The sequence below is a fragment of the Nesterenkonia pannonica genome (genome assembly GCF_019575955.1).
Taxonomy (GTDB): Bacteria; Actinomycetota; Actinomycetes; order Actinomycetales; family Micrococcaceae; genus Nesterenkonia; species Nesterenkonia pannonica.
This window is the reverse complement of record NZ_CP080575.1, coordinates 57,672-109,000: the sequence shown is the minus strand read 5'-3', so window position 1 is coordinate 109,000 and position 51,329 is coordinate 57,672. Positions and strand designations below refer to the sequence as shown.

The 51,329-nt window shown below is 68.3% G+C and carries 74 protein-coding genes, 2 tRNA genes and 10 pseudogenes (2 of these 86 cut by a window edge); 47 read left to right on the top strand and 39 right to left on the bottom strand.

Annotated elements, in window-relative coordinates; translation table 11 throughout:
- The 3 genes from K0H76_RS00835 to K0H76_RS00825 all read right to left on the bottom strand — a co-directional run.
- Positions 1-1,290, bottom strand: partial view of a glycosyltransferase gene (locus K0H76_RS00835; RefSeq protein ID WP_258934114.1) — the beginning only. It extends 1,461 nt beyond the left edge of the window; only the first 1,290 of its 2,751 coding nucleotides appear in the window; the start codon lies at positions 1,288-1,290; its stop codon lies off the left edge, out of view.
- The gene (locus K0H76_RS00830) at positions 1,287-1,409 is read right to left on the bottom strand and encodes a hypothetical protein (RefSeq protein ID WP_258934113.1); all 123 of its coding nucleotides are present in this window, start codon (positions 1,407-1,409) and stop codon (positions 1,287-1,289) included. The genes K0H76_RS00835 and K0H76_RS00830 overlap by 4 nt, the downstream gene beginning before the upstream one ends.
- A 190-nt stretch (positions 1,410-1,599) precedes the next feature.
- Positions 1,600-1,947 (bottom strand): polysaccharide deacetylase family protein, encoded by a 348-nt coding sequence (locus tag K0H76_RS00825; protein WP_258934112.1) that lies wholly within the window; start codon positions 1,945-1,947, stop codon positions 1,600-1,602.
- A gap of 275 nt (positions 1,948-2,222) precedes the next feature.
- On the opposite strand from K0H76_RS00825, the gene K0H76_RS00820 reads away from it, so the two are divergent.
- On the top strand, positions 2,223-2,801 hold the full coding sequence (locus K0H76_RS00820; RefSeq protein WP_258934111.1) for a glycoside hydrolase family 16 protein: 579 nt from the start codon (positions 2,223-2,225) through the stop codon (positions 2,799-2,801).
- A 40-nt stretch (positions 2,802-2,841) separates the two neighbouring features.
- Positions 2,842-3,111, top strand: a complete 270-nt coding sequence (locus K0H76_RS00815; RefSeq protein WP_258934110.1) for a hypothetical protein — start codon at positions 2,842-2,844, stop codon at positions 3,109-3,111.
- Between the two features lie 18 nt (positions 3,112-3,129).
- Here the strand turns inward: K0H76_RS00815 and K0H76_RS00810 are convergent, their stop codons facing one another.
- The 9 genes from K0H76_RS00810 to K0H76_RS00770 are packed head-to-tail and all read right to left on the bottom strand — an operon-like array spanning position 3,130 to position 6,797.
- Positions 3,130-4,026 carry a hypothetical protein gene (locus K0H76_RS00810; RefSeq protein WP_258934109.1) on the bottom strand — a complete coding sequence of 299 codons (897 nt, stop codon included), beginning with the start codon at positions 4,024-4,026 and terminating at the stop codon, positions 3,130-3,132.
- Positions 4,023-4,217, bottom strand: a complete 195-nt coding sequence (locus K0H76_RS00805; RefSeq protein WP_258934108.1) for a hypothetical protein — start codon at positions 4,215-4,217, stop codon at positions 4,023-4,025. Before K0H76_RS00805 ends, K0H76_RS00810 begins: the two co-directional genes overlap by 4 nt.
- On the bottom strand, positions 4,210-4,566 hold the full coding sequence (locus K0H76_RS00800) for a hypothetical protein (RefSeq protein ID WP_258934107.1): 357 nt from the start codon (positions 4,564-4,566) through the stop codon (positions 4,210-4,212). Before K0H76_RS00800 ends, K0H76_RS00805 begins: the two co-directional genes overlap by 8 nt.
- Before the next feature lie 59 nt (positions 4,567-4,625).
- Complete coding sequence (locus K0H76_RS00795) at positions 4,626-4,859, bottom strand: hypothetical protein (protein ID WP_258934106.1); 234 nt, start codon at positions 4,857-4,859, stop codon at positions 4,626-4,628.
- Between the two features lie 49 nt (positions 4,860-4,908).
- Positions 4,909-5,685 (bottom strand): ABC transporter permease, encoded by a 777-nt coding sequence (locus tag K0H76_RS00790; protein ID WP_258934105.1) that lies wholly within the window; start codon positions 5,683-5,685, stop codon positions 4,909-4,911.
- A gap of 1 nt (position 5,686) precedes the next feature.
- On the bottom strand, positions 5,687-5,842 hold the full coding sequence (locus K0H76_RS00785; RefSeq protein ID WP_258934104.1) for a hypothetical protein: 156 nt from the start codon (positions 5,840-5,842) through the stop codon (positions 5,687-5,689).
- 49 nt (positions 5,843-5,891) lie between these two features.
- Positions 5,892-6,071 carry a hypothetical protein gene (locus K0H76_RS00780; protein WP_258934103.1) on the bottom strand — a complete coding sequence of 60 codons (180 nt, stop codon included), beginning with the start codon at positions 6,069-6,071 and terminating at the stop codon, positions 5,892-5,894.
- Between the two features lie 43 nt (positions 6,072-6,114).
- A complete protein-coding gene (locus K0H76_RS00775; RefSeq protein ID WP_258934102.1) occupies positions 6,115-6,708 on the bottom strand; it encodes an ABC transporter ATP-binding protein in 594 nt (197 codons plus the stop codon).
- Complete coding sequence (locus K0H76_RS00770; RefSeq protein ID WP_258934101.1) at positions 6,654-6,797, bottom strand: hypothetical protein; 144 nt, start codon at positions 6,795-6,797, stop codon at positions 6,654-6,656. The genes K0H76_RS00775 and K0H76_RS00770 overlap by 55 nt, the downstream gene beginning before the upstream one ends.
- A gap of 187 nt (positions 6,798-6,984) precedes the next feature.
- On the opposite strand from K0H76_RS00770, the gene K0H76_RS00765 reads away from it, so the two are divergent.
- Positions 6,985-7,896 carry a glycosyltransferase gene (locus K0H76_RS00765; RefSeq protein WP_258934100.1) on the top strand — a complete coding sequence of 304 codons (912 nt, stop codon included), beginning with the start codon at positions 6,985-6,987 and terminating at the stop codon, positions 7,894-7,896.
- Between the two features lie 235 nt (positions 7,897-8,131).
- Here the strand turns inward: K0H76_RS00765 and K0H76_RS00760 are convergent, their stop codons facing one another.
- The 4 genes from K0H76_RS00760 to K0H76_RS00745 form a co-directional block, all read right to left on the bottom strand.
- Positions 8,132-8,683 carry a hypothetical protein gene (locus tag K0H76_RS00760; RefSeq protein WP_258934099.1) on the bottom strand — a complete coding sequence of 184 codons (552 nt, stop codon included), beginning with the start codon at positions 8,681-8,683 and terminating at the stop codon, positions 8,132-8,134.
- A 295-nt stretch (positions 8,684-8,978) separates the two neighbouring features.
- Positions 8,979-9,920, bottom strand: a complete 942-nt coding sequence (locus K0H76_RS00755) for a glycosyltransferase family 2 protein (RefSeq protein WP_258934098.1) — start codon at positions 9,918-9,920, stop codon at positions 8,979-8,981.
- Positions 9,881-10,678, bottom strand: coding sequence for a glycosyltransferase (locus K0H76_RS00750; protein ID WP_258934097.1), 798 nt, complete (start codon positions 10,676-10,678; stop codon positions 9,881-9,883). Before K0H76_RS00750 ends, K0H76_RS00755 begins: the two co-directional genes overlap by 40 nt.
- A 6-nt stretch (positions 10,679-10,684) precedes the next feature.
- Positions 10,685-10,981: a hypothetical protein gene (locus K0H76_RS00745; RefSeq protein ID WP_258934096.1), complete on the bottom strand. Its 297-nt coding sequence runs from the start codon at positions 10,979-10,981 to the stop codon at positions 10,685-10,687.
- Positions 10,982-11,066: 85 nt separating this feature from the next.
- On the opposite strand from K0H76_RS00745, the gene K0H76_RS00740 reads away from it, so the two are divergent.
- The 7 genes from K0H76_RS00740 (at position 11,067) to K0H76_RS00710 (ending at position 14,503) form a co-directional block, all read left to right on the top strand.
- On the top strand, positions 11,067-11,255 hold the full coding sequence (locus tag K0H76_RS00740; protein ID WP_258934095.1) for a hypothetical protein: 189 nt from the start codon (positions 11,067-11,069) through the stop codon (positions 11,253-11,255).
- A 392-nt stretch (positions 11,256-11,647) separates the two neighbouring features.
- The gene (locus K0H76_RS00735) at positions 11,648-12,526 is read left to right on the top strand and encodes a hypothetical protein (RefSeq protein WP_258934094.1); all 879 of its coding nucleotides are present in this window, start codon (positions 11,648-11,650) and stop codon (positions 12,524-12,526) included.
- 339 nt (positions 12,527-12,865) lie between these two features.
- Complete coding sequence (locus K0H76_RS00730) at positions 12,866-13,510, top strand: hypothetical protein (protein ID WP_258934093.1); 645 nt, start codon at positions 12,866-12,868, stop codon at positions 13,508-13,510.
- The gene (locus K0H76_RS00725) at positions 13,491-13,670 is read left to right on the top strand and encodes a hypothetical protein (RefSeq protein ID WP_258934092.1); all 180 of its coding nucleotides are present in this window, start codon (positions 13,491-13,493) and stop codon (positions 13,668-13,670) included. The genes K0H76_RS00730 and K0H76_RS00725 overlap by 20 nt, the downstream gene beginning before the upstream one ends.
- Position 13,671: 1 nt before the next feature.
- Positions 13,672-14,001: a glycosyltransferase gene (locus K0H76_RS00720; RefSeq protein ID WP_258934091.1), complete on the top strand. Its 330-nt coding sequence runs from the start codon at positions 13,672-13,674 to the stop codon at positions 13,999-14,001.
- Positions 13,998-14,159 (top strand): hypothetical protein, encoded by a 162-nt coding sequence (locus K0H76_RS00715; RefSeq protein ID WP_258934090.1) that lies wholly within the window; start codon positions 13,998-14,000, stop codon positions 14,157-14,159. Before K0H76_RS00720 ends, K0H76_RS00715 begins: the two co-directional genes overlap by 4 nt.
- Entirely contained in the window at positions 14,156-14,503 is a 348-nt protein-coding gene (locus K0H76_RS00710; RefSeq protein ID WP_258934089.1) for a hypothetical protein, read from the top strand. Before K0H76_RS00715 ends, K0H76_RS00710 begins: the two co-directional genes overlap by 4 nt.
- On the opposite strand, the gene K0H76_RS00705 is transcribed toward K0H76_RS00710, so the two are convergent.
- Entirely contained in the window at positions 14,473-14,679 is a 207-nt protein-coding gene (locus K0H76_RS00705; RefSeq protein WP_258934088.1) for a hypothetical protein, read from the bottom strand. The two genes, K0H76_RS00710 and K0H76_RS00705, sit on opposite strands and share 31 nt — an antisense overlap.
- 112 nt (positions 14,680-14,791) lie before the next feature.
- Here K0H76_RS00705 and K0H76_RS00700 point away from each other — a divergent pair.
- From K0H76_RS00700 to K0H76_RS00680, 5 genes and pseudogenes are all read left to right on the top strand, one after another.
- Positions 14,792-15,271, top strand: a pseudogene (locus tag K0H76_RS00700) (glycosyltransferase family 4 protein); the annotation flags it as partial.
- Between the two features lie 5 nt (positions 15,272-15,276).
- Entirely contained in the window at positions 15,277-15,618 is a 342-nt protein-coding gene (locus tag K0H76_RS00695) for a glycosyltransferase (RefSeq protein ID WP_258934087.1), read from the top strand.
- Positions 15,612-16,130 (top strand): glycosyltransferase, encoded by a 519-nt coding sequence (locus K0H76_RS00690; RefSeq protein ID WP_258934086.1) that lies wholly within the window; start codon positions 15,612-15,614, stop codon positions 16,128-16,130. The genes K0H76_RS00695 and K0H76_RS00690 overlap by 7 nt, the downstream gene beginning before the upstream one ends.
- Positions 16,131-16,151: 21 nt before the next feature.
- Positions 16,152-16,370, top strand: coding sequence for a hypothetical protein (locus K0H76_RS00685; protein WP_258935511.1), 219 nt, complete (start codon positions 16,152-16,154; stop codon positions 16,368-16,370).
- Positions 16,283-17,374 (top strand): glycosyltransferase family 4 protein, encoded by a 1,092-nt coding sequence (locus K0H76_RS00680; protein WP_258935487.1) that lies wholly within the window; start codon positions 16,283-16,285, stop codon positions 17,372-17,374. The genes K0H76_RS00685 and K0H76_RS00680 overlap by 88 nt, the downstream gene beginning before the upstream one ends.
- Here K0H76_RS00680 and K0H76_RS00675 read toward each other — a convergent pair.
- From K0H76_RS00675 to K0H76_RS00655, 5 genes are all read right to left on the bottom strand, one after another.
- A complete protein-coding gene (locus K0H76_RS00675; protein ID WP_258934085.1) occupies positions 17,323-18,153 on the bottom strand; it encodes a hypothetical protein in 831 nt (276 codons plus the stop codon). The genes K0H76_RS00680 and K0H76_RS00675 overlap by 52 nt on opposite strands.
- Positions 18,140-18,919: a glycosyltransferase gene (locus tag K0H76_RS00670; protein ID WP_258934084.1), complete on the bottom strand. Its 780-nt coding sequence runs from the start codon at positions 18,917-18,919 to the stop codon at positions 18,140-18,142. Before K0H76_RS00670 ends, K0H76_RS00675 begins: the two co-directional genes overlap by 14 nt.
- A 352-nt stretch (positions 18,920-19,271) precedes the next feature.
- On the bottom strand, positions 19,272-19,508 hold the full coding sequence (locus tag K0H76_RS00665; RefSeq protein WP_258934083.1) for a hypothetical protein: 237 nt from the start codon (positions 19,506-19,508) through the stop codon (positions 19,272-19,274).
- Between the two features lie 124 nt (positions 19,509-19,632).
- The gene (locus K0H76_RS00660; protein ID WP_258934082.1) at positions 19,633-19,878 is read right to left on the bottom strand and encodes a hypothetical protein; all 246 of its coding nucleotides are present in this window, start codon (positions 19,876-19,878) and stop codon (positions 19,633-19,635) included.
- Positions 19,875-20,285: a hypothetical protein gene (locus K0H76_RS00655; RefSeq protein WP_258934081.1), complete on the bottom strand. Its 411-nt coding sequence runs from the start codon at positions 20,283-20,285 to the stop codon at positions 19,875-19,877. The genes K0H76_RS00660 and K0H76_RS00655 overlap by 4 nt, the downstream gene beginning before the upstream one ends.
- Positions 20,286-20,375: 90 nt before the next feature.
- Here K0H76_RS00655 and K0H76_RS00650 point away from each other — a divergent pair, with 90 nt between their 5' ends.
- Positions 20,376-21,233 (top strand): glycosyltransferase, encoded by an 858-nt coding sequence (locus K0H76_RS00650; RefSeq protein ID WP_258935486.1) that lies wholly within the window; start codon positions 20,376-20,378, stop codon positions 21,231-21,233.
- 26 nt (positions 21,234-21,259) lie between these two features.
- A complete protein-coding gene (locus K0H76_RS00645) occupies positions 21,260-21,568 on the top strand; it encodes a glycosyltransferase family 4 protein (RefSeq protein WP_258934080.1) in 309 nt (102 codons plus the stop codon).
- On the opposite strand, the gene K0H76_RS00640 is transcribed toward K0H76_RS00645, so the two are convergent.
- The 3 genes from K0H76_RS00640 to K0H76_RS00630 all read right to left on the bottom strand — a co-directional run bounded on the left by K0H76_RS00640 (position 21,569) and on the right by K0H76_RS00630 (position 23,306).
- Complete coding sequence (locus K0H76_RS00640) at positions 21,569-22,603, bottom strand: LuxR C-terminal-related transcriptional regulator (RefSeq protein WP_258934079.1); 1,035 nt, start codon at positions 22,601-22,603, stop codon at positions 21,569-21,571.
- A 65-nt stretch (positions 22,604-22,668) separates the two neighbouring features.
- Positions 22,669-23,088, bottom strand: coding sequence for a hypothetical protein (locus K0H76_RS00635; protein WP_258934078.1), 420 nt, complete (start codon positions 23,086-23,088; stop codon positions 22,669-22,671).
- The gene (locus tag K0H76_RS00630) at positions 23,085-23,306 is read right to left on the bottom strand and encodes a hypothetical protein (protein WP_258934077.1); all 222 of its coding nucleotides are present in this window, start codon (positions 23,304-23,306) and stop codon (positions 23,085-23,087) included. The genes K0H76_RS00635 and K0H76_RS00630 overlap by 4 nt, the downstream gene beginning before the upstream one ends.
- A gap of 25 nt (positions 23,307-23,331) precedes the next feature.
- On the opposite strand from K0H76_RS00630, the gene K0H76_RS00625 reads away from it, so the two are divergent.
- On the top strand, positions 23,332-23,535 hold the full coding sequence (locus tag K0H76_RS00625) for a hypothetical protein (RefSeq protein ID WP_258934076.1): 204 nt from the start codon (positions 23,332-23,334) through the stop codon (positions 23,533-23,535).
- Positions 23,536-23,561: 26 nt separating this feature from the next.
- On the opposite strand, the gene K0H76_RS00620 is transcribed toward K0H76_RS00625, so the two are convergent.
- From K0H76_RS00620 to K0H76_RS00595, 6 genes are all read right to left on the bottom strand, one after another.
- Entirely contained in the window at positions 23,562-24,197 is a 636-nt protein-coding gene (locus tag K0H76_RS00620) for a hypothetical protein (RefSeq protein WP_258934075.1), read from the bottom strand.
- Positions 24,184-24,357 carry a LuxR C-terminal-related transcriptional regulator gene (locus K0H76_RS00615; protein WP_258934074.1) on the bottom strand — a complete coding sequence of 58 codons (174 nt, stop codon included), beginning with the start codon at positions 24,355-24,357 and terminating at the stop codon, positions 24,184-24,186. Before K0H76_RS00615 ends, K0H76_RS00620 begins: the two co-directional genes overlap by 14 nt.
- Entirely contained in the window at positions 24,344-25,555 is a 1,212-nt protein-coding gene (locus K0H76_RS00610; RefSeq protein WP_258934073.1) for a hypothetical protein, read from the bottom strand. Before K0H76_RS00610 ends, K0H76_RS00615 begins: the two co-directional genes overlap by 14 nt.
- Entirely contained in the window at positions 25,537-25,947 is a 411-nt protein-coding gene (locus K0H76_RS00605) for a hypothetical protein (RefSeq protein ID WP_258934072.1), read from the bottom strand. Before K0H76_RS00605 ends, K0H76_RS00610 begins: the two co-directional genes overlap by 19 nt.
- Before the next feature lie 159 nt (positions 25,948-26,106).
- The gene (locus K0H76_RS00600; protein WP_258934071.1) at positions 26,107-26,238 is read right to left on the bottom strand and encodes a hypothetical protein; all 132 of its coding nucleotides are present in this window, start codon (positions 26,236-26,238) and stop codon (positions 26,107-26,109) included.
- Between the two features lie 49 nt (positions 26,239-26,287).
- Complete coding sequence (locus K0H76_RS00595; RefSeq protein ID WP_258934070.1) at positions 26,288-26,980, bottom strand: AAA family ATPase; 693 nt, start codon at positions 26,978-26,980, stop codon at positions 26,288-26,290.
- A gap of 410 nt (positions 26,981-27,390) precedes the next feature.
- Here K0H76_RS00595 and K0H76_RS00590 point away from each other — a divergent pair, with 410 nt between their 5' ends.
- The 14 genes and pseudogenes from K0H76_RS00590 (at position 27,391) to K0H76_RS00525 (ending at position 37,547) form a co-directional block, all read left to right on the top strand.
- Complete coding sequence (locus K0H76_RS00590) at positions 27,391-27,876, top strand: hypothetical protein (protein ID WP_258934069.1); 486 nt, start codon at positions 27,391-27,393, stop codon at positions 27,874-27,876.
- A complete protein-coding gene (locus K0H76_RS00585) occupies positions 27,873-28,658 on the top strand; it encodes a hypothetical protein (RefSeq protein WP_258934068.1) in 786 nt (261 codons plus the stop codon). The genes K0H76_RS00590 and K0H76_RS00585 overlap by 4 nt, the downstream gene beginning before the upstream one ends.
- A gap of 221 nt (positions 28,659-28,879) precedes the next feature.
- Positions 28,880-30,366 (top strand): annotated as a pseudogene (locus tag K0H76_RS00580) (helix-turn-helix domain-containing protein).
- A 59-nt stretch (positions 30,367-30,425) separates the two neighbouring features.
- Positions 30,426-31,185, top strand: a pseudogene (locus tag K0H76_RS00575) (LamB/YcsF family protein).
- Positions 31,186-31,193: 8 nt separating this feature from the next.
- Positions 31,194-32,060, top strand: a complete 867-nt coding sequence (locus K0H76_RS00570) for a carboxyltransferase domain-containing protein (RefSeq protein ID WP_258934067.1) — start codon at positions 31,194-31,196, stop codon at positions 32,058-32,060.
- A 20-nt stretch (positions 32,061-32,080) separates the two neighbouring features.
- A complete protein-coding gene (locus K0H76_RS00565) occupies positions 32,081-32,254 on the top strand; it encodes a hypothetical protein (protein WP_258934066.1) in 174 nt (57 codons plus the stop codon).
- 104 nt (positions 32,255-32,358) lie between these two features.
- A complete protein-coding gene (locus K0H76_RS00560; RefSeq protein ID WP_258934065.1) occupies positions 32,359-32,811 on the top strand; it encodes a hypothetical protein in 453 nt (150 codons plus the stop codon).
- A pseudogene (locus tag K0H76_RS00555) lies at positions 32,808-34,544 on the top strand (ATP-grasp domain-containing protein). Before K0H76_RS00560 ends, K0H76_RS00555 begins: the two are co-directional and overlap by 4 nt.
- A 28-nt stretch (positions 34,545-34,572) precedes the next feature.
- Complete coding sequence (locus tag K0H76_RS00550) at positions 34,573-34,998, top strand: hypothetical protein (protein WP_258934064.1); 426 nt, start codon at positions 34,573-34,575, stop codon at positions 34,996-34,998.
- The gene (locus K0H76_RS00545) at positions 34,985-35,257 is read left to right on the top strand and encodes an FCD domain-containing protein (RefSeq protein WP_258934063.1); all 273 of its coding nucleotides are present in this window, start codon (positions 34,985-34,987) and stop codon (positions 35,255-35,257) included. The genes K0H76_RS00550 and K0H76_RS00545 overlap by 14 nt, the downstream gene beginning before the upstream one ends.
- 238 nt (positions 35,258-35,495) lie before the next feature.
- Positions 35,496-36,703: pseudogene (locus K0H76_RS00540) on the top strand (divalent metal cation transporter).
- 31 nt (positions 36,704-36,734) lie between these two features.
- A pseudogene (locus K0H76_RS00535) lies at positions 36,735-36,860 on the top strand (DUF1445 domain-containing protein); the annotation flags it as partial.
- A gap of 57 nt (positions 36,861-36,917) precedes the next feature.
- A complete protein-coding gene (locus tag K0H76_RS00530) occupies positions 36,918-37,118 on the top strand; it encodes a hypothetical protein (protein ID WP_258934062.1) in 201 nt (66 codons plus the stop codon).
- Between the two features lie 123 nt (positions 37,119-37,241).
- Positions 37,242-37,547 (top strand): hypothetical protein, encoded by a 306-nt coding sequence (locus K0H76_RS00525; protein ID WP_258934061.1) that lies wholly within the window; start codon positions 37,242-37,244, stop codon positions 37,545-37,547.
- A 34-nt stretch (positions 37,548-37,581) separates the two neighbouring features.
- Here the strand turns inward: K0H76_RS00525 and aceB are convergent.
- Positions 37,582-39,179, bottom strand: a pseudogene (aceB, locus tag K0H76_RS00520) (malate synthase A).
- An 86-nt stretch (positions 39,180-39,265) separates the two neighbouring features.
- Between aceB and K0H76_RS00515 the strand changes: the two are divergent.
- The gene (locus K0H76_RS00515) at positions 39,266-39,580 is read left to right on the top strand and encodes a helix-turn-helix domain-containing protein (RefSeq protein ID WP_258934060.1); all 315 of its coding nucleotides are present in this window, start codon (positions 39,266-39,268) and stop codon (positions 39,578-39,580) included.
- Entirely contained in the window at positions 39,544-40,032 is a 489-nt protein-coding gene (locus K0H76_RS00510) for an IclR family transcriptional regulator (protein WP_258934059.1), read from the top strand. Before K0H76_RS00515 ends, K0H76_RS00510 begins: the two co-directional genes overlap by 37 nt.
- Positions 40,033-40,041: 9 nt before the next feature.
- On the opposite strand, the gene K0H76_RS00505 is transcribed toward K0H76_RS00510, so the two are convergent.
- The 4 genes and pseudogenes from K0H76_RS00505 to K0H76_RS00490 all read right to left on the bottom strand — a co-directional run bounded on the left by K0H76_RS00505 (position 40,042) and on the right by K0H76_RS00490 (position 42,372).
- A complete protein-coding gene (locus K0H76_RS00505) occupies positions 40,042-40,185 on the bottom strand; it encodes a hypothetical protein (protein ID WP_258934058.1) in 144 nt (47 codons plus the stop codon).
- A 7-nt stretch (positions 40,186-40,192) separates the two neighbouring features.
- On the bottom strand, positions 40,193-40,351 hold the full coding sequence (locus K0H76_RS00500; protein ID WP_258934057.1) for a hypothetical protein: 159 nt from the start codon (positions 40,349-40,351) through the stop codon (positions 40,193-40,195).
- A gap of 145 nt (positions 40,352-40,496) precedes the next feature.
- Entirely contained in the window at positions 40,497-40,748 is a 252-nt protein-coding gene (locus K0H76_RS00495) for a hypothetical protein (RefSeq protein WP_258934056.1), read from the bottom strand.
- A gap of 102 nt (positions 40,749-40,850) precedes the next feature.
- A pseudogene (locus tag K0H76_RS00490) lies at positions 40,851-42,372 on the bottom strand (trehalose-6-phosphate synthase).
- A gap of 110 nt (positions 42,373-42,482) precedes the next feature.
- Here K0H76_RS00490 and K0H76_RS00485 point away from each other — a divergent pair.
- The 11 genes and pseudogenes from K0H76_RS00485 (at position 42,483) to K0H76_RS00435 (ending at position 48,153) form a co-directional block, all read left to right on the top strand.
- Positions 42,483-43,418, top strand: coding sequence for a DsbA family protein (locus K0H76_RS00485; protein WP_258934055.1), 936 nt, complete (start codon positions 42,483-42,485; stop codon positions 43,416-43,418).
- Between the two features lie 57 nt (positions 43,419-43,475).
- Positions 43,476-43,547, top strand: a tRNA-Thr gene (locus K0H76_RS00480).
- A gap of 105 nt (positions 43,548-43,652) precedes the next feature.
- On the top strand, positions 43,653-44,198 hold the full coding sequence (locus K0H76_RS00475; RefSeq protein WP_258934054.1) for an MFS transporter: 546 nt from the start codon (positions 43,653-43,655) through the stop codon (positions 44,196-44,198).
- Complete coding sequence (locus K0H76_RS00470; RefSeq protein WP_258934053.1) at positions 44,135-44,593, top strand: hypothetical protein; 459 nt, start codon at positions 44,135-44,137, stop codon at positions 44,591-44,593. The genes K0H76_RS00475 and K0H76_RS00470 overlap by 64 nt, the downstream gene beginning before the upstream one ends.
- Positions 44,593-45,123 (top strand): MFS transporter, encoded by a 531-nt coding sequence (locus K0H76_RS00465; protein ID WP_258934052.1) that lies wholly within the window; start codon positions 44,593-44,595, stop codon positions 45,121-45,123. Before K0H76_RS00470 ends, K0H76_RS00465 begins: the two co-directional genes overlap by 1 nt.
- 195 nt (positions 45,124-45,318) lie before the next feature.
- Positions 45,319-45,981 (top strand): annotated as a pseudogene (locus K0H76_RS00460) (NAD(P)H-binding protein).
- Positions 45,982-46,041: 60 nt separating this feature from the next.
- Positions 46,042-46,115 (top strand) — tRNA-Val (locus tag K0H76_RS00455).
- 43 nt (positions 46,116-46,158) lie between these two features.
- Positions 46,159-46,599: a hypothetical protein gene (locus K0H76_RS00450; protein ID WP_258934051.1), complete on the top strand. Its 441-nt coding sequence runs from the start codon at positions 46,159-46,161 to the stop codon at positions 46,597-46,599.
- 135 nt (positions 46,600-46,734) lie between these two features.
- Positions 46,735-47,166, top strand: coding sequence for a threonine/serine exporter family protein (locus K0H76_RS00445; protein ID WP_258934050.1), 432 nt, complete (start codon positions 46,735-46,737; stop codon positions 47,164-47,166).
- Complete coding sequence (locus K0H76_RS00440; RefSeq protein ID WP_258934049.1) at positions 47,127-47,312, top strand: threonine/serine exporter family protein; 186 nt, start codon at positions 47,127-47,129, stop codon at positions 47,310-47,312. Before K0H76_RS00445 ends, K0H76_RS00440 begins: the two co-directional genes overlap by 40 nt.
- Positions 47,313-47,607: 295 nt before the next feature.
- Positions 47,608-48,153 carry a threonine/serine exporter family protein gene (locus K0H76_RS00435; RefSeq protein WP_258934048.1) on the top strand — a complete coding sequence of 182 codons (546 nt, stop codon included), beginning with the start codon at positions 47,608-47,610 and terminating at the stop codon, positions 48,151-48,153.
- A 9-nt stretch (positions 48,154-48,162) separates the two neighbouring features.
- Here K0H76_RS00435 and K0H76_RS00430 read toward each other — a convergent pair.
- Positions 48,163-48,847 (bottom strand): annotated as a pseudogene (locus K0H76_RS00430) (uracil-DNA glycosylase).
- A gap of 83 nt (positions 48,848-48,930) precedes the next feature.
- Between K0H76_RS00430 and K0H76_RS00425 the strand changes: the two are divergent.
- On the top strand, positions 48,931-49,644 hold the full coding sequence (locus K0H76_RS00425; protein WP_258934047.1) for a LytR C-terminal domain-containing protein: 714 nt from the start codon (positions 48,931-48,933) through the stop codon (positions 49,642-49,644).
- Between the two features lie 72 nt (positions 49,645-49,716).
- On the opposite strand, the gene K0H76_RS00420 is transcribed toward K0H76_RS00425, so the two are convergent.
- Entirely contained in the window at positions 49,717-50,520 is an 804-nt protein-coding gene (locus K0H76_RS00420; RefSeq protein ID WP_258934046.1) for an aminoacyltransferase, read from the bottom strand.
- Positions 50,508-50,774, bottom strand: a complete 267-nt coding sequence (locus K0H76_RS00415; protein WP_258934045.1) for a hypothetical protein — start codon at positions 50,772-50,774, stop codon at positions 50,508-50,510. The genes K0H76_RS00420 and K0H76_RS00415 overlap by 13 nt, the downstream gene beginning before the upstream one ends.
- Positions 50,775-51,160: 386 nt before the next feature.
- On the opposite strand from K0H76_RS00415, the gene groEL reads away from it, so the two are divergent.
- Positions 51,161-51,329, top strand: the start of a protein-coding gene (gene groEL / locus K0H76_RS00410) for a chaperonin GroEL (protein WP_258934044.1). Its footprint extends 851 nt past the window's final position; only the first 169 of its 1,020 coding nucleotides appear in the window; it begins with the start codon at positions 51,161-51,163; its stop codon lies beyond the right edge, outside the window.

Here is a 51,329-nt window from a genome sequence, read left to right as displayed (position 1 = left end):
CTGTGCCCAAGGCCTCCGCCAGGCCTGCGATCCAGTGGGGCTCCGCCGCATCGTCGGCGTCGCAGAAGAGCAGTATCCCGCCGCGCGCCTGCTGGACGCCGATATTCCGTGCGGCCCCGGTCCCCGGCGAGCGGAGGCGTCGATGACGCGCAGCCCATGGATGCGGCTGTCCCACCCACGGGCCGTCTCGGCTGTGCCATCGGTGGAGCCGTTGTCGGCGACGATCAGCTCCCACTCCGGGGCGTCGCGCTGAGCCGCGAGCGCGTCCAGCTGCACCTCAATCGTCGATGCGGCATTGAAGGCCGGCATGATGACGCTGATGCCTGGCTCTCCGTGGATCACAGCGCGCCTGTGCCGGGCAGGGTCTCCGGCGGGGACCTGCGGCGCGGAGCGGTCGATGCGCCCGAAGCGGTATCCGGCCTGCGCCGAGATCCGCCGAGCGACGTCGGTGAGGTCTGAGGGTCTGCGCAGTGCGATCACCTTGCGCAGGAGCTTCGGCGCGGCGGCGAGGGCGGCTGCGGCGCGGGATCGGGTAAGCGGCTCGTCCTCGGCGGCGGGCGTGGGGGCGGGAGGCTGCGGGGCGGCTCTGAAGGCGGCCTCCACCTGGGCATATTTGTGCTTGAGGCGCGCGTCCCCCACCCCGTAGGCGTAGGTCTGGGCGATGCTCGCCCGCAGGCCCTCTCGGTTGCTCACGGTGACGACGGCCGCAGGCTTCTCCACGAGCGTGTGGCCTGCCAGCTGCAGGCGCCAGCAGAGGTCCAGGTCCTCGCCTGTCCGCATGCTCTCATCGAACCCTCCCGCGTCCAGGAACGCCTGACGATGCACGCCCATGTTGCCGCGCTTACGGCGGGCAGATGGGGAAGAACGGCACCCAGTAGATGCCCCAGCTGAAGTAGCGCTCCTCGCCCGGACGCGCATTGAACTCGAGGCGGCGGGCACGCCCGGTGACGAAGGCCGCCCGGGTGAGGGCTGCGTGCATGACGGCCAGCCAGTCGTCTGCGACCACGTCGTCGGCGTCGCAGAACGCGAGCAGGGAGACTCGGCGGCGCGGGCGCCGGCATTGCGTGCGGCACCGGGCCCTTGCACCGCGGAGGCGTCGATGACCCGCAGGCGCGGAAGGGTGCCGGCGTATGAGGCGGCAAGGGCGGCAGTGCCGTCGGTGGAGCCGTTGTCGCACACCAGCACCTCCCACTCCCCGTCGAAGGTCTGGCGCCCCAGGGCGTCGAGCTCCGCGGCGAGCGTCTCCTGGGCGTTGTAGGCCGCGATGACCACACTGATGCTCGGCGTCATCGTCGGCGCATCCTCTCGCGCGAGCCGCTGAAGACATGCGGCGCCCGGGCAAGCAGCTCCTCCAGAGGCGCGATCGCCAGGCGCTCAGCAGCCAGGCGCCGCAGCAGATGGTCGGCCACCAGGGCCCTGTCGAACGCGGGGAGCGATTCCCGGGCTGCAGAGTCTCCGGGTCGGCTCGGTCGTCGTGCATCAGCAGGATGCCGCCGGGGAACGCGGAGGCGGCGACGCGCTCGACGACCTCAGCGGCTTACTGGTCCACCCAGTCCATGCCGTCGCCGGACCACAGGACCAGCTCGAGGCCGAGCCGCCTCAGCGCCCAGGCCTGGCTGGGGTGTGGTGCCCGTACGGCGGCCGGTAGAGCGTCACAGGTGCGCCCGCCAGCTGCTCCAGCTCATCCTTGGCCTTCGCGACGGCACGGACGGCGGCGCGGGTGCTCATGGTCAGCAGGGACCGATGATCGGCGCCGTGCAGCCCGATGCGATGGCCCTCGTCCAGCATGCGGCGCAGGATGCCGGGATGGGCGCGCGCCGCTGGGGTGAGGACGAAGAACGTGGCGCTCGCCTGATGATCGGCCAGCACGTCGAGGATCCGGGGAGTGTGCTCCGGGTGCGGCCCGTCGTCATAGGTGAGGGCGACGGCGCGGTCGGCGGTGTCCACGCAGTGGATGCCGAGGAATCGGGAGATCAGGGGTGTGAGCTACCGGGAGGAGCGCTCGCTGAGCGAATTCGCCGCCCGGCGGGCGCGTGTGGCCCTCGATGCTGCCTCGTCTGACGAGGACGCCTGCTTTGCTTCTGCCCACAGTGCTGACCCCACGTCTCTGCAGAGGCTTTTGGCCGAAGTGACAGTTGTATGATAGCCCAAACACTCAGCCGGGCGGATCGCCGGGGCAACGCGGACGTCGGAGGCTCTCTGCGTCCTGAGGAGGAGGCGCAGTGCGGACGAGGCGGGTGATCTTCGCGGCGCTGCTCGTGGCCCTTGCCCTCCCGGGCTGCGCCTCGGGCGGAGGAGGCGGGGAGGACGGCGACCCGCCGGAGGGTTCCGCCGAGGAGGAGGACATGCCCGTCGACTCGCCGGAGCCGGAGGCCGAGCAGGGGCCTGAGCCTGTGTGGTCCGCCGAGTTCGACGGCGAAAGCGGCGAACCGCTCGACGACGCCGAATGGACCGTCTCCGACCGGGGCGACGGCTACGGCAATGAGGAGCTGCAGGTCTACACCGGCTTACCGGAGAACGTCCGCCAGGACGGCGAGGGCTCGCTGCGCCTGACTGCGCGGGCGGACCCGTACACGGATCCCCGCGGCTTCTCCGGGGAGTACACCTCGGGGCGCGTGGAGAGCACGGCGCGCTTCCAGTACGGGCGGGTGGAGGCGCGCATCCTCGCCCCCGCCGGTTCAGGGCTGTGGCTTGCGTTCTGGCTGTTCGGAGACTCCCTGGGCGATGAGAGCTGGCCCGAGGTGGGGAGATCGACATCGTCGAGCTCCTCGGGGACGCCTCGGAGCTGCACAACTCGGTGATCGCCGCCGATGACGCCATGAGCGGTGGCTGCGGACCAGTGTGCTGGAATCGGAGGAGCCGTGGGGCGACAGGTGGGTGGTCTATGCCGTGGAGTGGGATGCCGAACGCATCGTCTTCTTCGCAGATGATGAGGAGACCTTCAGCGTGGAACGCTCCGAGCTGGCCCCGAGGAGCAGTGGCCCTTCGACCGGCCCTATTCGATCACCCTCAACCTGGCGGTCGGCGGGTGGGCCGGGGCCCCGGCCGATGATTCGCACCTGCCTGCGGAGATGCTCGTCGACTATGTCCGGGTGTACGACTCCGAGGTGACGCGCGGCTGAGGAGGCTTCAGCGCCTGCCGGGCATGCTGCGGCGTGCGGCGTGGGCGAAGCCCGCAGCGACGCCGCCCATGTCAGTGGGGATCCACAGCAGCGCCTTCCAGGAGTCCGCCGATGACGCTGGGCCTGCGCCCGGCTCGTCAGCGCCGCGCGGCACTGCGGTGCGGGCGAAGCGGCGCACGTGCTCCTGCTGGCGGCGCAGCATGGTGCGGGCGAACCGTGCCGCGTAGGGACTCCGCCAGCCGAACGCTTCGATCAGCATGACCACCAGGTCGCGGTTGTGCAGGTAGCGGTCCCTGTAGCTGAAGGGATTCTGGCCCGGCGGGAACTCGGTGCTGGGCGCGGCGACGCATGCGGACGGCTGGAAGACCAGGCGTGATCCTGCGGCTCTGAGGGTCAGCGAGATGAGGGTGGTGCTCCTGTGCTCGGAGAGGGCCTGAGGTCCGAGCAGCCTCGCGGCCCTGCGAAGATCTGCGCGCCGGAATGACGCGTTGCCGTGCGGCAGATGATCCGTGAGCACCGGCTTACCCGGGTCGAGGCCGAATCCCATGGTGATGCTCCCGTTGGGGAGCAGGCGGCCTATCTCGCTCAGGCGTCCCTCGGCCGCGCTGCCGTCGCCGCTGATGATCCGACCGCCGACCCCGGCCACATCAGGGTCCTCATAGGGTGCCGTCAGCTCGTCGAGCCACGTGGGGGCGGGGCGCGAGGTGCTGTCGATGAGCGCGACGACATCCCCGTTGCACGCCTCGACGGCCTGCTGCTGATCCTCGGCGTCTCTGCCGATGACCAGCACCTCATGCGGTGCGCGGTCCAGGCGGCCGAGGTGATCGAGGCAGGCTGCCAGCTCCTCGCTGCGGTGGGCCCCGGTGACGATGACGCTGACGGCCGTCGAGTCGGGGCCGCTCACGGTGCGATGCCCCGGTCGGGAATCGCCGCGAGCCGGTACCAGGCGCGGCGGCGCAGCGGCGAGCTCAGCGCGGTCAGCCGCGGACGGCGCTGGCGGGCCGCCCAGAGGCGGTAGATCTCCGGCTTGAGTAGTCCTCGGCGTGGCCCGACCAGCCGAACTTCCGCCTGATGGTGTCGTGGTCCCTCACCCACGAGAAGTGCAGCACGGCCGCGTCGGGCGGGATGACCTCGTGGACCGTGGCAGCGTGGTTGTGGGCCGGGTCGGTGTTCCACGGACGAAGATCGACGCGGTAGAGGGGCACGGGCGTCTGCCGAGCCTGCACGAGCTGGGTGCCTGCCCGGACTGCCAGGGGCCCGGGTAGTCGGCCCGCGGCTTACCGAAGCGGGTGCTCGCCTCGAGGTACTGCCCGCCTGCCGTTCTGGAGTAGAGCCACCGGGAGGGGTAGTCCAGGGCGGAGGCGCCCGCCTCCTCGGCGCGCTCGAGGCAGGCGAAGAACGTCTCAAGGCTGAGCATGACCTCGTCGGTGTCCAGCTGCACCACCCAGTCGGCGTCCTCGGAGGCGGCGTCCAGGGCGTGCTGGCGCTGGAACGTGTCATTGCTCAGGGGTCATGGTCCAGCCGGGCGAAGTCTCCGGGCGTGAGGACGCACTTGCCCTCGGAGTCGAGGGCGCTGAGGATGTCCAGACACTCCTGCACCGGCAGGGCGGTGCCCGTCCAGGACGTGGAGCTCCGGTCATAGGAGACGATGATCCGCTCCACGAAGGGGTAGTAGGCCCTGACGCTCGAGGCGAGGTAGTTCGGATCGGCCGCCAGGACATAAGCGGTGAGGCGCATCAGATGAAGTCCGCGAATTCCCGCTCGTTCTTCTGGAAGACGAGCATGCCTATGAACAGAACCAGCGGCGCAGCTGCGCCCAGGGCGACCATCTGCCAGGTGGGCGGAACGTCCGCGCCCAGGGTGGACCACCGGAACGCTTCGAGGAACCATGTGATCGGGTTGGCCTCGAACAGCCAGCGCACGCTCTCCGGGACCGCCGAGACGGAGTAGGCCAGGGGCTGGCGTACATCAGCACCTGGAGCACCCAGGGAAGCACGTAGCCCACGTCCCGATACTTGACCATGTAGGCGGCCGCCATCAGGCCCAGGCCCAGCCCGAACATGAGGATCAGAACGACCCACACCGGCAGCATGAGCAGGCCCCACCCGGGAACGATGCCGAAGACGAAGAGCAGGACGATCAGCAGCGCGAACCCCACCAGGAAGTCCACCACGATCGATGCCAGGCTGGAGGCTAGCACCAGAATCCGCGGGAAGAACACCTTCTGCACCAGGGACTGGTTGGCGACCATGGAGGCTGAGGCCTGTCCGACGGCCCCGTTGAACAGGTTCCACGCCAGCATGGCGGACAGGGTGAAGATGAAGGTCGGGATGCCGTCGGACTCCAGGTAGGCGATGACGCCGAAGACGATCGTGAACACTCCGGCGGTGACGAGCGGCTGCAGCAGCACCCAGGTGACCCCGAAGATCGTCTGCCGGTAGCGGACGATGATGTCCCGCTGGGCGAGCCGGACGGCGACTTCGCGGGCGCGCCATATTTCCCTCCAGGGCGGCATGTTGAGCCGCCCGGGAGGGTTGATGATGGTGTGCTCCGTGTCGGCCATATCAGTCCACCTGGTAGTCGAAGTTGACGAAGACGAGGCCCTTCTCCGTGCCGGAGGACTCGGTGAACTCCGGGTAGGGAAGGTCGGGGAGGATCTCGAAGCGCCAGGCGCCCTCCCAGGCGTCGAGGATGCCCGCCTGGCATACGAAGAGATCCACGGTGTACTGCCCGGGCTTGAGCCACAGGTCCTTGACGGTCAGCTGCCCCTCATGGGGAGTTCGGGTCGAACCATGCGCCCAGCAGGCGCGAATCGCACTGGGCGACGATCACGCCCTGGTCGTTGTTGATGTGCGCTGAGACGAAGTAGCTGCCGACGAGGTGCTCCGCCGAGGGTGCGCTGAACCGGACGCTGATGTCCTCGCCGGACTTCAGGAACTCGTCCTCCATCGACACGCTGCTCAGGCGCAGGGCGCCCGTGCCGGGGCGCTGGTCAGCGTCGCGCTGGGCCAGGGCGAAGCTCTCGAAGCTGTCGCGGTACGCGGCCAGAGTCCCTTCGACGGTGCCGGAGTAGGTGAGCGTGCCGCGGTCCAGCAGCATCGCGGAGCTGCACAGGGACTGCACGGTCTGCAGCTGGTGGCTCACGTAGAGCACGGTTCTCCTGCGGCATGGCCGCCTCACGCATCTTGGCGATGGATCGTCTCTGGAATTCGGCGTCGCCGACGGCCAGGACCTCGTCGATGGCGAGGATCTCCGTGTCCAGATGGGCTGCGACGGAGAAGGCCAGGCGTACCTGCATTCCGGATGAATAGCGTTTGACGGGGGTGGCAAGGAATCTCTCGATGCCGGAGAACTCGACAATCTCGTCGTACCGCTTTTTGATCTCCCGGCGGCTCATCCCGAGGATCGAGCCGTTGAGGTAGATGTTCTCCTTGCCGGTGAGCTCCGGGTGGAAGCCGGTGCCGACCTCCAGGAGCGAGCCCACCCGGCCGTGCAGCTCGATGCGGCCCTGTGTGGGAGCGGTGACTCGGGTCAGGAGCTTGAGCAGGGTCGACTTCCCGGCGCCGTTGCGGCCCACGATGCCCACCGCCTCCCCTGAGGGATGTCGAAGGACACATCTTTGAGGGCGTCGAAGAGCGTGTACTTGGCGATGCCGGTGGAGCGCAGCCACTGCACCGCGGCCTGCGCAGCTGTGGAGGGGCGCTCGTGGCGGCCCCCAACCTATAGGTTTTGCCCAGGCCGGACACACTTACTGCTGGAGCTGATGCCACATTCTGTCCCCTCTAAACGCGGATTGTCTTTAACATATCCCCTTACGCCCACTAAAACGAGAGGTGAGAGCGTTCCGCTTAGAATATGGCGCATGAGCGTGGAGCCGTCGGTGAGCGTGGTGGTCGCCACCAACCGCTCCGGACCGTTCTTCGACGAAGCCCTCGGCTCGGTCGCCCTCCAGACGCGACAGCCGCTGGAGGTCATCGTGGTGGACGACGGGGCCGAGGACCCCGCGGCGATCGACCGGGCTGCGGCTGCGGTTCCGGGGCACGGGTCATCCACCGTCGGGCGGCGGGAGTCAGCGCTGCGCGCAACGTGGCGCGCCGCGGCGCACGGGGATCTGCTGGTCTTCCTCGACGACGATGATCGCTGGGCGCCTGAGCGGCTCGAGCGGCAGGCCGAAGTCCTGGCCTCCCATCCCGAGGCGGCTGCCTCGTACTGCGGAATGCGCAGCATCGATGAGCACGGCCAGGTGGTGGCGGATGCGGATCAGCGGCAGGTCCCCGATGCGCTGAGCATCGCCCGGCGCAGCGTCGGCATCATCCTGCCGAACCTGATGGTGCGCAGGTCGGCGCTGATCGCTGCGGGCGGGTTCCATGCGGGGATGCGCATGGCCGAGGACCTGGACCTGATCCTCAGGCTGGCACAGCTCGGCCGATTCGTCTGCGTGCCGGAGGCCCTGGTGGACTACCGTGCGCACGCGTCGAACACCACGGGTCGGCACCGTGAGCTGGTGGTAAGCATCGACCGGGTTCTTCAGCTGCACCTGGGCCTCGCTGAGGACGCGGGCCGCGACGAGCTCGCAGCCGCTCTGCGGGAGAGCCTCCAGAAGAACCGACGATTCGCCTGGTGGGGCGCAGCGCGGGCTGCCAGACGCCGATGGTCCCAGGAGGGCCCTGTGAGTGCTGCGGGCGAGCTGGGATGGGCGGCGCGCACCGCTCCCTCAGGGCTGGTCGACGGCGCGGCGAGACAGCTGATCAGGAGGCTGCGGCGGCGCGGATGACGCCTGCCATCGCCGTCACCCGGTCGCTCCAGTCGGGGCTCGAAGGGGCCGATCCGCTCCGGAGGGCGTGCGAGCAGCTCAGCGGCGGCCTCAGCGAAGGTCTCAGCGGACGCTATCGCGACGCCCGGCAGGCCGTGCAGCTCCCTGAAGCCTGAGACCGGGGTCGCGGCGATCGGCCGTCCCGCCGCCTGGTACTCGTAGAGCTTCAGCGGGTCCAGGCTGTCGGTGAAGCTGCTCACCGTGTGCGGCACGACGAGCGCATCGGCGTGCCGCATGTACGCTTAAGCATCTGATCGTGCGCCCTCGAGCCCAGGATGCGCACCCCGCGGCTGCGCTGCAGGAGCTCGGTGTTCTCCCGGCTCAGCGCGTTGGGCCCGAGCAGGACCAGGGAGGCGCCCTGCCCATCGAGCTGTTCGCCGAGGCGGCGGCACAGCTGCACGTCCAGCCTGTCCTCGTGAAGGGTGCCCACGTAGAGGGCGGTCCTCCCTGGCCCCAGATCTTCGGGTCGGGGCTGGGGCTGCACGTAGCGCTGGGTGTCCACCGCGTTGGGGATCAGCTCCACCGTGCGCAGTCGGTCCCGGCTGCGCGCCAGGGCTGAGGAGCACACGACGACGCTGCGGGCGATCTGCAGCAGGAGGCGCTCATTGGCCAGGATCCGTGCGTGCTCGCGGGCGGGGCGATCGGCGGCGGTCCAGTCGTCGGTGATGTCGTAGAGGACCGGCCATCCGGCAGAGTCGGCAAGGTGGGCCCAGCCCGGATCGTTGACCCACAGCAGAGGGTCGTCCATCCCCAGTCGCCGGGCCGCTGAGCGGACCCCGCGCCGCAGGCCGAAGTCGGCCAGCGGGTAGGCGGAGCGGGGCAGCCACTTGGTGAGCTCGAGGCGGTGCAGGCGTCCTCATAGCCGGGCACCGCTGAGAGGCCTGCTCCGCGACGAGGGGCTCTGCGGCGTCGCAGCTGGTGGATCGGATCGCACGAGGGCTCCACAAAGAGGACCCGCTGAACCTCACCCCGTCGCAGCAGTCCGTCGATGAGGAACTGGTTTCTGCGCCAGATGTTGTCCCACGGCTCCAGGGAGCAGACGATCAGATCCACAGGGGCTGCTCCTGCGCTCCGGCGGGCCGAGGAGCTGAGGTGTAGAACCCGAGCCTCCACCGGGAGCGCTCACGCACCTCCCCGGAGGCGAGGATCCGGCGCAGCAGGGCTCCTCCGAGCACCGCTGTGCGATAGCTGAGCTCGCCCCGTCGGCCGTGATGCTTGCTCATGTACTCCAGCAGGGAGGTGTTGAACATCTCCATCCGGCGGGTGGAGTCCCCGCCTGTTCCGGCGCCCACGTGGGTCGCCGTCGCCGCGGGGACGATCCCCGTCGACCACCCTCGGCTCACCGCACGGCGCTGCCAGTCGGTCTCCTCGGCGTAGAGGAAGAACCTCTCGTCGAAGTGCCCGACGTCGGCGACGGCAGCCGCCCGCAGCAGCAGCACCGAACCGATCACGAACCCCGCACGACGGTCCAGCCTGCCCAGCCCCACCGCTTCGAGCCATGCTCCTGAGGGGCTGGGGAACGGCCACGCGACCCGCTCCGGCCGCCCCGTCTCGGGGTGACGCTGGACCGGGGCCGCGCACGCCAGCTCGGGCCTGCGGCGCAGCTCATCCTGCAGCAGGCGGATCGCAGACGGAGCCACCGCGGCATCGGGGTTCAGCAGCAGGACGTCGCGGTCGCTGCGTCCTCGGGCCGCCAGGTCCTGAAGGCCCCGGTTGACCCCGGTGCCGAATCCCAGGTTGGCGCCCGGGTCGATGTAGCGGGCGCCCGTCCTCTCCGCCAGCAGGCGGGTCTCTTCCGAGGACGAGTTGTCCACGATGGTCACCGAGTATTCGCCCAGCGGCCTCAGGGCCTCAGCCAGGGGCGGCGTCGGGCCGTAGGCGACCACGACGATCTCGGGCGGCGGCACCTCCTCCCCGTGGGGTGCGGGCCCCTCCTTTGCGGGGCTCAGCGCCGTGCGAAGGAGCTCCTCATGGGCCTCTGCCACAGCGGGCCAGTCGAACCGCTGGGCGCGCTCCAGGCCCGCCTCCCTGAGCTCCGCCCAGCGAACGGGCTTGACGCCTCACGGATGCCGTCGGCCAGCGCCTGCGGATCCCCGGGCGGCACAAGAACGCCCGCCTGCCCCACCACCTCCGGCAGTGCGCCGCTGTCTGCGGCGACCACCGGCACCCCGGAGGCGAACGCCTCCACGACGACCCGGCCGAACTGCTCCAGCCAGCCCGGCGTCGGCAGCGAAGGGACCGCCAGCACATCGATCCGTCGGTAGAAGTCCGGCAGCCGGTCGCCGAGATGGCCGCTGAAGGTCACCCGGTCGGCAGCGCCGGTGCGACGGGCCAGCTCCTGAAGGTGCGTGCGCTGCGAGCCGTCACCGGCGAGCTCCAGAGTGCAGCCCTCGAGGCGGCCCAGCGCCTCGATCAGCACCTCCACTCCCTTGTGGGGCTCCAGCCTTCCGGCGTATCCCACACGCAGCGGGCGCTGCGGGCCCGCAGAGGCTGCGGGTGCGAACACCGATCGATCGATTCCCAGGCCGATCAGCCGGGCAGGCGCTCGCAGGCCCTTGCGGCGCAGAATCTCGCCTGCTTCGGCATTGCAGACCGACACGCCTGCGGTGCGGCGCAGCGCATACTGTTCGAACCAGCGGAAGGGCGCCGGGTAGCGCTTGGGGATGTTCTGGGCGGAGTAGAGGGTGAAGGGCGTGCTCAGGCGCCGCAGCCGACGGAGCGCCAGAACCTCCGCCGTCGCCAAGGACGCTTACTCCTCGTGAAGATCGATCACATCCCAGGGCTGGCCCAGGAGGCGCCACAGCGCCCACGGAGAGTAGAGGAAGGCGTTCGGGTGCCGGCCCAGCGTGCGCACTCCCCGGACGAAGTCGTCGTCGCCCGGGTCCAGCTGCACGTCGCGGCCGCCCTCGTTCCATCGCTTCGCCGAGACCAGGGTGACGTGCAGCCCCAGGCGCCGCAGCTCGCGCTCCCGCTGCCTCCAGGCCGAGACGACGCCGTGGTGGGCAATCCGAAGCACCCGCAGCTGATGTGTCTCTGAGTCCGTCATGAGGCCCCCAGCCGTAAGCCGATATTGGGGCTATGATGACACACACGAGGCGCCCGGATCGGCGAAGGGACGGTATGGGTCCGCTATGGTCATCGCTGCTCCAGAGCTCATCTTTCTCTGCCGGGCCAACCGGTGCCGATCCCCGCTGGCCGAGCATCTCACCCGGGACAAGGCTTATCGGCTGGGCCTCGGCGTGACCGTCTCGTCCGCAGGGCTGCTGCGCCCCGGCGAGCTCACCCCGCAGGTGGGCATCCGCGCTGCGGCCCAGGCCTAAGATAGACCTCTCGGAGCATCGCAGCCGCCGCGCGAACGCCGACCAGCTCGCTCGCGCGGACCTCATCCTCACCTCTGGGCGAGCCGAAGCTCGTGACCTTGTGGCGGAGCTGCCGGAGACGTGGCCCCGTGTGCACCCCTCAGACAGTTTCTTCGATGGGCCCACGAGAACCCTGCGCCCCAGGGGCCGACTTCCAGGCATGGGTCGGGCAGGCGGCAGCTTACTGCTCCCGCACCGTGCTGCTGGGCAGCAGCGCGGCGGACGACATCGATGACCCCATGGGTCGGCTAAGCGCGCGCATGGCGAGCTGCGATCGAAGAGCTGGACCGGCTCATCGACCAGCTTCTGCGCAGCTGCTCGGGAGCGCTGCCTGAGCTGGAGGCGGCCCGCCGATGAACGTGCCCATCGAGACCGTCCTCGTCCTTGTGGCCGTAGGGCTGCTCGCTCTGGGAATTCTCTCCACCAACATCGCTCTGCTGCCCGTCCTGGCATTCCCCGCCACCCTGGTGATGGTCCGGGCTGGGCCGGTGAGCGTGTCCGATCTGGTGCTCGCGATTGCGCTGCTTCCCGCTGTTCTGCTGTATCTGCGCGGAGGAGACGCCTCTCGGATGAGGCCGCTGATGTGGGCGGCGCTGGCCTTCCAGCTGATGCTGGTGCCCACGGTGCTGCTCAATCCCTACCTGGCGAATCTTCTCGAGTGGTTCCATGTCCTCGCCCTGGTGATGGGCGGCCTGGCCGTGGGCTGGGTGGTGGGCCGGGGCGGCTACGCCCGAGGCGCGCTCACCCTCTACGTGGTCGGCTCAGCCGGCATCGCTGCGGCTGCGGTCATTGCAGGGCTGCTGATGCTGGTGCAGACCGGCTCGTACGGCGAGGTGTACCTGCCCTTCCTGCACAAGAACTTCATCGGCAACACGCTGGCCTTCGCGTTCCTGATGCTGTGGCTCCGTCCCGACTGGCTCCGCTGGAACCGGACGCTGGCCCTCTCAGGAATGGTGCTGTGCGCGGTAAGCATCGCCGCGTCCGGATCGCGTCAGGCCATGGTGTCCGTCTTCGTCGTCGTCGCGCTCCTGGCGCTGAGGCGGCGGGAGAACGGGGGCGGACGGGCGAGGCTGCTCCTGCTCGCGTGCCTGCTTACCGTCGCCTACGTGATGTACTCCGTGCGGGACCAGCTCTCCGAGGCCAACCCGTTCAACTCCGTCGCGCAGCGGCTGGAGTGGTTCGACGATTCGCTGGAGATCTGGGAGGTCTCCCGATCTTCGGCGTCGGGCTGAGGTGGTGGTACACCGAGGAGTACGGAGGCTTCCAACCGCCCAACGCGTTCCTCGAGATGCTCTCCTCGGCCGGGCTCCTGGGCCTTGCAGGCTTCGTCGTCCTGTGCGTCACGACCCTGTGGGTCGTGCTCGCCCTTCCCGCCCGCTACGGCCAGATCGCCGCCGCCGTCATTGTGGCCCGATTCGTGCAGGGCCAGCTCGACCTCTTCTGTCGCCGGGCAGGCCGCCATCCCTGGATGATGGCCTACCTGGCCGTGGGGTCATGGCCTGGGAGAAGGCCCAGCCGACAGATGCGGAAGGAGGTGGGCATGAGGCCGATCCTGCACGCCATCACACCCGGTGACCACTTCTCCCCGCACCGGCAGTGCCGTGCCGACCGTCATCGACGGCCTCACCCGTGCGGCAGCGCGCGAGGACGGCTCGCCGGAGCAGGGCGTGCTCATCGCCGAGGGCACCTACTCGGACAGGTATCCGCAGGTCACCTGCCGCGAATACGCTCAGGCGCCCTCCCCAGGACGCGGCCGCCGAGTGATCGACGCCGCGGTCGGCACCGTCTCAGGCTCCAGGCCCTTCCAGCGCAGGGAGCTGAAGCCGCTGCTGGCGGAGCAGGGCACATGGCCGCCCAGCACCGTGATCGCCCACAATCTGGTGCAGCTGATTCCGCTGGTGGACCACACTCGTCATCAGGCGGTGCTCTACGCGCACAACGATCTCCTGCGGACCTACACGCAGCGGGAGGCCGCAGCGGCGCTGGCCCACGTCGCCCTCATCGTCTGCGTGAGCAGCTTCTTGGCGGAGAGGCTGAAGCGTCAGCTGCCCGGGGCGATGCACCGCCGCGTGGTCGTGGTGCCCAATGCGGCCGACTGCCTGCAGTTCACCGCCGCGCAGGAGCCTCGGACCCGCGCGGCCGGAGAGCCGCTGCGGGTCGCCTATCTCGGCCGAGTCATCCTCCAAGGGAGCGGACGTGCTCCTGGAGGCCGCTGAGCTCCTCGGCACAGCAGACCTGGCCCTCACCGTGATCGGCAGCGATGGCTTCGACCCCGAGGCGCCGCTGAGCGCCTTCGAAGACAGGCTCCGGCAGACCGCGCCCGGACTCGCCTCGCCCGTGAGGTTCCTCCTCCGTCGACCGACGCACCCTCCCTGAGGTGCTGCGCTCCCAGGACGTGCTCGTCGTCCCCTCACGATGGCCCGAGCCATGGGGCCTGACCGTCTCCGAAGGCCAAGCATCAGGGCTGGTGGTGCTGGCCAGCGACGTCGGCGGCATCCCGGAAGCCATCGCCTCCCCCAAGCATCTCTTTCCCGCTGGGGATCCGCACGCCCTCGCGCGGTCCCTGCAGGAGCTCCTGGACGACCGGGATGCGGCGGCAGAGCACGGACGAGCCGCCCGCCGCTATGCCGAGCACCACGACTGGAGCCTGTCCTGGAGCTTCCTCGCGGAGCATCTGGCGATGGCGGACGACGGGCGGCCCGCATGAGGATCCTTCAGATCGCCCCCGAGATCCGCACCGGAAGCGGAGTGGAGTCAGTGGCGTACCACCTGGAGCAGGAATGGGCGAAGCTGGGCGTCGAGACCAGCCGGTTCACGCTCGCCGACGCGCGCGGCGCCTGCCGCCGGCAGCAGGCGGAGGGGTGAAGGGGCGGCTCACCCTCGCTGCGCGGGTGGTGTGGTTCTCCACCGTCGGCAGCGTGCTGGCCGGACGGGAGCTGGCTCGCCAGCCTGAGGGAACGGTGAGCATCTGCCACAACGATGCGCTCGCCGGGGACTACTACGTCAATCATGGCATCACCGCCGAGGCGATGCGCGCCCGCGGCGGCGCGGCGCTTCGGATGCTCCGGAACCCGCTCCACCTGTTCGTCTGGGCCCGCGACGCAGCGCGCTTCGCCGGGCGCACCCACTCCGCGGTGATCAGCCTGTGCGAGGCGGAGCGCAGCGCGTTGGAGCGGACCTACCCCGGGTGCGCCCGCCCGCCGCTGTGATCGGCAACGGAGTGGACATCAGCCGGTACCAGCCCGATCCTCAGCAGCGAGGAGACGTGCGGGAGCAGCTCGGGCTGGCCCCCAGCACAGAGGTCGCCGTGTTCATCGGCCATGAGTTCGACCGCAAAGGCCTCCCTCAGGTGATCGAGGCGCTCCGGGAGCTTGCGGACCTCCATCTGATCGTGGTGGGAGGCACCCTGACATGGTCGACGACGCGCACAGGCGCGCCGCAGAGTCCGGTGCCGCGGAGCGCGTGCACCTGCTCGGCAGGCAGGCAGACCCCGGCCCTTCCTCCAGGCAGGGGACGTGTTCGTCCTGCCCAGTGCCTACGAGTCCTACGGGCTGGTGGTCCTGGAGGCGCTCGCCTGCGGGGTCCCGGTGGTGGCCACTCCGGTGGGATGTGTGCCGGAGGTGATCGACGGGACCAACGGCACGATCGTCTCCAGGGACGCGCCCTCCATCGCAGTAAGCATACGCCGCTGCCTGCGCGGCGACAGATCTGCGCGGTCGCAGGCCGCCAGAGCCGCCGCCGAGAGGCACTCTTGGCAGGCGGTGGCTCAGCAGTACCTGCTGCTCTTCGAATCCGGGACGGGGAGCGGCTATGAGCAGCCGCCTTCGGGTGCTTCACGTCATCCGGTCCGACGGGTTCGCCGGCGTGGAGAGGCATGTGGCGGTGCTCGCCCGGGCGCAGACCCAGCAGGGGCATGCGGTCGTCGTCATCGGCGGCGGCGCCGACCAGATGCGTCCGGCGCTGGCTTACCCCAGTGACGTGGATGCCGGGGCAGACGGTGCCGAAGGTGCTGCAGGGGCTCATCAGGGCCGGAGGGGGCGCGGATGTGGTCCACGCCCACATGACTGCCGCCGAGTGTGCGGCCGCGGCAGCCTCGTACTGCCCCACGCGTGGGACTCCTCTGGTGGTGACGCGGCACTTCGCAGGCCCCCGGGGCAGCTCACGCCTCGGAGGCCTGGCGGCGAAGCTCATCGTTCGCCGGTCGGACGCGCAGATCGCCATCAGCGGGTACGTCGCCGACCGGGTCGAGGGTGCGTCGACGGTGATCTTCCCGGGGTGGCGAGCGCGGATCTGCCGAGCGCGGAGCGAGAGCCCGTCGTGCTGATCGCGCAGCGGCTGGAGGCCGAGAAGGACACCGCCACGGCGATCGAGGCCTTTGCGCGCTCGGAGCTGGCCGCTCGCGGCTGGCGGCTGCGCATCGCAGGAGACGGGTCGCTGCGCCCCGCTCTGGAGCGGCAGGCCGCCGAGCTCGGCATCGCACAGTCGACCGAGTTCCTCGGGATGCGCACGGACGTCTCTGAGCTGATGGGCGCGGCCGGGCTGATGCTGGCGCCCTGCGCCGTCGAAGGGCTCGGGCTGGGTGTGCTGGAGGCGATGAGCGTCGGGCTGCCGGTGGTGGCGAGCAGATCAGGGGTCATCTCGAAACCCTTCCGCAGCCGGCGCACCGCTTCTGCTTCCGTCCCGGGGATGCGGCGTCCGCGGCGGCAGCCCTCCGGCAGCTGGCAGCCGACCCCGAAGCGCGCGGCGCGCTGGCGCAGCAGGGACGGCAGCGTCAGCGGGAGATCTTCGTTCCCGCGGCGCAGGCGGAGAGGACCGAAGCCGTGTACCGGTCCGTGATCGAACGAACGGGCGCCTGAGGTGGCGCCGGTCCGGGTCGCTGTTCTGGGGCACACCGCAGAGACCGGCGGTGCGGAGATCGCCCTGATGCGCCTGCTCGAGGCCCTCGACCCTCGGTGGCAGGTCACAGTGATCCTCTTTTCCCCGGGGAGCTGGAGAGTCAGCTCAGACAGCGGGGAATCGCCGTTCGGGTCCTGCCCCTGGCGCAGCGGACCGCCTCGCGCGGCCGGGCGCAGCTGAAGGATCCGCGAACCCTGCTGCTCTCCGGCCGCGACTCATGGGGCTTCGTCGGACGGCTGGCGCAGCTGCTCCGCGCGGAGCAGGCGGAGCTGGTCGTGGCGAACACGCTGAAGGCTGCCGTCCTCGGCTCGCTGGCCGCTCGTCGCGCACGCTGTCCGTGGGTGTGGCACCTGCACGATCGGATCAGCGCCGATTATCTTCCCGCCGCGGCGGTGCCGGCTCTGCGCCTGCTCGCCCGCACCGCGCACGGAGTCGTCGCCAACTCGCATGCCACGGCCCGGCTGGTGAGGCTGCTTACCGGGCGGGTGGCGGTCGCATACCCAGGCCTGCCCGAAGAGTCCTTCGTCGTGGCCCATCAGGCGCCGCCCACACCGGTCTTCGGCATGCTCGGCCGCATCAGCAGCACCAAGGGGCAGCGGGAGTTCCTGCAGGCGGCATTCACCGTCGCGGCTGCCGATCCGAGTGCGGCATTCCACATAGTGGGCCAAGCCCTGTTCAACGACCATGAGTACGCGAAGCAGCTGGAGGACCTGACCTCGCAGCTGGATCTCGCTGGACGGGTCCGCTTCGCTTACTGGTCCGCCCGTCCCGAGGCGGACCTCGACAGGTTCAGCGCACTGGTCCACGCCTCCCCGTGCCGGAGCCGTTCGGCCAAGTCATCGCCGAGGCCATGGCCCGAGGAGTGCCTGTCATCGCGACCGCAGCCGCATGGGGCGGCTGAGATCCTGACGGAAGCGGCGGACCCGGTCCCCGCCCCATCACCCGGTGAGGTGCTCCGGACCCCGCTGGGGCAGCTGGTGGCCCCAGGAGACCCTCACGGCCTGGCGTCCGCGATGAGATGGGTGATCGACAACCCCGGCGATGCCGAGTCCGCGGCCCAGCAGGCTTCGGCCTCTGCTCGCAGGCGCTTCGGCGCAGCCTCCGCCGCAGCGGTGTGCGGCGAGGTCTGGAGTCAGGCGCTCGCCGCTGCATCGCCGCGCCGCAGGCGAGGCGATGCAGGCTGAACGCCCGGCGCTGCCGACTCGGGGAGCAGCACAGCGCAGGCCGCGCAGCCCATCGCTGCCGCCCATCCCAGGGCCGCCCACGCGTAGGCGTTCGGAGGGTCCAGCGCAGGGCCGAGGATCAGCAGCGCCGCTGAGGCGAGCCCGATGATCAGCGTCACCGTCCACGCCCACCATGTGCTGCGAAGACGGCGCCCGGGAGCCCGACACAGCGCCATCACGGCGCCGCACAGGAGCACCCCTCCGATCGTGTCGCTGGGCCGGTGGGCGAAGGTGGTGGCTGAGGCGTAGCTGGCCGCGGCCACAGCCGTCGCGGCGACCAGGGCGGCCGCGGGACGGAGGCGACCCGGGGGCAGGAGCCGCAGGCAGACGACGGCCAATGCGCAGGCCGCGGCCACATGGCCGCTGGGCCAGGTGTTGTAGTCATAGCCGCCCGGGACCAGCTCCGGCCGCATGAGCGCTCGCCGCAGAGCCCCGGCCAGGACCACGACGCCGACGGCTGCGAGGGCGAGGACCGCCGCAGCTGCCGCTCGGCGGCGGAGCAGGGCCCAGAGACCCAGGGCGCAGGCCAGGACCGCGAGGGCCAGGACCGCTCCCACGCGCACCCCGTCGAAGAGCTGAAGCCTCTCGGCCTCCGGCATTCCCACAAGGTCCATCCCCAGCCCGGCGTTGTCGAGCGCCTGACCTGTCGGGGTTCCCACAAAGTACGCGAAGCAGAGGAGGGCCGCCCCGGCATGCATCAGCGCGGCGAGGATCCGGCGGATCGCCTCACCCGGCAGCATGCGTCTCATCGACGACCTGCTGAAGCCGACGGGCGAAGCGTGCGCGGCTGAACCCCTCGGCATGATCAGCGATGGCAGAAGCGTCCCACCGCCTCTGCGCCAGGGCTGCGATCGCCTCCGATGCCGACTCGCTGCGCGGCTCGTCGAAGAAGACTCCGTTGACGTCGGGGTCGATGGTGTCCAGGTATCCGCCCGCCCGCAGAGCCGCGGTGGGCTTCCCGAACGCCGCCGCCTCCAGAGGAGTGAGCCCGAAGTCCTCGAAGGAGGCGGCCGCAAGTCCCACGCACTCGGAGTAGAGCCAGCGGAGCTCCTCCTCGGAGACTCCGCCGAGGATGCGGATGTTCGGAGAGTCGGCAGCCAGCTGCCGGAGGCGCTCCGCGTCCGGTCCGAGTCCCACGACGGCGAGGCTCAGCCCGGCGATCTGCTGAACCGCGCGAATGACGACGTCGACGTTCTTGTACGGCAGAAGCCTGGCCACACAGAGCACGAACGGCGCAGCGATCGGCACGGGCTCAGCAGGGCCCTGCGGCTCCATGGCGGGCGGCGGCGGCAGCACCTCCGCCTCAATGCCGTAGGTCTCGAGCACGGCGTCGCGGATGACCGTCGAGTTGACCAGGTAGCGGTCCGCCTCAGCGGCGCGTCGCGCATCCCATGAGCGCAGCCCGGGAGAGACGATGCCCAGAGCCGCGGCAGCGAGGGCGTGCTGGGCCTTCTGCCGCAGGCCTCCTCGAACGGGCCCAGGTAGCGCTGCCGCTGGTACAGCCACCGCGCCGGCGCATGGCAGTAGACGACCTTCCGCCCGGTGGTGCGCACGGCGTGCGCCCACCCGGAGGAGCTGGCCAGGAGCACGTCGGCATCCGCCTGCATGGCGGACACGGCAGGAGCCAGCAGCGGCAGGGCAGCCCGGTGGTGCCGCCGCAGGAAGCCGGCGCGGTTCAGGGCTGACACCCGGATGTCGAGCCTGCGGAAGTCCTCGAACGTTCCGTCAGGGTCATACAGGGCGGTGTGCAGAGCAGCCTGAGGGAAGGCCTCAGCCATGATCGCGGCGACGCGCTCGGCGCCTCCGCGCTGGGTCAGGTAGTCGTGGGCCAGTGCCACGCGGGGGCTGCTGCCTGAGCTCATCCGGCTCCTCCGTCCGCGAGGGACTGCCAGACGTCCGCGTGCGCCCGCACGCAGCGCTCCCAGGTGAACTCAGCGGCGCGTGCCCGTCCACGATCGCGCAGTCGGGAGATCTCCGGACTGTCCGTGGTCAGATCAAGCAGGCCCGAGGCCACCCCGTCCGGCGTAGGACGGATGAGAAGCCCGGCATCGCCCACCACCTCGGGCAGGGCCGATGTGGCTGCGGCGGCGACCACCGCGCTACCGCCATGGCCTCCAAGGCGGGGAGTCCGAATCCCTCATAGGTTGAGGGGACGATCACCGCTTCCGCGCTGCCGATGAGCGAGGGCATGATCTCGGAGGGCTGGCTGCCCAGCAGCCTCACACCCGGAAGCCCCGCGAAGAGCTCGGTCCTGCGCGGATGCGGCGGCCCGGAGAGGGCCAGCTGCAGGGACGGCGCGCGCGGCGCACTGTTGGCCATGCCTCGGCCAGCGCCCCGAGGTTCTTCCTCTCGGAGGCGCCGCCGAAGTGCAGCACGTAGGGCTGCTCCAGTCCCAGAGCCTGCCGCTGGTGCGCCGTGAGGGGCGTCGGGTCGAAGAACCGCGCGTCCACTCCGTTGTAGATCACCGTCGGGCTCCGCACCCCAGGAGGTCCCGGACCTCCTGCGCCGAGAACTCTGAGACGCAGATGACGGCGTCGGCGCGGCGTGCCTCCTCCGCCGCTGCGAGGGCGGGTGGGGCTTCGTCGGGAAAGCGCCACGCCACGGTGTCGTGAATGGTGGCCGCATTGGGGCCTGGTCCGGGCGGCAGGAGCAGATCCATGCGGTGGGTGACCGGACGGCCGCTGCCGTACAGGGCGCGTCCGAACACGCGGCGCTGGCGTGCGGTGGCGCCGCGCAGCCATCGCATCGGAAGACGGCGATTGCCAGGGAGAGGAGAGCGCAGCGAGCGGGCGACGATCTCTGTGATGCGCCAGTCGGGGAGGGCCTCGGGCGCTCGGAGGCTCACCTCCTCCTGGTAGCGCTCGGCGCCCATGGGGTGTCTGAGGCTGTGGCAGCCAGCACCAGGTGGGGCAAAAGGCTCACCTCTATACTCTTCCCAGGCAAGCGCCCGCACTGTTCTATGATGCCGCGAAGCTGGCCTGATCGACATCATAAGCGGATTCCATCGGCCTGGATAGGGGTAAGCGTCAATGCGTATTGCGTTGGTGACCAGTTCCTTTGTTCCCCGCGCCGGGGGTGTCGAGGAGCACGTGGCGAACGTGGCGGTGCAGCTCAGGCAGCTCGGCCACGACGTTGTCATCTGGTCGGTGGACCAGGAGACGACGTCCCGTCCGAATTCCGCGGCATTCCGCTGCGGTACCTTCCCTGCCCCTTGCCTACCCGGGCTCCGGGTCCGGCTCTTCGATTTGCGGCGGCGGCCCCGCGCGCATGGGCTGCGTGGCGCTCGGCCCTCCGGAGGGATCAGCCTGAGCTCCTGCATGTGCACTGCTTCGGCCCCAATGGCCTCTACGCCGCCCGGCTGGCCCGCACGGCGGGTCTGCCCCTGGTGCTGAGCCACCATGGAGAGACATTCGGCGATGCGAACGGCGTCTTCGACCAGTCCGCGCTGCTGCGCAGCGGCCTGCGTCGCAGTCTGGGGCAGGCCGCAGCGGTCACCTCCTGCTCCCGCTTCGCCGCCGACGATCTGCTCCGCTTCGGTCTGGCGCCGGGCGCCGCGGAGGTGGTCTTCAACGGCGTGGATCTCAATGAGGCCGCTGACGGCAAAGTTCCTGGTCTTCCGGGCCGGTATGTGCTCGGAGTGGGGCGGCTTGTGGGCACCAAGGGCTTCGACCGGCTCATCCGCGCATTCGCACGCGCCTGCGCGGAGGATGCCGCCGACGGCACGGATCTGGTGATCGGCGGGGAGGGGCCGGAGCGCTCGGCTTTGGAGGGTCTGGCATCGGAGTGCGGCATCGCGCACCGTGTGCATCTGGTCGGTTAGCTCAGCCTACTCAGGTGGGGGCAGCGATGGCGGCGGCTCAGATGCTGGTGGTGCCCAGTGTGGTGGAGCCCTTCGGCATCACCGTGCTGGAGGGGTGGCGTGCCGGGGTGCCGGTTCTCGCCACGCGGCACGGCGGTCCTCGGGAGTTTCTCGAGCACGGGGTCACGGGGCTCCTCATCGACCCGGAGGATCCCGCAGGCATGAGCGCACGCATAGTGGAGCTGCTGGCCGATGAGAGGCGGAGGCGCTCGCTGGGGCATGCGGGCGCCCAGGCCGTCAGGAGCTTCACGTGGGAGCAGACGGCGCGGGCTTACGAGCGCCTGTATCCGTGCTGATCAGGTCTGGATGAGTCCCAGAGCGTAGGCGCGCTCCACCGCATCGAGCCGCGAGCCGACGTCGAGCTTGCGGTAGATCTTTCGCAGGTGGGTCTTAACGGTGTTGACGGAGAGGTGAAGCCGGTGCGCAATCACTGACCGCGATTCGGTGTGGGCCAGCTCCTGAAGCACGCGCAGCTCAGATTCGGTCATCTGCGGGACTCGCTCCGGGCTGTCCATCGGTGCGAGCAGCCTCAGCATCGGCGTCCGCTCCGGCGCGTAGAGCTCGGTCATCTCCCGGATCGAGCGGCGCGCTACGTGGAGAGCCTCGAAGAGCAGCCCGGAGTCGTCGGCCAGGTCCAGGGCCAGGCGCAGGTGGTCTCGTGCACCGGGGGCATCTCCGAGGGCGTGCAGGGCTGCTGCCATGGAGACGCGCGCCTGAGTCTCCTCCCGCAGGTTGAGGTCGGTTCGGCTCAGCAGCTCCTCTGCGAGCTCACGGACGGACTCGTACTCCCTCCATTGAAGATGCAGGCTCAGCTGAGCGCGCTCCAGCACGGCCCCGCGGCGTGAGGGATAGTCCATCTCCCTCATGCGCGCCATGTAGCGCTCGGCGGCCTCCCTGTCGCGCATGGCGGCGGCCAGCGACGCGACCCTGCCCCACAGATTCTGGTGCCAGTAGAGGGAGGCGACCGGCTGATCCGGGCGCGCCTCCAGCGCGGCCGCGAAGGCCTGCCACGCACCGGCCTCGCCGTAGTAGTACCCGCTCCGGGCGCGGAGCTCGTAGACGAAGGGCCACAGATCCAGGGTCATCTCGAAGCGTCCCAGCCCTGCGATCAGGGCCTTCGCCGTCTCGCGGCGCTGCTGGGCGAAGGCCGCATAGATTTCGGCGAGGAGGGTGGGCAGGCCGTAGTGGCTCTCCTCCCAGCCCTCCGGGAGGCGGAAGCTTCGAATCCATCGAAGCTCCCTCTCAGCCTCCCTGATGCTGCCGCTGGAGGCCAGCGTCAGCGCTTTGGTAAGCGCTGTAGAGGCCGTGCCATTCGAAGACGTCGTTCTCATCCCGCGGGGGCCGGATGGCAGGCGCGATCATCTCCAGAGCTGACTGGTGATCTCCCATCAGCAGCCTAAGCCGCTGGCCCCGAAGAGGCGCACGGCCTGCGCGACCCATCGTTCGAATGCGCTGAGCACGGATGTCTCAGCGGAGTCCGGGAGGCGTGGTAGGCGACAGGTGCTTGAAGGCGTTCGATGCTGGTCAGCAGCGGTACGAGCATCTCATCCGCCCCCTCGTAGTCGCCGAGGACGCGTCGCACCCCGAACACGAATGCCTCCTGCATGAGACGACGCGTGCCACGAGCCTGAGGGTCCATCGAGTTCAGTGTCTGAGCCGCGACCTCCTCCAGCTGTGCGTACGTCACTCCGGGAGTTCCGGCCAGGAGGTGGAGCCGGTGCCAGCTCAGCCAGGGGCTCTCACGCAGGGCGTGATCAGGTGCACGCTCGAGCATCCGAAGGAAGGCCTCACCGCGATGCTCCGGCAGGTCGCTCATGCGCTCCAGCACGATGCGTCCGATGAGCCCCCAGTCCTCCGCGCGTTCGGCGTGCAGGAGTGCCCCTCGATGCGGCCCCGTTCATACATCCATGCCGCAGTGATCCGGTGGGTGCGGACACGTTCCGAGTCCTGCAGCTGCTCCGCCGCGATCTCGGACAGGCCGCGGTTCAGGGACTCATCGAGCCGGAAGAGGCCGCCGTCGCTCCACCGTCCCATCCCTTGCTGGCTCAGGCTCTCCAGAATGGCGTGGGCGGCGGGACGGCTGGTGCGCAGCAGTCGGGCGACCAGCTCCTCGTTCGAGGCGCCACCAAGGACAGGATCTGGAGGAGGCGCTGCTGGAGCCGCCGGTGTAGTCGGCGAGGATCCGCGCCATGGAACGGGACGCGAGCCGTCTGATGACGTGCTGCCGATGAGCCGCAGTGATGACCTGCTCTCCCAGGCCTGAGACGTATTGGATGACGGAGCGCAGCATCAGAGGCGTGGTGACCAGGTCCAGCGCGTCGGCGGATGCCGTGCGAAGGTAAGCCTCCGCCACTGCCTGAGCGGTCTCCTCGGCGTGGAGCTGGAGGACGTCGGGGCCGATGAACTCGGCGCCCTGCGCCTGAGCGTGGGCGATGAAGTCGGTGTCAATTCGGCTGCGAGAACCACATAGCGGACCCCGGGGTGCCGATCGGCCAGGGTGCGCAGCAGGGCGAGCGCCTCCGCGGAGAGGCGTTCGGCATGCTCGACGATGACTGCCGCCTCCATCCCGCATCGGTGCAGTTCGCGCCCCAGGATCGTCCCCATGCGACGCAGCGGCCGCTGACCGTCGAGCCCTCCGGTGAGCTCTGTGAGCCGCTCGCCCCCGGAGACTGAGGTCAGGGCCGTGACGAGGCTGCGGTAGAAGTCCCAGCCGTGGCCCCCTGAGGCGGCGGCATTGACCCACAGCACATGGCTCTTCTGCCGAGCCGCCCATTGGGTCGCGGCCGTCAGCTTGCCGAAGCTGTGCGGAGCCACCATGAGAGTGATGGGCGACCTGCTCACCGCATCGCCAAGAATGCGGGTCACCCGAGGCCTGCGGAAGATGGCGACGGCTGGGCGCGTGCCGAGCGTGTCAGGAGCTCTCATGGGGCCGGTCCAGCAGGCCGAAGGCGTACGCCCGCTCCAGCACCTCATCGCGTGAGCGGGCCTGAAGCTTCTTATAGATCCGACGCAGATGCGTCTTCACCGTGTTCTCCGAGAGGTAAAGGCGGTGGGCGATCACCGCCCGGGAATCAGTCCGCAGCATTTCGTCCAGCACCCTCTTCTCCGACCCGGTCAGGTGCGGACTCCCTTCCTGGACCGGTTCGACGGGTGACGACGCAGCGCCGCGCGCCCCGCAGCAAGGTCTGTTCGTTCGGGGCATGCTCTGCGATCAGGGGCAGCAGCAGGCTGCTGGGGATCAGCAGGAGGTCGAAGTAGGAGCCGGAGGTGTCTGCTGCGAAGAGAGCAGCACGGAATTCGGTCCCCAGGAGCTCCGCCTGTGCGTCCGGGGCGCCGCTGCGCAGGAGCTGGGCCCCTGCATGGAGTAAGCAGGCCCCCAGGGCGGCCTCCTGCTGCGGCGTCGGCTCGCGCGACTCGAGTGCCAGCTCTGTGATCAGCCGAACATGCTCCCACTCGCCGCGCCCGGCGTGGAGCATCGCCGCCGCGTATTCGATGCAGGCCCCGGGGCGGCGCGGATAGTCGAGCTCCTTCGCGCGCTCGAGGTGACTGGCAGCCTGTGGCAGCCCGCCCGCGGCCAGCGCTGCCACTGCCGTTTGGCAGTGCATATGCACCTGCATGAAGCGGCTGGTGGGAGGGCTCTCCTTGCGGGACCAGAGCTGCGAGGTCGCATAGCCGATCATGCCGGGCTCCGGGAAGTAGAAGGACATTCTCGTGCGGAGGGCGAGCACGAACGGCCACCATTCGGACGAGCCGTGGTGACGCATGATCAGCTCCAGCTCAGCCCGTGCGCGCTCAGGGCGTCGGTCGACGAGGGCCGTATGCGCTCGTGCGATGCAGGCGGGGATCCCTGCGCGGCTCTCGTCCCATCCTGGGGGCAGCTCGGCCTCCTCGAGCTGCTCGAGGGCCTGCCGGCATGGGGCATAGCGCCCGGCGACGGCCAGGGTGAGAGCTTTGATCCCGTGGCTGTAGAGAGCGGTCCAGCTGAACTCGCCCTGCTCGTCGACCAGCGGACCGGTGATGGGGTCGATCAGCGCCAGCGCTTCGTCGAACTCTCCGAGGAAGAGCTTCGAGGAGGCCGCATACTGCCGCAGCGCCGTGCTCAGCCATGCCTCGACGGCCTGCAGAATGAGGTAATGGTCCACGGTCATCGTCAGTGCGTGCTCACTCGCACCTGTGACCTGCAGCGCCTCCACCTGAGGCAGAAGGCCGCTGATCAGCTCATCGGAGGTCTCAAAGTCGCCCAGAGTCCGGTGCACAGCGAACTTCACACCGTCCACCACCATCGCGTGCAGGCCCTCCGCCGCAGGGTCGAGGCTCCCCAGAATGGTCTCCCCGCCGCCTGAAGGGTGGTCAGCGTGGTGCCCGGGGCATCGTTGAGGAGCAGGATGCGGAACCATCCCATCCAGGGGTGGGTGCGAAGCATGCCGCACGGCATCCGCGAGAGGATCTGGTAAGCCTGCCGCTTCGCCGCGACGGAGAGCTCGTGGAAGTGCAGAAGCATCAGCAGCGAGATCCGCTCCCAATCGTAAGCGCAATCGGCATGCTGCAGCGCGTCGGCGGGACGTCTGTGCTTCAGGTGCCAGTCGCAGATGGTCCGATGAGCCTGCGCCAGGTCCGCGGGCTGGAGCCTCTCCTCTGCGATCTCCCGCATGCCGCTGCCGAGATTCTCCTCCACGTGGAGGATTCCGTCGGCGTCGAGGAAGCCCAGCCCGTGGCGCGCCAGCCGACGAAGGGTTGCGCGTCCTTCGCTGGGGAGACGCGGAGCAGGCCGAGATCAGCTCACTGTCGGCCGTCTGGGTGAGTGAAGCCAGCAGAAACGTCCGATGCTCTGAGGTCAGCGCTCCTCGGCGATGATTCTGCGCAGGGACCGCGCGGCGAGGTCCTTCTGCAGGTCATTCAGGGTTTCGGCCGTCACGGGTCCGTCCCCTCCCCGTCGCCTGGTCTGGGCGATCAGCGAACGGATCATCAGGGGACTGGAGGTGCGGGGAGCACCTCCGGATTCACATCGAGAATGCTTAGGCCTCTCTCAGCACGGAGAGTGCCTCCTCGGCGGTGAGCTCCAGGTCCTCGGAGTCAATGACTCCGCCGGATAGCTTTGTCTCGGCCGTGAGGATGAAGTCGGAGTCCAGGCTGACCGCAAGAAGGACCCAGCTGAGGCTGGAGAGTCTGGCGGCGAGCACCTCCACAAGTTCGAGTGCCTCATCGCCGAGCAGCTCTGCATGATCGACGACGATCGCAGCGTCAGTGCCTCTGCGCAGCAGCTCCCGCGCGAGGACGGCCCCCATGCGTCTCAGGGGACGGGGCTGCTCAAAGTAAGCGATGATCGACGAGAGGCCAGTCGTGCCCGTCGCCCTCTGCAGCTCGTCGATCAGATCGGCGTAGAACTCCCACGGGTCGCCTGCTGACTCCTCCGCGTCGAGCCAGACCACGGGGCGCTCGCAGCGGCGGGCCCACAGCGCCGCTGCCGTCGTCTTGCCGGTGCCGGGCGGCCCCAGGAGCATGGCGAGGCGGCCGGGGGCTGCGGCACTGTCGATCAGGCTGTGGATGCGTGGCCTGTCCAGCACATCCGGGCCGAGCGGCGGGACGAAGAGGGAGGGCTGAGGGGCCGATCGTTCCGAGGAGCTCCCCGCGCCTGACGGTGAGAGGGGCTGGAGCAGGGCGGCACTGGGCGTCGGCGGATCTGGTTCATCCGATACGAACGTTCTCATCAGGCGCGCAGCCCTTCATGATGGGTGACCGAACGGGATCGCTGGCTCAGTGAAGAAATTTTCTCTAGGGGTCATCTTAGTCTGACCAGGTCGTTCGTTGGCTAGAGGCTCAATGGGCAGGAGAGGCCTCGACATGGGCTCGCGGTGCGGTCCGGAGCGTCTCAGGGCGACAGTTCGCGCCGCAGACTGCACGTTCTTCGCCGCATCGAAGAAATGCAGATCTTTTTCTCGGATCCGGTGGTTCGGGGGTTGCGCCCCGCTGAGACTGGAGTCACATCCCGCAACGACGAGGTTGTGCGGAACGGTCAACGATTCAAAGGAGATTCACCATGACCGACACTCTGAACACTCAGGTCGACGGCGTGGCTCAGGAGTAAGCATCGACCATCGATCCCGACTTCAGCAGCAAGGTGGAGGCCCTCCAGGAGGAATGGACTACGAACCCCCGCTGGAAGAACGTCACGCGTGACTACTCCGCCACTGACGTCGTGAAGCTCCAGGGAACCGTCCAGGAGGAAGACCCTCGCCAAGCGCGGCGCGGAGAAGCTCTGGAAGCAGCTCACCGAGGAGCACGCAGTAAGCAGGTACACCAACTCCTGGGCGCACTCTCCGGCAACCAGGCGGTCAACTACGTGAAGGTAGGCCTGCGGGCCATCTACCTCTCCGGCTGGCAGGTCGTAAGCGACGCCAACAACTCCGGCCACACCTACCCGGACCAGTCGCTGTACCCGGCGAACTCCGTGCCGACCGTGGTGCGCCGCATCAACAACGCTCTGATGCGCGCCGACCAGATCGACTACCTCGAAGGCGTCAGGGACGTCGAGGACTATGTGGTCCCGATCGTCGCCGACGCAGAGGTAAGCTTCGGCGGCCCCTCAACGCCTACGAGCTCATGAAGAGCATGATCGACGCCGGTGCGGCAGCAGTGCACTGGGAGGACCAACTGGCCTCCGAGAAGAAGTGCGGCCACCTCGGCGGCAAGGTGCTGATCCCCACCGGACAGCACGTGCGCACCCTGCAGGCCGCCCGTCTGGCAGCCGACGTGCACAACGTCTCCAGCCTGATCATCGCCCGCACCGACGCAGAGGCTGCCACGCTGATCACCTCGGACGTCGACGAGCGGGACCGGCCCTTCATCACCGGCGAGCGCACTGCCGAGGGCTTCTACAAGGTGCGCAACGGCATCGAGCCCTGCATCGAGCGCGCCAAGGCCTACGCCCCCTACTCCGACCTCATCTGGATGGAGACGGGCACCCCGGACCTGGAGGCGGCGCGTCGGTTCGCCGAGGCGGTGAAGGCTGAGCACCCGGACCAGATGCTGGCCTACAACTGCTCGCCGTCCTTCAACTGGAAGAAGCACCTGGACGACGAGACCATCGCGAAGTTCCAGAACGAGCTCGGCAAGATGGGCTTCACCTTCCAGTTCATCACCCTGGTAAGCTTCCACAGCCTCAACTACGCCTCCTTCAACCTCGCCAAGGGCTACAAGGAGGAGCAGATGAAGGCCTACGTGGAGCTGCAGGAGGCTGAGTTCGCCTCTGAGGGCAGCGGATACACCTCCACCCGCCACCAGCGCGAAGTCGGCACCGGCTACTTCGACGCCATCTCGACCACCCTGAACCCTGACTCCTCGACGGTCGCCCTCAAGGGGTCGACCGAAGAGGGACAGTTCCACTGAGGAGATGAATGACCATGAGCGCTGCAGGAATCCTGATCAACGGCGTCCCTGAGGCCCCCGCGCCTCACTGCACGTCATGACGACCGATGCTGACGATGCTGAGGCTGCCGGTCCGCAGGCAGTGTAGAGCCTGCAGGCTCGTCCGGAACCACCGGCCCCCAGAGGTTTTCGAGGTCCTTCTGGGGTCGGTCCGTCTCTCAGCAGGACGATGGAGCTGTAGCATGACTCACATGCGCTCAGGGCGGAGTGTGGACGAGGAGAGCGACGAGGGCGTCGACCTGATTGCCCTGGGCCGTCGCGTCCGCCACCTCCGCAAGAAGCAGCCGATGACCCTCGATGACCTCGCTGAGGCCGTCGGGACGGTCCCCTCCCAGCTGTCTCTGCTGGAGAACGGCCGTCGCGAGCCGAAGCTCTCCCAGCTTCGCCAGATCGCGAAGACGCTCGGAGTCGGGGTCGACGAGCTCTTCGGCGCAGAGCCCCCAACCGTCGCGCGGCCCTGGAGATAGAGCTCGAGAAGACGCAGCGCGGACCCTCTACGCCGCCCTGAACCTTCCCAATGTGCGGATCTCCTCGCGGCTTCCCACCGATGCCCTCGAGTCGCTGGTCGCTCTGCAGCGCGAGCTCAAGCGTCGCCTCGAGGAGCAGGCTGCCACGCCGGAGGAGGCCAGGCGGGCCAATACGGAGCTGCGCGAGGAGCAGCGCGCCAAGAACAACTATTACCCGGAGCTGGAGAAGCAGGCGGCCGAGCTGCTCGCAGCGGTTCGCCATGACGCGGGCCCCGGTGGTCAGCACCGGCCGCTGAGCCATCACAAGGCTGCCGACATTGCCGAGCATCTCGGCTACTCGATCCGCTACGTCTCGCGGCTTCCCCACGAGACCCAGTCGGTCACCGACCAGCGGAACATGGTCATCTACCTCACGCAGTCTGCGACGGGGGCCAGGGACGCTCGATCGGTGCTGCTGCAGGCGCTGGCGCACCGGGTGCTGAAGCATGAGGCGCCCGGGGACTATTCGGAGTTCCTCCGGCAGCGGGTCTACGCCAACTATCTCGCTGGCGCCCTGCTCATGCCTGAGGCGTCCACCACGGACTTCCTGCAGCAGGCCAAGCGGTCCAAGGAGCTGGCCATCGAGGACCTGCGGGATGCCTTCGCGGTGAGCTACGAGTCGGCCGCACACCGGTTCACCAACCTGGCCACCGAGCACTTGGGCATCACCTGCCACTTCCAGAAGGTCCATGAGTCGGGGATCATCCACAAGGCCTACGAGAACGACGGGGTCCGATTCCCCACCGACCACTCCGGCGCCATCGAGGGCCAGACGATCTGTCGGCATTGGACCTCGCGGGAGGTGTTCGACGTGGAGGACAAGTTCCGCTCCTTCGACCAGTACACCGACACCCCCGCGGCACCTTCTGGTGCACGGCGCGCACCGAGTCGCACTCCTCGTCGGTGTATTCGCTCTCCATCGGAGTGCCCTTCGAGCACGCCAAGTGGTTCCGCGGCCGCGCCACCGGGTTCCGGTCCAAATCCCGGTGCCCGGACGACCCCACCTGCTGCCGCATTCCGCCCGCGGAGCTCTCCGAGGTGTGGGACGGGCACGCATGGCCTACGGCGCGGGCGAACACGCATCTGCTGGCGGCGATGCCGCAGGGGCGTTCCCCGGGGTGGATTCGGAGGAGGTCTACAGGTTCCTCCAGTCACAGAGCTGAAACAGAGCCGCTGTTATTGTTGAACAATCGCACGTGCACTGTCAGCGAAGGAGACACCTGTGACCCGGATCGATCTGAACAGCGACGTCGGAGAGTCCTTCGGCAACTGGTCCATTCCTGACGAGTCCATGCTGGACATCGTCTCCAGCGCCAACGTCGCCTGCGGATTCCACGCAAGCGACCCCTGACGATCCGTCGCACGCTGCAAGCGGCGGCGGCTGGGGAGTGGCTGTGGGGGCGCACATCGGCTACCGGGATCTCCCCGGCTTCGGACGGCGCTTCATCGACTACGACCCCCAGGAGCTCGCCGCTGAGGTGACCTACCAGCTCGGAGCTCTCGAAGCGCTGGCCCGGTCCGCAGGAACCCGCATCCGATACGTCAAGCCTCATGGGGGCATGTACAACACGATCGTCCACCACAAGGATCAGGCGCACGCCGTCATCGATGCCATCGGCGAGTACGACGAGACGCTGCCCGTCCTGCTGCTGCCGGGCGGATACGCACTCGACTACGCCCGCCGCCAGGGGCTGCGGGGAGTCTCCGAAGCGTTCGCGGACCGGGCCTACAACCCGGACGGCACTCTCGTCTCCCGCCGCGAGCCCGGCGCGGTGATCGAGGACACCGGCCGCGTGGTGGAGAACATGCTCCGACTGGCGCAGGACGGTGTGATGATCGCCCACGACGGCACCCGCATAGAGGCCGGGGCGGAGTCGATCTGCACCCACGGCGACACGGCAGGCGCCGCCCAGATGGCCGCCACGCTCCGCGCCGCCCTCGAAGACGCTGGGGTGCAGATCCGCAGCTTCGTCGACGTCTGAGCCGCGCGATGAGCATCGGACACGCCGCCGTCAGCGTCCGCCGCGCAGGCACTCGAGCCCTGCTGCTGGAATTCGACGCACTGGAGACGGTCCTCGCGGCACACCAGCAGCTCAGCCGCCATCCGCTGCACGGCCAGGAGGAGCTGGTCGCCGCCGCCCGAACCGTCATGATCCGCTTCTCCTCACCCGCAGCCCTCACCGCAGGGCGGGCCGAGCTGGAGCGCACGCCGCTGCCGGAGAGGCAGCGCAGTGAAGCTCGCGAGGTCACTATCGACGTCGTATACGACGGCGAAGATCTGCCCGCGCTCGCCGAGCAGCTGAGCATGAGCGTCGAACAGCTCATCGAATGGCACACCTCCCGCACATGGACGGCGGCCTTCGGCGGCTTCGCCCCAGGATTCGCCTACTGCGTGCCGGACAGCCGAAGCATGCAGGTGCCCCGCAGGAGGTCTCCCCGCACGGCCGTGCCGGCGGGCAGCGTAACGCTCGCCGGGGAGTTCTCGGCGATCTACCCGCGCAGGTCCCCGGGCGGCTGGCAGCTCATCGGGCGCACCGGCGCTGCCATGTGGGATCTGGAGCAGGAGAGCCCGGCCCTCGTGCGCCCCGGCGACACCGTCAGCTACCGCGCCGTCGACGCTCTGCCGGAGACCGGCGCCGCGGCACCCGCGAACCCTGCTGACGGCTCAGAGCACGGGGCGCTGGAGATCGTCTCCCCAGGGATGCAGACCCTTGTGCAGGACTTCGGGCGCGCCGGTCTGAGCGACCTCGGCGTCTCGCGGGCGGGCGTCGCGGATGAGGCCGCCGCCGCTCAGGCCAACCGTCTCGTCGGCAACCCGCAGTCCGCAGCAGTTCTTGAGGCCGTCATGGGGGTTTGAGCCTGCGCGCCGCACGGACCGTGGTGCTCGCCCTCACCGGCGCTCAGGCGCAGGCCGAGGTCGTCGGACCCGAATCCGTTCGATCTGCCCCGCTCTGCGCGCCGTTCGTCCTGATGGAGGGTGAGACCCTCACCCTCCGCGCACCGACACGGGGCCTGCGGAGCATCGTGGCCGTTCGCGGGGATCGACGCTGAGCCGGTGCTCGGCTCGGCATCCTCCGACACCATGTCCGGACTCGGTCCGGCCCCTGGCGGAGGGCCAGGGCCTGTCCCTCGCCGAGCCGCAGGGACTCTCGCCGGTGGGCGTCCCGGAGCAGCCGACCCTCTACGTGCCCGACGACGCAGGCCGCGCCGTCCTGCGGTTCACCTACGGGCCCCGCCAGGACTGGTTCGACAGCGCCGAGCAGGCGCGCCTGGCGGAGCAGGACTGGCAGGTCACTGCGCAGGCCGACCGCATCGGCCTGCGGCTGGCGCCGGACCCCGACGACGAGCACGCCCGTCCCCTCCGGCGCGCCAAGGAGGACGAGCTCCCCAGCGAGGAGTGCCGCGCGGCTCGCTGCAGATGCCCCGGAGGGGAGTCCGGTGCTGTTCCTCAACGACCACCCGGTGACCATAAGCTACCCGGTGATCGGCGTCGTCGTGCCCGAGGACCTGAGCATCGCTGCCCAGCTGGCCCCGGCACCGCCGTCTCCCTGCAGCCGGTGGACCCTGACACACTCGCCCCGACCCACATCCTGGAGGCCCGACCATGAAGCGCATCCTCATCGCCAACCGCGGAGAGATCGCCGTGCGCATCATCCGCTCAGCCCGCGAGGCCGGATGCAGCACGGCCGCCGTCTACGCCGACCAGGACGCCGCCGCCCTGCACGTGGAAATGGCTGATGCTGCCGCAGCGCTCGGAGGAGATGCGGCCGCGGACACCTACCTGAGCATTCCGCGGATCCTGGAGGCCGCCCGCACCCTCGAAGCCGACGCAGTCCACCCCGGCTACGGGTTCCTCTCGGAGAACGCGGACTTCGCCCGAGCCGTGACGGACGCCGGAATGACCTGGATCGGGCCCAGGCCCGAGACCATCGAGTCACTGGGGAACAAGGTCACCGCCCGTCGGATCGCCGTCGATGCGGGCGCCCCTCTGGTGCCGGGCACCGACGGCCCGGTCTCCTCGGCCGAGGAGGTCCGGGCATTCGCCGCCGAGCATGGCCTGCCCGTGGCGGTCAAAGCTGCCCACGGCGGCGGAGGCCGCGGCATGCGGATCATCCGGAGCGAGTCGGAGCTCGACGAGGGCTACGCCTCCGCCGTTCGTGAGGCGGAGTCCGCCTTCGGGCGCGGCGAGTGCTTCGTCGAGCGCTTCCTGGACCGCCCCCGGCACGTGGAGGCCCAAGTGATCGCCGACGCCCACGGGAACGTGGTGGTCGTCGGCACGCGCGACTGCTCCCTGCAGCGCCGCAGCCAGAAGCTCGTGGAGGAGGCCCCGCTCCCTTCCTCACCGATGAGACGCGGCAGCGGATCCACGAGTCTGCGCGGAGCATCTGCGCCGCCGCCGGGTACGTGGGCGCTGGGACCGTCGAGTATCTTCTGAGCCCCGACGGGCTGCTGAGCTTCCTGGAGGTCAACACCCGCCTGCAGGTCGAGCACCCCGTGACCGAGGAGACGGCGGGCATCGATCTTGTCGCCGAGCAGCTGCGCATCGCCGAGGGCAGGCCGCTCAGCCTCTCCGAGGACCCCCAGGCCGTCGGCCACGCCCTCGAGTTCCGCCTCAATGCCGAGGATCCCGCCCTCGGGTTCATCCCCACTCCTGGGCGCGTGGAGCTCTTCAGTCCGCCCACCGGCCCCGGCATCCGCGTGGAGACGGGGCTGCGCACCGGTGACGAGGTCTCCGGCGCCTTCGACTCCATGTTCGCTAAGCTCATCGTCACCGGGCCGGATCGGGCGACGACGCTGATCCGAGCGCGCACGGCCCTCGCCGAGATGCGCATCGAAGGCATCCCCACGGTGCTGCCCTTCCACCGCGCGGTGCTCGACGCTGAGGATTTCGCCGCTGAGCGCGGGGCTGAGGACTTCGCCGTTCACACCCGCTGGATCGAAACGGACTTCCAGGACGCTCTCGTCGAATCCGAGCATCTGGCATCCGCTGTGCGGCACCGTGAGCAGACCATGCGTCGCGCCACCGTAGAGATCGACGGCCGGGCCGTGCAGCTGGGCCTGCCCTCCTCGCTGCTGAGCCTGCTCGGCTCCGCCGACGCAGCCGCCGATCAGGACCAGCGGTCCGAGGACGCCGCGCCGTCACCGCGCCGATGGCGGGCACGCTGGTGACCTGGCTCGCCGAGGACGGCAGCGAGGTGCAGTCAGGGATCCGGTAGCAGTGGTCGAGGCGATGAAGATGGAGCAGAGGGTCACAGCTCCGGCCGCAGGAGTCCTCTCCAGGGAGAGCCTCAGCCCCGGTGCCTCCGTCACCGGCGGCCAGGTGCTCGCCCGCATCAGCTGAGGTCCCCGCGGCGGGTAGGTTTGAGGCCATGTCTGACGAAGTCTGGGCCTCGCTGCAGCCGATCGGCTCCGAGCCCGAGGACCACGCCCACCTGCCCGAGCGGGCAGCGGCCGCACTGCGCGAACAGGTCGCCGCGGCCTCGCGGTCCCCGGAGCCAAGCTGCCCGAGGTGCGCATCACCCAGCAGCTCGGGATCTCCCGCCACACGCTGCGCAGCGCATTCCAGATCCTCATGCGGCGAGGGCCTGGTGCAGCGTCGCCCCAACCGCGGAGTCTTCGTCTATGAGCCCCAGGCCGAGGACATCCGGGAGCTCTACAGGGTCCGCCGCGTCATCCAGACCGGGGCCCTGCGTGCCGCCGACTTCTCCGCGGAGGCGACGGCGGCGCTCAGGAGATCGTCGATCGGGCGCACGCTGCGCTCGCCGAGGGGACGCGCACGGCATGGCCGAGGCTAACCAGCAGTTTCACCAGCTGATCGTTGCTCAGGCCCGCTCCTCCACCCTGGACAGCCTGATGAGCCAGGTGCTGGCACGCATGCGGCTGGCCTTCCTCACTCGTCGGCATGAGTCCGACTTCCACACCCGGTATGTGCGCCGCAACGGGGAGCTGGCCGAGCTGCTGCGCGGCAACAGGCGGGCGGAGGCGGAGACCTATCTGATGGAGTACCTCGTCACGGCGGAGAACGACCTCATCGCGCACCTGGAACGGGCATGAGCGCCCTCTGCTGTTACGGCTGAGTAAAACTTCGCGCGATTGTTGGACAATCCCTTGCCCCGATTGTTGAACAACCTCTAGTGTCTGGCCCAGGCAGTGTGATCGCGATCATGGCTGCCCGACCGCACCAGTCGTCCCGAGGGGAACCATCATGTCTGAGCCGAGACCCGCAGCACCCGCCGCAGAGGCGCAGCAGAAGCCCAAAGGCCCCACCTTCACCGCCACTCGGCGCACCGCGATGCTCGGCGCCATGTTCCTCATGGCCGTCTCAGCCGTCGGTCCGGGCTTCATTACCCAGACCTCCGAGTTCACCCTGCAGCTCGGCGCCGCCTTCGCAGCGGCCATTCTCATCTCAGTCATCGTGGACATCGCAATCCAGATGAACGTATGGCGCACCCTCGGCGTCTCCGGCCTCTACGCCCAGGAGCTGGGCAACCGCATTCTGCCCGGCCTCGGATGGGCGCTCGCCGGACTCATCTTCTTCGGCGGCATCGTCTTCAACGTCGGCAACATCGTAAGCGCTAAGCCTGGGCGTGCAGGCGATGACGGGCCTGGACCCGCAGATAGGCGGCGCCGTGTCTGTGCTCATCGCCATGGCGATCTTCCTGTCGAAGCGGGCAGGGGTCGCCCTGGACAGGATCGTGGTCGGCTGCGGCGCCGTGCTCATCCTCCTGATGGGCTACATGGCCATCGCCACCAGCCCGCCGGTCGGGAGGCCGCCCTGCAGACCTTCGCCCCGACGCTGCCTGAGGGCGAGGGGCTGAGCACCTTCTTCTTCGTGACCACCACGCTGATCGGCGGCACCGTAGGCGGATACATCACCTACGCAGGAGCCCACCGCGTCATCGCCTCAGGCCACACCGGGCCGGAGAACGCCCGCACCATCGCTCGGACGTCCGTCATGGGCATCATCGTGGCCAGCGTCATCCGCTACCTGCTCTTCCTGGCGATCCTGGGAGTGGTCACCGCCTACTCCGTCGCACAGATCGAAGGCACCGGCCAGGACAATGTCGCCGCCTCAGCGTTCCTCCTGGTGCTCGGCGAGTGGGGACTGCGGGTGTTCAGGGTGGCCTTCTGGGTCGCAGCCATCACCTCGATCCTCGGCGCCACCTACACCTCCGTCTCCTTCATCACCACGCAGAAGACGTCTCCGCGGGTCCGTGCCGCCATGTTCATCGGCTTCCTCGCCCTGACATGCGGCATCTACCTGATTCTCGGACAGGCTCCCGCCACCCTGCTGATCATGGCCGGGGCATTCAACGGCGCGGTGCTGCCGCTGGGCTTCGCGGTCATCCTGATCGCCGCGTGGTTCAAGCGCGACACGCTCCTCGGCGGCTACAACTACCCCAAGTGGCTTCTGATCAGCGGCACCGTGATCTGGCTGCTGACCATCTACATGGGCGTCAGCTCCTGACCGGCATCGCGGACCTCTGGACGCAGGGCTGAGGCGAGGAATGGGGGCAGAACCTATCAGCTCCGCTACCCGGGTGTCCACGGGGCCCCGGTCCACATCGGCGATCCGAGCGCGCTGGGGATCGAGAGCCTCGCTGATCCTGACTTCGGCGACGCTGTGGACGTCCCGGACGGCTGGATTCCGTCGTTCCTGAGACCCGTGCATGGCCTGGGCGGGCTCTCGGCCCGGCAGAGATAGGCTGGTTCGGTGAACGAATCCGAACCTTCGCGCCGAGACCAGCAGCTTCGTTGGGCCGCCTCGGTGCTGGCCTTCGTGCTGGGGGCCGCAGCGGTGATGCTGGTGATGCTTCCCAATGCGTGGGGCATCGTGGCAGGCCTGCTCGTGGGCGGTGCCGCAGGCGCAGGCACCTACGGAACCCTCTACGGGCGAGACCAAGGCCCGGCATGAGGCCACCCAGATCAGCTCGGAGCAGGAGTCCCTCCGGGAGCAGCTGAAGCGGACTGAGACGACGATGCGCACCCGGCAGAGCGAGCTTCCCCCTCCACCCACGGCCAGCTGCGCATGATGGTGGTGGGGCTCGACGAGATCATTCAGCGCTGGGAGGCGCTGCGGCGAGCGCCCGAGCAGCAGGACGCGGTCGCGATGACCATTCGTCGGCACCTGCCCCGCACCCTGGAACTGTTCCTCGAGCTTCCGAACACCGCCAAGCCGCGCCACGCCGAAGAGTTCAAGGGTCAGATCAGCCTCATGGCCGAAGCCGTGGCCAAGACCCGCGACGACGTGGTGAGCAAGGACCTGCAGACGCTGCGCCGCAACCGCCTGCTGCTGGAAGAGGCGCTCGCCGATCCCGACGAACGCCTCTTCCGCGACCTCTAGGCCCGCCCCTCAGGGTGAGGTGCTCAAGCCCGGCTCAGCTGAGGTGCTCATAGGCGGGCAGGGTGAGGTAGTCGACGTAGTCCTTGGAGAGGACGAGGCTTCGAACGATGTCGGCAGCGGGCTCGAAGTAGGACGCGAACGTGTCCGGGTCGTTGATCTCCTCGCGCAGACGAGTGACCTCCTCCTCGAGGAGCGTGTCGACGAGCTCTCGGGTCACCTGGTGTCCGGTGTCTGAGGTGATGGTGCCGTTGTGGATCTGCTGCCACACCTGGGAGCGTGAGATCTCGGCGGTCGCAGCGTCCTCCATGAGGTTGTGGATCGCGACGGCACCGTTGCCTGAGAGCCACACGGCGGTGTAGTAGGTGGCGACGTAGAGGTTGGTGCGCACGCCCTTCTCCGTCACGTCGCCTTCTGCCGAGCCGGTGCTGAGCAGATCCTCGGGGGTGACGCTGACCTCGGGGCGCTTCCTGTCGACCTGGTTGGGCTTCTCGCCCAGGACCTTGGTGAACTCTTCGCTGCACAGCTCCACGAGGTCCGGGTGGGCGACCCACGAGCCGTCGAAGCCGTCGGCGGCCTCCGGGACTTGTCATCCCGGACCTTCTCGATGGCCCGCTCGGTGACCTCGGGCTCGCGGCGGTTGGGGATGAACGCGGCCATGCCTCCCATGGCGAAGGCCTCACGCTGGTGGCAGGTCTTCACGAGCAGCTCGGTGTAGGCGCGCATGAACGGCTGGGTCATCCCCACCTGGGCGCGGTCCGGCAGCACGAACTTCTCCCCGGAGGACCGGAAGTACTTGATCATGCTGAACAGGTAGTCCCAGCGGCTTAGCATTGAGGCGGCGGCGTGGTCCCGCAGCTCGTAGAGGATCTCGTCCATGCAGAACGCAGCAGGGATCGTCTCAATGAGCACGGTGGCCCGCACGATGCCGTGGGGCAGTCCGAGCCGCTCCTCGGCAAAGGTGAAGATGTCGTTCCAGAGCCGCGCCTCGAGGTAGTGCTCGAGCTTGGCCAGGTAGTAGAAGGGGCCGGTGCCCTGTTCATGGAGGTGCTTGGCGTTGTGGAAGAAGTGCAGCCCGAAGTCGACGAGTCCGGCGACGGCCGGGCCGCCGTTGATCTCGATGTGCTTCTCCGGCAGGTGCCAGCCCCGGGGCCGGACGACGACGGTGGGGAGGGTGATGTCGTCGCGCAGTCGGTACTCCTTGCCCTCCGGGAGGTGAACTGCAGGGTCCCGCGGGCTGACTCGTAGAGATTCTTCTGCGCGTCCACGAGGTTGTTCCAGGTGGGGAGAGGGCGTCCTCCAAGCAGGCGAGCCACACCTTGGCGCCGGAGTTCAGCGCATTGATCGCCATCTTGGCCGGAGCGGGCGGGCCGGTGATCTCGACGCGGCGGTCTCGGAGGATGCAGGCGTCTCAGCCACGGTCCAGTCCGATTCGCGGATCTCCTTGGTCGCGGGGTCGAAGTCGAGGGCTCCGGTCTGGGCGGCTTCGGCCTGAGCGTCGGAGCGTCGGCCGAGCAGCTCGTCGCGGGTGGGCGCAAAGCGCTCGTGCAGCTCCTCGATGAACTGCAGGGCCTCATCGGTCATGATGAGGCCGGTGCCTTCGACCTCATAGGGCGGATTGACGGTGATGCTCATGGTGCTCCTTCGGTTCTCAGGTGGAAGAGCCTGGGCTCCCCTATTCTTATGCCATATGATTCACGATATGGAAGATACAGTCCGCAATGCGGACTCGGGGAGTTCGTGATCCTCAGCGGGTGCAGGTCATCGAACGCGCCTTCGGGCTGCTGGAAGCACTCAGGCAGCGTCAGGGGGCGGCCACAGCCCGAGAGCTGAAAGAGGCATCCGGGCTGGCGGGGCCCACGGTGCACCGGCTGCTGCACACGCTGGTGGGTCTCGGCATGGTGCACCAGCTGCCGGACAGACGCTATGCCCTCGGAGCGAACCTTGTGCCCCTGGGGAGGGAGCGACCCGTCAGCTGGGCGGACTGGCAGTGCCACAGATGCAGTCGCTGGTGGGCGAGCTCGGCGAGAGCGTGAATATGGCCGCGATGGAGTCGGAGATGGTCGTCTACATCGCCCAGGCCCCGTCCCCGCATTCGATGCGTATGTTCACTGAGGTGGGCCGCCGTGCCTACATGCATTCCACGGGGGTGGGGAAGGCGATGCTCGCGACGATGGAGCGTGACCGGGTCCGTGAGGTGCTGGCCCTGACCGGCATGCCGTCGATGACGCCGAAGACCCTCACCAAGCCGGACGCTCTCATCGAGCAGCTGCCGGTGATCGCTCAGCAGGGGTATGCGTTGGATGATGAGGAGCAGGAGCTCGGGGTCCGCTGTCTGGCTGTGGCGATCCCTCACGGCCCGACGCGTATGGGCCTCTCCGTCTCAGGTCCCACGGCCCGTATGAACGACATGTTCATCCGCCATGCTGCCCCGCTGATGTCGCGCACAGCGGCAGAGATAGGGCGAAAGCTCAGCCGGAGGGCCTGACCCCGAGGGTCAGCGCAGGTCGGCGAAGGCGTTGAGGACCTCCGCCAGGGAGGCGGGCTCCGGGACGCGGAACCGGGCACCGGTGTCGCCCTCACCGATTTTGAGGCTGACATCATCGCCTGAGAGGACAGCGAAGCCGGATTCATCCGTCACATCATCGCTAAGCGAAGAAGACGACGTCAGGCTCAAGGTCCCGGCGGAGCTCCTCGATGGCCTCGCCCTTCGTCGACTTCCGGACGACCGCCTCAAGGATCTGCTTTCCCTCCTTCTGATGCGCTCCGTCGATCAGGGCGAGTGCGGCGTGGGCCTCGCTGAGCACCGCGTTTTGGATGGAGGGTCGGTCACATGCCGGACGTGCACGGCCGCTCCGGCGGGCTTGTGCTCCACCCACACGTCATCGTGCTGGTCGGCGATGCCTTGGAGGACCGAGATGATCTCCTCGCGTGAGGCCTCCTCAGCCCGTGTCAGCTGGAGGCCGGGGAGTCGGGCCCCATGTGCTTCTCGGCGCCGTGCGATCCGATCAGGACTGTGCCCGCAGGCGGGGATGCCTGCCGCTGCAGGTCGCTGATGGGACGGCCGGAGACGTAGGCAAGCGTGATGTCCGAGTCGTTGAGTGCAGCGATGCGGTCGATTGCTTCCCCGTTCGCAGGAACGGGGGCTGCTGAGTAGGCGTCGGCGACGAGCTCGGCCACGCAGCCGTCGAAGTCCAGGCACATGAGCACCTTCTTCTTGGACGCCAGCGTCTCGAGGGCCTGGTGCAGGTCTTTGGCAGGGTAAAGCTCACGGGTCCCTCCTGGAAGGATCGAGGCGGCAGTGGGTTATGCGGCGGTGTGCTGCTGCGACAGGCTCTCAAGAAATTCCTTGGCCCATCGGGAGACATTGTTGGAGACCACCTGGCGACGCAGGCTGCGCATTCGCTTGCGCGCCTGATCTGAGTCCATCGTGGCGGCAGTGACAATCGAGGCCTTGAGCTCCTCGATGTCGTGAGGGTTGATCAGCAGGGCCTGGCGCAGCTGATCGGCAGCTCCGGTGAACTCGGAGAGCACAAGCACCCCGTCACCCGACTTGCGGGCGGCGACGTACTCCTTGGCCACCAGGTTCATGCCGTCGCGCAGGGCGGTGACCAGCATGACGTCGGCCGCGAGGTACAGCGCCACCATCTCCTGAGGGGGTAGGAGTGGTGGAGGTATCGGACTGCGGTGTGCCCCATCGTGTCGTACTCGCCGTTGATGCGGCCCACGGTGAGGTCGATCTCGTCGCGGAGCTGCTGGTATGACGCCACGCCCTCTCGGGACGGCGACGCGATCTGCACCAGCGTCACGTCACCGACCTGCAGCTCGCCCTCGCGCAGGAGCTCTTCGTAGGCCTTGAGGCGGTGACGGATTCCCTTGGTGTAGTCCAGGCGGTCCACACCGAGGAATATCGTCTTCGGGTGGCCGAGCTCGGCCCGGATCTGAGCCGCTCGGGAGATGATCGACGGATCCTGGGCCAGCTCCTGGATCGTCTCTGTGTCGATGCTGATCAGGAACGCCCGAGCCTCAGCCGTGCGGTAGGTGCCCTCCTCCGGAGCGGACAGCTGGCGCGGCGCAGTGCCTCGCTCGGGGTCGGCGTCGAAGCCCTTCAGGGGCGAGTAGGCCTGCGAGTCGTACTCGTTGGGCACGTAGACGCGGTCTGACTTGATGTAGTGGCCCAGGCGGCTGCGCACGGCCCGCTGGAAGTTCCTGGCGTCCGACTCGCGCTGGAAGCCGATGAGGTCGGCTCCCAGGAGGCCGCGCAGCACAGAGTGTCTCCAAGGCAGCTGGGCGAAGATGCCGGGAGGTGGGAACGGGATGTGGTTGAAGAATCCGATGGTCACGTCCGGCCGGAGGTCGCGGAGCATCTGGGGCACCAGCTGCAGCTGGTAGTCCTGGACCCATACGGTGGCACCTTGGCCCGCCACGTTGGCCGCAGCCTCAGCGAAGCGCTGATTCACCTCTCGATAGGCATTGAACCAGCGGCGGTGGAAGCTGGGCCGGACGATCACATCGTGGTACAGGGGCCAGAGGGTGTCGTTCGAGAAGCCCTCGTAGAAGTCGTGCACCTCACGCTCGGTCAGCGGGACGGGGTGCAGATGCAGTCCCTCATGGTCGAAGGGCTCGAGCTCTTCGTCGGCTGCGCCGTGCCAGCCCACCCAGGCGCCTTCAGAGGCGGCCATGATGGGAGCAAGAGCTGTCACCAGTCCGCCGGGGAGCGTTCCCAGCCGGTGGCGCCCTCATTCGTCGTGACGCGGTTGACGGCGAGACGATTGGCGACGACCACAAACTCATACCCTGGTGCTCCATGCGGCCACCCTCTAGGAATATGCTGGACGTCAGCTGAAAACCCCTGGTCGAGCCGGTGGGGCGGTCACGAGAGGTACGCTGTCAGATGCTGTTCTGAGTATCCATCCGCACACTGGGAGACGCCTTCCTATGGCACGTAGCACCGAAAGCGCCGACGCACGCGAGCGCGCCCGCAAGATGCAGGCTGAGCAGGCCAAGAAGGAGAAGCGATCCACGCTGCTTCTGCCCGTGATCGTGGTGGTCCTGGCCGTCGCAATGGTGGTAAGCCTCGTCCTGTGGGTGGTCAACCGCGACGACGATGACGCCGCGTACACCGAAGGGCCTGCGCCCTCGGTGGCCAACGAGTACGGCGGGATCACGCTGACCTCATCCACAGAGGTCGCCGACGGCACCGACATCGGGACCGTGGACGCAGAGGATGTGCCGGAGCGGGATGACAACGGCACCGCTCCCCGTCAGGAGGGGCAGGCCCCGCACCTGGTCATCTACACGGACCCGGGGTGCCCGGCCTGTCAGCAGATGGAGGAGACCTACGGCTCCACGATGGCCGAGCTGCTCGATCAGGGGCTGATCACTGCGGAGTTCCGGTCGGTCCAGGTGGTGGGCTCGCCCACCAACTACTCGGCGCGTGCGTCGAACGCCTTCGCGTGTATGGCTGAGGAGTCGCCCGAGAACTACAAGGACTACCTGACCTACATCACGGCCACCTACGCCCAGGATGAGCTCAGCAACGAGGGTCTGGCCCAGGCGGCTCAGGAGCGGTACGACGCGGACATCTCCAGCTGCGTCGAGGAGGGCACCTATCGGCCCTTCGGCTCCTGGACCACCAACCAGGCCAGCGACACCCTGGCCCAGATGGGTGTGCAGTTCGCCACGCCTACCGTCTTCATCGACGATCAGGAGTACGGCCTCGACTTCATGGAGGCTCTGGGCGAGGAGATCGATGCGTACGCCGCTGAGGCCGGAGACGATGTCGAGGCGGACGTCGACCCCGACGCCGAGACGGATGCGGAGCAGGATGAGGCCGAGGAGGACGCGGTCGAAGTCCCCGAAGATGACGAGTGATCCCTTTCGGGGCTAGACTCGATCCCTGGTGCGGACGCCGCTGAGCGTCCGTACCGTGCCTCCTTAGCTCAGTTGGTAGAGCAGCTGATTTGTAATCAGCAGGTCGTCGGTTCGAACCCGGCAGGGGCTCAGAAAAACTGAACGCCACGTTCAGGAATGCCCGGGCACAGGTTTGCGTTGCGGTCTCTTGTGCAATCTACCGATACCCCCGTCGCCGCCTCTGACGCCGAGAGGATGCCGAGGGCGGACAAACTGACCATCGGCGCCCTTCTGGTGGCCACGTTCGTCATGATCCTCAACGAGACGATTATGAACGTGGCGCTCTCTCCGCTGATGGAGGAGTTCCAGATCCCCGAGCCGACCGTGCAGTGGCTCACCACTGCGTTCATGCTGACTCTGGCGGTGGTGATTCCCACCACCGGCTACCTCATCCAGCGGTTCAGTCTGCGCGGGGTCTTCACCGCCGCAATGCTCCTCTTCGCTGCGGGCACCGCCCTGGCCGCCGCAGCCCCCGGCTTTCCGGTGCTCCTGGCCGGGCGCGTCATTCAGGCCGCCGGTACCGCCATCATGCTCCCGCTGCTGATGACGACCGTTCTGACGCTGGTGCCGATGCATCGCAGAGGCGTGGTGATGGGCAACATCGCCATCGTGATCTCGGTAGCCCCAGCGATCGGCCCCACGGTCTCCGGCATCATCCTGGAGATCGCCGACTGGCGATGGATGTTCCTGACCATCCTGCCGATCGCTGTGGCTGCGCTGCTGCTGGGCCGCCCCGGCTGAACGCGGACCCCGGCACGCGGGACAAGCGCCTCTCCGTTCCGTCCCTGCTGCTGTCAGCGCCCGGCTTCGGAGGGATCGTCTACGGAATCAGCCAGATCGGCGGCGGCCACGGAACCGAGGAGCTGGATCCGGAGGATGCAGGCGCCTCGGTCGATCCGGTCGCGGTGGGAGTGCTGCTCGTCGGAGTGGTGTTCCTGGCGGCGTTCGTGCTTCTCCAGCTGCGGCTCCAGAAGACAGAGTCTGCGCTGCTGAACCTCAAGCCGTTCACCTACACGCAGTACACCCGTGCTCTGCTCATGATGCTGCTGATGATGATTGCGCTCTTCGGGGCGCTGATCCTCCTGCCGCTGTTCCTCCAGCAGGTGTACGGCCTCACGCCCTGCGCACAGGGCTGATGATGCTTCCCGGCGGGCTGCTGATGGCCCTCCTGGCGCCCATAGTGGGCCGTGTATACGACCGCGTCGGCCCTCGGCCCCTGGTGGTGCCCGGCGCCAGCGTCCTCGTGCTGTCGATGACGGCATTGGGCTTCATCAGCCAGGCCACACCCTGGTGGATGATTCTGACGGGGCACCTGATCCTGTCCACGGGGCTTGCCCTGCTCTTCACCCCCGCGTTCACGACCGCGATGAACCCCCTCCCCGCTGCGCTCTACTCCCACGGCTCCGCAGTGCTCAACACCCTTCAGCAGCTCTCTGCGGCGATCGGCACTGCGGCACTGGTTGCGGTCATGGGGGTGGGGGCTTCGATGGCGGCAGCGGACGGACTCAGCGCCGATGCGGCAGCGGTCGAAGGATTCCGTACCGCGTTCCGGTTCGCCGCCGCACTGAGCGTGCTGACGCTCATCCTGGCTTTCACGCTGCGGGCCACGCGGCGGCGGAACCCTCGGACGAGCGACAGGGGCATCGCACTGAGCTGCGAGAACTGAGAAGCTCCGAACATGGGCGAGGCCCGGCAGACGCACCATCTGCCGGGCCTCTTTCTTGTCGCACCCAAGTGAGTCCTACCTTATACACGCCTGCCCCTATTAGCAAACACTTGTCTTGGTAAATCTCGGGAATAGGTCGCCGGACCGAGTGTTGACGCCCCCGAAGGCATGTCACCACGACACAGGAGGATTCACATGGCTGAACGCGGAACCGTCGTCATCATCGGAGGCCACGGGAAGATTGCCCTGCTCGCCGCCCCAAGCTGGCAGAGGCCGGATTCTCCGTCCGCTCCCTGATCCGCAAGGCGGAGCAGGCCGAGGATGTGCGCAGCGCGCAGGCAGAACCCGTCGTCCTGGACGTCGAAGAGGCCGACACCGCTGCCCTGGCCGAAGCGTTCGCAGGTGCTGAGGCAGTCGTATTCTCCGCCGGAGCAGGCGGCGGCAACCCCGAGCGGACGCGCGCGGTGGACCAGGACGCGGCCATCCGAAGCATGGATGCCGCAGAGCAGGCCGGGGTGTCTCGGTATGTGATGGTCTCCTACGCCCGCAGTGAGACGGACATCCACACCCTGGACACTGACAGCAGCTTCTATCCGTACGCGGCGGCCAAGCACCACGCCGACAATCACCTGCGCAGCACGAAGCTGAACTATGCGATCCTCGGTCCCGGCAAGCTGACTGAAGAGCTTAGCCAGCGGGACTGTTCGCGTCGTCGAAGCCGACGATGCTGAGGTCGCCTCGACCGGCCGCGAGAATGTTGCTGAAGTGATTCGTCACGTCCTCCAGAGCGGTGCCGCAGAGCGCACCCGGGTGAACTTCTTCGACGGAAGCACCCCGATCGCCGAAGCGATCCGCTGAACTGGAAGGCAGCTCGATAATCCTGATAAGGTTGGGCGTTGCCGTTCGCGGCATCAGTCCGCTCGCCTAGCTCAGTTGGTTAGAGCGCACGCTTCACACGCGTGAGGTCACTGGTTCGAATCCAGTGGCGAGCACCGAACGACCGTCGGGTTTCTGGCTGCGTCCGCAGTCGCAGTGATGATTCCGGAGGAGGGTGCTGTGGAGCAGGAGCACCGCCGGAGCTCGAATGCCGGAGAGAAGCCCCGTGATCCCCTCAGCTCAGAGACAGGTCTGACCGGCTACGAGTCAGAGCCGATCGATCCTGTGATCTCAGAGCCTGAGGTGGACACGAGCCTGATACCGCTCGTGAAGCCCAGCGCGGACGTGCCCGCGGAGGACGAAGGCTTCGTCTCCAGCCTCACCGGCTCCATCGCCTCCTCCTGGCGGTCCGCGGCGGAGGAGGCCACCCTCGAGTGGGAGGAGTACGACGCCGAAGCCGCCGCCCGGGCGCTAGAAGAGGCCGAGACTCAGCAGCAGACGCGGCACTCGTACTCCAACGAATTCTCCTCGCCGACTCTGCGGAGCCCCAGACCGGACCCGCGCCGACCACGCCGGGGACCCCGCTCTCGGCATCGCTGAGGCTGCGGGATCCGACCAGCCGCCCGCCTCCCCGCTGCGGCGGCGGTCTGTGCTTCACCCCTCCTGGCTGAAGGAGCGGATCGGGCACCAGGCCTCCAAGGGCAGCTTCTCGACCGGACGGTCTTCGACCTCCGCGTGAGCCCCCAGCACGTCTTCAACCGGCTGATGAAGCCCGAGCGCCTGGCCACGCGCCAGACGTCGATCGTGGACCGGCTCACCGGAACGCCCTACGAGCACGTCCAGCGGTCTCCCCAGAGCCAGCACACGGAGCTTCCCGTCCAGGCGGATGAGCTGGAGACGATCAGCTTTGTGCTGGACCTGGGCGAGACGCTCTTCCGCTACGGCGCTGGGGCGCTCGAGGTGGAGACATCGATCATCGCCGCTACGGCCGCGTTCGGCATGAAGAACACCGAGGTGGACATCACCAACCAGTCCATCAGCCTGAACTGGGCGCCCGGGGCAAGATCCCCTACTCCAGGGTGCGCGTGGTGCGGTCGTGGTCCTCGAACTTCAACGCGCTCTCCGCCGTGCACCGGCTGGTCACGGACATCACCTCCGGCCGCCTGACTCGAAGCGAGGCGGAGCTTCGGCTCACGGAGATCACGCGTGAGCCGAAGCCGTATCCGCGATGGCTCGTCACGCTCTGCGGCGGGATCTTCGCCTCATTCTTCGTCAGCTACCTCGGAGCGCCGATCTTCGACGCGATCGCCTAGCTTCACGGCGACGCTCCTTGTCCTGTGGGCGACCCGCCAGCTTGCAGCATGGCGTGTTCCGGAGTTCTTCACGCTCGCGGCGGGCGGCTTCATCGCCTCCGCGTTCGCGATGACGGTCTTCGGCCTGGATGCGGAGGTCACCCCTCGATGGTGGTCGCCGGCGGGCTGATGATTCTGCTGCCGAGTGTGCGGATCGTGGGCGCCCTGCAGGATACGATCAACGGCTTTCCGCTGACCTCCGCCGGAAGGATCGTCTCCTCCCTGATGGCCTTCTCAGGAATGACTGCTTGGCATCATGGCCGCCGTGGTCATCTCCGACCTGCTCGGCGTCAGCCAGCAGGAGCTGGCCCAAGGCTTGGAGCGTCTCTACCACCCGCTGATCCTCATCGCGCTGGTGTTCCTGGCCTGCTCGGCCGCCGCGGTGGTCGAGCAGAGCCGCCCGGTGCTCATCCTCCCCACCGGGGCGGTGGGCGCTCTGGGGTTCTGCGGGCTCTATGCTGGCGAACTCATCGGGCTCAGCGAGCGCTTCACCCCTGTGATCGGCGGGGCGATCGTCGGAGCCCTCGGGCGTGTGGTGGCGCTGCGGCTGGGCGCCCCTCAGCTGGTGGTGGCGGTCCCGGCGATGATGTTCATGCTGCCTGGGCTGATGGTCTTCCGCGGCATGTATCAGCTGGCCATCGAGAACACCACGGCCTCCATGATCGGCGGACTGTTCGAGCTGTTCAACGCGCTCATCATCATCATGGCGATCGCCGCCGGCATCGTGCTGGGCGACGTCATCATGCGCCCCTTCACCACGGCGCTGAAGTCGAACGAACGCTCGCGCTCCCGCCGACGCTGATCGGCGGTCTCACCGCAGCCGCCAGTCCACTGGAGCCGCACCCATAGCTTCCAGGGCCTGATTCGCTCTGCTGAACGGCCGGGAGCCGAAGAACCCTCGGTAGGCGGACAGCGGCGAGGGTGCGGGAAACGATCACCTCGGTGTTCGGTCCGTCATGGAGCAGCGGCTGGAGCCGACGGGCTTCTGCGCCCCACAGGATGGCCACCAGAGGGTGCCGCGCCCGGCCAGCGCCCGGATCGCCGTCTCCGTGATCTCCTCCCAGCCGATGCCCCGGTGAGAGGCGGGCCTTCCCGCGGCCACGGTCAGGACACGATTGAGCATCAGCACCCCTGGTCAGCCCACGCAGTGAGATCGCCGTGGGGGCTCGGGGCACGCCGCAGTCGGACTCCAGCTCCTTGAAGATGTTGTTCAGCGACTTCGGCAGGGGCCGCACGCTCTCCTCCACGGCGAAGGACAGCCCGATCGGGTGGCCCGGCGTGGGGTAGGGGTCCTGACCCAGGATGAGCACTCTGACGCGCTCAAAGGGCTGCCTGAACGCACGCAGCACATGGTGGGGCTCGGGAAGGATCTGCTCACCTCCGCTGCGGCGCGCGACGAGCTCCTCGCGGACTTTCGCGAACTGAGGCTCGAGCCCCTCGAGCGCTCGCTCCCAGCCCGGGTCCAGCGGGGCAGATGCTTCATCACTCACTCCCATAGGTGTCACCCTAATGAAGCACCCGCCGGGATCAGGCCGCGAAATGCGGGACTGCTTGCTGCTGCGCCCGTAGAATCGCGTCCATGAGCCAGTTCCCCACGACGAGTTCGACGACGTCGCCCCTATTCCTCAGGCGAGGCCGGAAAGCACCGCGCCTACGGAGCGTATCCCATGGCGGCGGAGCGGCGGCGGCATCGGGAGCCTCCGGTCCGATGAAGTGGATCGGCCTGGCGGCTGCTGTGGTGCTGGTCGCGGTGGTGGCCGTGTACCTGATTCTGCCTCTCTTCGGCTCCGACGAGGACCCGGAGGCTTACCAGGCGGGCGACCAGGATGAGCTCGAGGAGCAGGAGCCGGGCGACGATGCTGAAGAGGGCGCGGCGGACGACGAGGCTGAAGGGGAGGCCGCGGAGGACGAGGCTGCTCCCGAGGAGGAAGAGGACGCTGAGGATGCCGCTCAGGACGAGGAGGAGGGCGTCGATCTCGACACCCCCGTGCGCGTTGCCAACGCGGGTGCGCCCGATTGGTCGGCCAGCGATGTGAACTACCGGCTGGCCGAGCAGGGCTTCAATGTGACGGGACGCCTGGACTGGGAGCCTTCATGGGGCGAAGTCGGCACGCCGGTGGTCTTCTACCCTGAGGAGGGTCAGGCGGAGTTTGCTCAGGAGGTCGCTGAGGCGATGGGCTTCGAGAACACATCCCTGAACCCTGCGTGGGAGACTGCCGTCATCGTCGTGGGCCCTGAGTACTCCCTGCAGAACTCCACGGACGAGCTTCAGCAGTTCGTGGACGCGGAGTAGCACGCGCCCTCCGGCGGGCATCGCGTGCTCTCACCGGCGCGGACGGTACCTGTTGTACAGGGCCGCGAGGGCTCAGCGGCGTAGTCCCACTCGCCGAGGGTCTGCATCAGCTCTGCCCCCTGCTTCGTCTTGAACTGCGTGATTCCGGTAGTCGCAGCGGCCGGGTCCAAGGACGGGCTCACGCCTCCGAGATTGAACCAGCGCGAGCCGTTGGCCAGCAGGTGCTCGATCTGCTGCATCTTCAGGCAGAGGGAGCTTCGAGCTTCCTCCGGCTCTCCGAGGAGCCTGCATACAGGGCGTGGCCGCTCTCGCCCTGGCCCACGTAGAGGCTCGTCGCAAGCTTCTCCCCTCGAACTCTGCGAGGAAGATCTTCGTCTCAGCAATGCCTGAGCTGGCCAGCGCATCCATGAGGGTCCGCACGCCCTCCTTGCTGCGAGGAGTGAATCCGTGACGCTGCGCGGTCTGGTGGTGCAGGGCGTAGAAGTCCTCCAGAGCCTCCGGCCCGTGGAGATTGACCTCGACGCCGCTTCGAGCGGACTTTCGCATGGACTTGCGTGCACTCGAGCTCATTCCTGAGAGCACCCCGTCCAGGTCCCGGGATCGGCCGTCCTCGTCAGCCAGCGGAATGCGCGCCTGGAACTGAGGCCAGCCTGCCTCCAGGCTCATGCTGATCGGCAGGTCCTTCCATCCCAGGTCGAGCAGGTCGGCCTGAAGCGCCAGGGCCTGGTCATCGACATAGTCGGGCTCGATGTCCGGGATGGTGGAGGCGCTCCCGTCGGCCAGAGCCTGGCGAATGGTGGCCGCAGTCCACCGGCGGGCAACGGTGGGCATACCCATACGGATCAGAAAGGCTCCGCTGTCCTTCAGATGCTGCACGAGGGCGGGAGCGCCTCCGCGTAGGAGCATCGGGAGGTGTCCAGGACAGGCCCCTCAGGGATGTACGCAAAATGCTTGCGTCCCAGCACAGGCACCCGCTCGGGGAGCGGCACCCGTTTGCCGAGCACCAGGACCGCGCCCACGAGCTCTTCGCCTCGGCGGATTCCGAGGGCTTGGGAGCGCCACGAGCTGACCTGCGACCAGTGCGGATTCTGCAGGAAGCTCGCCTCCGGCCTGTTAAGCCAGAAAGTCAAGGTGCTCCTGGGCAGAGAGGGGCGTACTGTCACAGCTGTCATCGCGCCAACAATACCGGCAGGACGGCGTCCTTCCAGGTGCCCCCTCCCTTGCACTCGCCGGGGGTGAGTGCTAAAATTGTGTTAGCACTCTCAGAGTGAGACTGCTAAAAGCTGAACCTGACAGGTGAAGGCCATTCCATGCTCCCGGTGACGCGGGAGCGGGCCGTCCGTCGCGGGCATCTGACAGGGTTCCCCCAATATCGTCAGATCAAAAGGTCCAGGAAGGACAGTGCACATATGGCCAAGACCATTGCATTCGACGAAGAGGCCCGACGCGGTCTCGAGCGAGGCTTGAACGCGCTCGCCGACGCCGTCAAGGTCACCTTGGGCCCCGCGGCCGCAACGTGGTGCTCGAGAAGTCCTGGGGCGCCCCCACCATCACCAACGACGGCGTCTCCATTGCCAAGGAGATCGAGCTCGAGGACCCCTACGAGAAGATCGGGGCCGAGCTGGTCAAGGAGGTCGCCAAGAAGACCGACGACGTCGTAAGCGACGGCACCACCACTGCCACTG

What these genes read in the sequence shown, in the direction of transcription:
- K0H76_RS00795 (WP_258934106.1), bottom strand. Translation starts at nt 4,859, where the DNA reads ATGCGCCTCACCGCTTATGTCCTGGCGGCCGATCCGAACTACCTCGCC.
- K0H76_RS00790 (WP_258934105.1), bottom strand. Translation starts at nt 5,685, where the DNA reads ATGGCCGACACGGAGCACACCATCATCAACCCTCCCGGGCGGCTCAAC.
- K0H76_RS00780 (WP_258934103.1), bottom strand. Translation starts at nt 6,071, where the DNA reads ATGGAGGACGAGTTCCTGAAGTCCGGCGAGGACATCAGCGTCCGGTTC.
- K0H76_RS00765 (WP_258934100.1), top strand. Translation starts at nt 6,985, where the DNA reads ATGAGCGTGGAGCCGTCGGTGAGCGTGGTGGTCGCCACCAACCGCTCC.
- K0H76_RS00760 (WP_258934099.1), bottom strand. Translation starts at nt 8,683, where the DNA reads ATGGACGACCCTCTGCTGTGGGTCAACGATCCGGGCTGGGCCCACCTT.
- K0H76_RS00745 (WP_258934096.1), bottom strand. Translation starts at nt 10,981, where the DNA reads ATGACGGACTCAGAGACACATCAGCTGCGGGTGCTTCGGATTGCCCAC.
- K0H76_RS00740 (WP_258934095.1), top strand. Translation starts at nt 11,067, where the DNA reads ATGGTCATCGCTGCTCCAGAGCTCATCTTTCTCTGCCGGGCCAACCGG.
- K0H76_RS00735 (WP_258934094.1), top strand. Translation starts at nt 11,648, where the DNA reads ATGAACGTGCCCATCGAGACCGTCCTCGTCCTTGTGGCCGTAGGGCTG.
- K0H76_RS00715 (WP_258934090.1), top strand. Translation starts at nt 13,998, where the DNA reads ATGAGGATCCTTCAGATCGCCCCCGAGATCCGCACCGGAAGCGGAGTG.
- K0H76_RS00705 (WP_258934088.1), bottom strand. Translation starts at nt 14,679, where the DNA reads ATGGAGGTCCGCAAGCTCCCGGAGCGCCTCGATCACCTGAGGGAGGCC.
- K0H76_RS00695 (WP_258934087.1), top strand. Translation starts at nt 15,277, where the DNA reads ATGCCGGGGCAGACGGTGCCGAAGGTGCTGCAGGGGCTCATCAGGGCC.
- K0H76_RS00675 (WP_258934085.1), bottom strand. Translation starts at nt 18,153, where the DNA reads ATGCTGCCGGGTGAGGCGATCCGCCGGATCCTCGCCGCGCTGATGCAT.
- K0H76_RS00655 (WP_258934081.1), bottom strand. Translation starts at nt 20,285, where the DNA reads ATGGGCGCCGAGCGCTACCAGGAGGAGGTGAGCCTCCGAGCGCCCGAG.
- K0H76_RS00650 (WP_258935486.1), top strand. Translation starts at nt 20,376, where the DNA reads ATGCCGCGAAGCTGGCCTGATCGACATCATAAGCGGATTCCATCGGCC.
- K0H76_RS00645 (WP_258934080.1), top strand. Translation starts at nt 21,260, where the DNA reads ATGGCGGCGGCTCAGATGCTGGTGGTGCCCAGTGTGGTGGAGCCCTTC.
- K0H76_RS00640 (WP_258934079.1), bottom strand. Translation starts at nt 22,603, where the DNA reads ATGAGAACGACGTCTTCGAATGGCACGGCCTCTACAGCGCTTACCAAA.
- K0H76_RS00635 (WP_258934078.1), bottom strand. Translation starts at nt 23,088, where the DNA reads ATGAGCGACCTGCCGGAGCATCGCGGTGAGGCCTTCCTTCGGATGCTC.
- K0H76_RS00630 (WP_258934077.1), bottom strand. Translation starts at nt 23,306, where the DNA reads ATGGGACGGTGGAGCGACGGCGGCCTCTTCCGGCTCGATGAGTCCCTG.
- K0H76_RS00625 (WP_258934076.1), top strand. Translation starts at nt 23,332, where the DNA reads ATGGCGTGGGCGGCGGGACGGCTGGTGCGCAGCAGTCGGGCGACCAGC.
- K0H76_RS00620 (WP_258934075.1), bottom strand. Translation starts at nt 24,197, where the DNA reads ATGAGAGCTCCTGACACGCTCGGCACGCGCCCAGCCGTCGCCATCTTC.
- K0H76_RS00615 (WP_258934074.1), bottom strand. Translation starts at nt 24,357, where the DNA reads ATGCTGCGGACTGATTCCCGGGCGGTGATCGCCCACCGCCTTTACCTC.
- K0H76_RS00610 (WP_258934073.1), bottom strand. Translation starts at nt 25,555, where the DNA reads ATGGTGGTGGACGGTGTGAAGTTCGCTGTGCACCGGACTCTGGGCGAC.
- K0H76_RS00600 (WP_258934071.1), bottom strand. Translation starts at nt 26,238, where the DNA reads ATGATCCGTTCGCTGATCGCCCAGACCAGGCGACGGGGAGGGGACGGA.
- K0H76_RS00595 (WP_258934070.1), bottom strand. Translation starts at nt 26,980, where the DNA reads ATGAGAACGTTCGTATCGGATGAACCAGATCCGCCGACGCCCAGTGCC.
- K0H76_RS00585 (WP_258934068.1), top strand. Translation starts at nt 27,873, where the DNA reads ATGAAGAGCATGATCGACGCCGGTGCGGCAGCAGTGCACTGGGAGGAC.
- K0H76_RS00570 (WP_258934067.1), top strand. Translation starts at nt 31,194, where the DNA reads ATGAGCATCGGACACGCCGCCGTCAGCGTCCGCCGCGCAGGCACTCGA.
- K0H76_RS00550 (WP_258934064.1), top strand. Translation starts at nt 34,573, where the DNA reads ATGTCTGACGAAGTCTGGGCCTCGCTGCAGCCGATCGGCTCCGAGCCC.
- K0H76_RS00545 (WP_258934063.1), top strand. Translation starts at nt 34,985, where the DNA reads ATGGCCGAGGCTAACCAGCAGTTTCACCAGCTGATCGTTGCTCAGGCC.
- K0H76_RS00515 (WP_258934060.1), top strand. Translation starts at nt 39,266, where the DNA reads ATGCGGACTCGGGGAGTTCGTGATCCTCAGCGGGTGCAGGTCATCGAA.
- K0H76_RS00510 (WP_258934059.1), top strand. Translation starts at nt 39,544, where the DNA reads ATGCAGTCGCTGGTGGGCGAGCTCGGCGAGAGCGTGAATATGGCCGCG.
- K0H76_RS00495 (WP_258934056.1), bottom strand. Translation starts at nt 40,748, where the DNA reads ATGTGCCTGGACTTCGACGGCTGCGTGGCCGAGCTCGTCGCCGACGCC.
- K0H76_RS00485 (WP_258934055.1), top strand. Translation starts at nt 42,483, where the DNA reads ATGGCACGTAGCACCGAAAGCGCCGACGCACGCGAGCGCGCCCGCAAG.
- K0H76_RS00475 (WP_258934054.1), top strand. Translation starts at nt 43,653, where the DNA reads ATGCCGAGGGCGGACAAACTGACCATCGGCGCCCTTCTGGTGGCCACG.
- K0H76_RS00470 (WP_258934053.1), top strand. Translation starts at nt 44,135, where the DNA reads ATGGATGTTCCTGACCATCCTGCCGATCGCTGTGGCTGCGCTGCTGCT.
- K0H76_RS00465 (WP_258934052.1), top strand. Translation starts at nt 44,593, where the DNA reads ATGATGCTTCCCGGCGGGCTGCTGATGGCCCTCCTGGCGCCCATAGTG.
- K0H76_RS00450 (WP_258934051.1), top strand. Translation starts at nt 46,159, where the DNA reads ATGATTCCGGAGGAGGGTGCTGTGGAGCAGGAGCACCGCCGGAGCTCG.
- K0H76_RS00435 (WP_258934048.1), top strand. Translation starts at nt 47,608, where the DNA reads ATGGCCGCCGTGGTCATCTCCGACCTGCTCGGCGTCAGCCAGCAGGAG.
- K0H76_RS00425 (WP_258934047.1), top strand. Translation starts at nt 48,931, where the DNA reads ATGAGCCAGTTCCCCACGACGAGTTCGACGACGTCGCCCCTATTCCTC.